Source organism: Nocardia lijiangensis NBRC 108240 (genome assembly GCF_001613045.1).
Classification (GTDB): Bacteria; Actinomycetota; Actinomycetes; order Mycobacteriales; family Mycobacteriaceae; genus Nocardia; species Nocardia lijiangensis.
The window spans coordinates 1-57,671 of the sequence record NZ_BDBP01000019.1 but is presented as its reverse complement, the minus strand read 5'-3'; the positions used below and the strand labels follow the sequence as shown (position 1 = coordinate 57,671).

At 66.3% G+C, this 57,671-nt stretch carries 51 protein-coding genes, 1 pseudogene and 1 other annotated feature; of the genes and pseudogenes, 15 read left to right on the top strand and 37 right to left on the bottom strand.

What is annotated here, in order from left to right; translation table 11 throughout:
- Window positions 1-60 precede the first annotated feature (60 nt).
- Together NL1_RS07595 and NL1_RS07590 are read left to right on the top strand one after the other, a co-directional pair.
- Window positions 61-657: a hypothetical protein gene (locus NL1_RS07595; RefSeq protein ID WP_156094721.1), complete on the top strand. Its 597-nt coding sequence runs from the start codon at window positions 61-63 to the stop codon at window positions 655-657.
- Between the two features lie 36 nt (window positions 658-693).
- Window positions 694-1,365 carry a hypothetical protein gene (locus NL1_RS07590; protein ID WP_067835768.1) on the top strand — a complete coding sequence of 224 codons (672 nt, stop codon included), beginning with the start codon at window positions 694-696 and terminating at the stop codon, window positions 1,363-1,365.
- 85 nt (window positions 1,366-1,450) lie between these two features.
- On the opposite strand, the gene NL1_RS07585 is transcribed toward NL1_RS07590, so the two are convergent.
- From NL1_RS07585 to NL1_RS07510, 16 genes are all read right to left on the bottom strand, one after another.
- Window positions 1,451-3,802 carry an arylsulfatase gene (locus NL1_RS07585; RefSeq protein WP_067835892.1) on the bottom strand — a complete coding sequence of 784 codons (2,352 nt, stop codon included), beginning with the start codon at window positions 3,800-3,802 and terminating at the stop codon, window positions 1,451-1,453.
- Window positions 3,803-4,300: 498 nt separating this feature from the next.
- On the bottom strand, window positions 4,301-4,855 hold the full coding sequence (locus tag NL1_RS07580) for a hypothetical protein (protein ID WP_156094720.1): 555 nt from the start codon (window positions 4,853-4,855) through the stop codon (window positions 4,301-4,303).
- An 80-nt stretch (window positions 4,856-4,935) separates the two neighbouring features.
- Entirely contained in the window at window positions 4,936-5,511 is a 576-nt protein-coding gene (locus NL1_RS07575; protein ID WP_067835888.1) for an Rv1363c family protein, read from the bottom strand.
- The gene (locus tag NL1_RS07570; RefSeq protein ID WP_067835767.1) at window positions 5,487-6,941 is read right to left on the bottom strand and encodes an MCE family protein; all 1,455 of its coding nucleotides are present in this window, start codon (window positions 6,939-6,941) and stop codon (window positions 5,487-5,489) included. Before NL1_RS07570 ends, NL1_RS07575 begins: the two co-directional genes overlap by 25 nt.
- A complete protein-coding gene (locus NL1_RS07565; protein WP_067835766.1) occupies window positions 6,941-8,050 on the bottom strand; it encodes an MCE family protein in 1,110 nt (369 codons plus the stop codon). Before NL1_RS07565 ends, NL1_RS07570 begins: the two co-directional genes overlap by 1 nt.
- Window positions 8,047-9,246: an MCE family protein gene (locus NL1_RS07560; RefSeq protein WP_067835765.1), complete on the bottom strand. Its 1,200-nt coding sequence runs from the start codon at window positions 9,244-9,246 to the stop codon at window positions 8,047-8,049. Before NL1_RS07560 ends, NL1_RS07565 begins: the two co-directional genes overlap by 4 nt.
- Window positions 9,243-10,238 (bottom strand): MCE family protein, encoded by a 996-nt coding sequence (locus tag NL1_RS07555; RefSeq protein WP_067835764.1) that lies wholly within the window; start codon window positions 10,236-10,238, stop codon window positions 9,243-9,245. Before NL1_RS07555 ends, NL1_RS07560 begins: the two co-directional genes overlap by 4 nt.
- Before the next feature lie 8 nt (window positions 10,239-10,246).
- The gene (locus NL1_RS07550; RefSeq protein WP_067835763.1) at window positions 10,247-11,263 is read right to left on the bottom strand and encodes an MCE family protein; all 1,017 of its coding nucleotides are present in this window, start codon (window positions 11,261-11,263) and stop codon (window positions 10,247-10,249) included.
- A complete protein-coding gene (locus NL1_RS07545; RefSeq protein ID WP_067835761.1) occupies window positions 11,260-12,426 on the bottom strand; it encodes an MCE family protein in 1,167 nt (388 codons plus the stop codon). The genes NL1_RS07550 and NL1_RS07545 overlap by 4 nt, the downstream gene beginning before the upstream one ends.
- Window positions 12,423-13,307 carry an ABC transporter permease gene (locus tag NL1_RS07540; RefSeq protein WP_084510372.1) on the bottom strand — a complete coding sequence of 295 codons (885 nt, stop codon included), beginning with the start codon at window positions 13,305-13,307 and terminating at the stop codon, window positions 12,423-12,425. The genes NL1_RS07545 and NL1_RS07540 overlap by 4 nt, the downstream gene beginning before the upstream one ends.
- 13 nt (window positions 13,308-13,320) lie before the next feature.
- On the bottom strand, window positions 13,321-14,073 hold the full coding sequence (locus tag NL1_RS07535) for an MlaE family ABC transporter permease (protein WP_156094726.1): 753 nt from the start codon (window positions 14,071-14,073) through the stop codon (window positions 13,321-13,323).
- A 384-nt stretch (window positions 14,074-14,457) separates the two neighbouring features.
- Window positions 14,458-15,318 (bottom strand): alpha/beta fold hydrolase, encoded by an 861-nt coding sequence (locus tag NL1_RS07530; protein ID WP_067835758.1) that lies wholly within the window; start codon window positions 15,316-15,318, stop codon window positions 14,458-14,460.
- The gene (locus NL1_RS07525) at window positions 15,315-15,704 is read right to left on the bottom strand and encodes a DUF1330 domain-containing protein (RefSeq protein ID WP_067835884.1); all 390 of its coding nucleotides are present in this window, start codon (window positions 15,702-15,704) and stop codon (window positions 15,315-15,317) included. The genes NL1_RS07530 and NL1_RS07525 overlap by 4 nt, the downstream gene beginning before the upstream one ends.
- A gap of 189 nt (window positions 15,705-15,893) precedes the next feature.
- A complete protein-coding gene (locus tag NL1_RS07520) occupies window positions 15,894-17,195 on the bottom strand; it encodes a PucR family transcriptional regulator (protein WP_067835756.1) in 1,302 nt (433 codons plus the stop codon).
- A 106-nt stretch (window positions 17,196-17,301) separates the two neighbouring features.
- Window positions 17,302-17,429 (bottom strand) — a sequence feature (AL1L pseudoknot).
- 90 nt (window positions 17,430-17,519) lie between these two features.
- Entirely contained in the window at window positions 17,520-18,143 is a 624-nt protein-coding gene (locus NL1_RS07515; RefSeq protein ID WP_067835753.1) for a hypothetical protein, read from the bottom strand.
- 60 nt (window positions 18,144-18,203) lie between these two features.
- Window positions 18,204-19,115, bottom strand: a complete 912-nt coding sequence (locus NL1_RS07510) for a haloalkane dehalogenase (protein WP_067835752.1) — start codon at window positions 19,113-19,115, stop codon at window positions 18,204-18,206.
- 552 nt (window positions 19,116-19,667) lie between these two features.
- On the opposite strand from NL1_RS07510, the gene NL1_RS07505 reads away from it, so the two are divergent.
- Together NL1_RS07505 and NL1_RS07500 are read left to right on the top strand one after the other, a co-directional pair.
- Complete coding sequence (locus NL1_RS07505) at window positions 19,668-20,258, top strand: hypothetical protein (protein ID WP_067835750.1); 591 nt, start codon at window positions 19,668-19,670, stop codon at window positions 20,256-20,258.
- A gap of 85 nt (window positions 20,259-20,343) precedes the next feature.
- A complete protein-coding gene (locus NL1_RS07500) occupies window positions 20,344-21,957 on the top strand; it encodes a long-chain fatty acid--CoA ligase (protein ID WP_245673129.1) in 1,614 nt (537 codons plus the stop codon).
- Window positions 21,958-22,132: 175 nt separating this feature from the next.
- Here NL1_RS07500 and NL1_RS07495 read toward each other — a convergent pair whose 3' ends face one another.
- The 4 genes from NL1_RS07495 to NL1_RS07480 all read right to left on the bottom strand — a co-directional run bounded on the left by NL1_RS07495 (window position 22,133) and on the right by NL1_RS07480 (window position 26,303).
- On the bottom strand, window positions 22,133-23,248 hold the full coding sequence (locus NL1_RS07495) for a hypothetical protein (RefSeq protein ID WP_067835748.1): 1,116 nt from the start codon (window positions 23,246-23,248) through the stop codon (window positions 22,133-22,135).
- Window positions 23,249-23,452: 204 nt separating this feature from the next.
- Complete coding sequence (locus NL1_RS07490) at window positions 23,453-24,181, bottom strand: alpha/beta fold hydrolase (protein WP_067835745.1); 729 nt, start codon at window positions 24,179-24,181, stop codon at window positions 23,453-23,455.
- Between the two features lie 40 nt (window positions 24,182-24,221).
- The gene (locus NL1_RS07485) at window positions 24,222-25,187 is read right to left on the bottom strand and encodes an alpha/beta hydrolase (RefSeq protein WP_067835744.1); all 966 of its coding nucleotides are present in this window, start codon (window positions 25,185-25,187) and stop codon (window positions 24,222-24,224) included.
- Window positions 25,188-25,289: 102 nt separating this feature from the next.
- A complete protein-coding gene (locus NL1_RS07480) occupies window positions 25,290-26,303 on the bottom strand; it encodes a GlxA family transcriptional regulator (RefSeq protein ID WP_067835743.1) in 1,014 nt (337 codons plus the stop codon).
- A 78-nt stretch (window positions 26,304-26,381) separates the two neighbouring features.
- Between NL1_RS07480 and NL1_RS07475 the strand changes: the two genes are divergently transcribed.
- A complete protein-coding gene (locus NL1_RS07475) occupies window positions 26,382-27,077 on the top strand; it encodes a TetR/AcrR family transcriptional regulator (RefSeq protein WP_067835738.1) in 696 nt (231 codons plus the stop codon).
- Here the strand turns inward: NL1_RS07475 and NL1_RS07470 are convergent.
- The 3 genes from NL1_RS07470 to NL1_RS07460 all read right to left on the bottom strand — a co-directional run bounded on the left by NL1_RS07470 (window position 27,074) and on the right by NL1_RS07460 (window position 29,326).
- Complete coding sequence (locus NL1_RS07470; protein ID WP_218024377.1) at window positions 27,074-27,682, bottom strand: DUF998 domain-containing protein; 609 nt, start codon at window positions 27,680-27,682, stop codon at window positions 27,074-27,076. The genes NL1_RS07475 and NL1_RS07470 overlap by 4 nt on opposite strands.
- Before the next feature lie 174 nt (window positions 27,683-27,856).
- Entirely contained in the window at window positions 27,857-28,642 is a 786-nt protein-coding gene (locus NL1_RS07465; RefSeq protein ID WP_067835736.1) for a hypothetical protein, read from the bottom strand.
- 198 nt (window positions 28,643-28,840) lie between these two features.
- On the bottom strand, window positions 28,841-29,326 hold the full coding sequence (locus NL1_RS07460) for a hypothetical protein (RefSeq protein WP_067835735.1): 486 nt from the start codon (window positions 29,324-29,326) through the stop codon (window positions 28,841-28,843).
- Window positions 29,327-29,809: 483 nt separating this feature from the next.
- Here NL1_RS07460 and NL1_RS07455 point away from each other — a divergent pair, with 483 nt between their 5' ends.
- Window positions 29,810-30,256 (top strand): SRPBCC family protein, encoded by a 447-nt coding sequence (locus NL1_RS07455; RefSeq protein WP_245673128.1) that lies wholly within the window; start codon window positions 29,810-29,812, stop codon window positions 30,254-30,256.
- 25 nt (window positions 30,257-30,281) lie between these two features.
- On the opposite strand, the pseudogene NL1_RS40005 reads toward NL1_RS07455, so the two are convergent.
- Window positions 30,282-30,691 (bottom strand): annotated as a pseudogene (locus NL1_RS40005) (FAD-dependent oxidoreductase); the annotation flags it as partial.
- A complete protein-coding gene (locus NL1_RS07450) occupies window positions 30,692-31,129 on the bottom strand; it encodes a MarR family winged helix-turn-helix transcriptional regulator (RefSeq protein WP_067835880.1) in 438 nt (145 codons plus the stop codon). It lies immediately after the preceding pseudogene.
- 66 nt (window positions 31,130-31,195) lie between these two features.
- Between NL1_RS07450 and NL1_RS07445 the strand changes: the two genes are divergently transcribed.
- Both NL1_RS07445 and NL1_RS07440 read left to right on the top strand, forming a co-directional pair.
- Entirely contained in the window at window positions 31,196-32,116 is a 921-nt protein-coding gene (locus NL1_RS07445) for an extracellular catalytic domain type 1 short-chain-length polyhydroxyalkanoate depolymerase (protein WP_067835732.1), read from the top strand.
- 47 nt (window positions 32,117-32,163) lie between these two features.
- Complete coding sequence (locus tag NL1_RS07440) at window positions 32,164-32,463, top strand: alpha/beta hydrolase (RefSeq protein ID WP_156094719.1); 300 nt, start codon at window positions 32,164-32,166, stop codon at window positions 32,461-32,463.
- A gap of 139 nt (window positions 32,464-32,602) precedes the next feature.
- Here the strand turns inward: NL1_RS07440 and NL1_RS07435 are convergent, their stop codons facing one another.
- Complete coding sequence (locus NL1_RS07435) at window positions 32,603-32,791, bottom strand: hypothetical protein (RefSeq protein ID WP_067835728.1); 189 nt, start codon at window positions 32,789-32,791, stop codon at window positions 32,603-32,605.
- A gap of 35 nt (window positions 32,792-32,826) precedes the next feature.
- Window positions 32,827-33,552: a LysR family transcriptional regulator gene (locus NL1_RS07430; RefSeq protein WP_067835726.1), complete on the bottom strand. Its 726-nt coding sequence runs from the start codon at window positions 33,550-33,552 to the stop codon at window positions 32,827-32,829.
- A gap of 221 nt (window positions 33,553-33,773) precedes the next feature.
- Here NL1_RS07430 and NL1_RS07425 point away from each other — a divergent pair, with 221 nt between their 5' ends.
- Window positions 33,774-35,861 (top strand): glycoside hydrolase family 5 protein, encoded by a 2,088-nt coding sequence (locus NL1_RS07425; RefSeq protein ID WP_218024376.1) that lies wholly within the window; start codon window positions 33,774-33,776, stop codon window positions 35,859-35,861.
- A gap of 102 nt (window positions 35,862-35,963) precedes the next feature.
- Here the strand turns inward: NL1_RS07425 and NL1_RS07420 are convergent, their stop codons facing one another.
- Window positions 35,964-37,325 (bottom strand): phosphatase PAP2 family protein, encoded by a 1,362-nt coding sequence (locus NL1_RS07420; protein WP_084510370.1) that lies wholly within the window; start codon window positions 37,323-37,325, stop codon window positions 35,964-35,966.
- A gap of 255 nt (window positions 37,326-37,580) precedes the next feature.
- Window positions 37,581-38,387, bottom strand: coding sequence for a LysR family transcriptional regulator (locus NL1_RS07415; protein ID WP_067835719.1), 807 nt, complete (start codon window positions 38,385-38,387; stop codon window positions 37,581-37,583).
- A 67-nt stretch (window positions 38,388-38,454) separates the two neighbouring features.
- Between NL1_RS07415 and NL1_RS07410 the strand changes: the two genes are divergently transcribed.
- Window positions 38,455-39,348: an NAD(P)H-binding protein gene (locus NL1_RS07410; protein WP_067835718.1), complete on the top strand. Its 894-nt coding sequence runs from the start codon at window positions 38,455-38,457 to the stop codon at window positions 39,346-39,348.
- A 381-nt stretch (window positions 39,349-39,729) separates the two neighbouring features.
- Here NL1_RS07410 and NL1_RS38095 read toward each other — a convergent pair whose 3' ends face one another.
- Complete coding sequence (locus NL1_RS38095) at window positions 39,730-39,987, bottom strand: hypothetical protein (RefSeq protein ID WP_162272694.1); 258 nt, start codon at window positions 39,985-39,987, stop codon at window positions 39,730-39,732.
- A 533-nt stretch (window positions 39,988-40,520) separates the two neighbouring features.
- A complete protein-coding gene (locus tag NL1_RS07400) occupies window positions 40,521-41,501 on the bottom strand; it encodes a zinc-dependent alcohol dehydrogenase family protein (RefSeq protein WP_067835716.1) in 981 nt (326 codons plus the stop codon).
- Window positions 41,502-41,600: 99 nt separating this feature from the next.
- On the opposite strand from NL1_RS07400, the gene NL1_RS07395 reads away from it, so the two are divergent.
- Together NL1_RS07395 and NL1_RS37375 are read left to right on the top strand one after the other, a co-directional pair.
- Window positions 41,601-42,170: a TetR/AcrR family transcriptional regulator gene (locus NL1_RS07395; RefSeq protein WP_067835878.1), complete on the top strand. Its 570-nt coding sequence runs from the start codon at window positions 41,601-41,603 to the stop codon at window positions 42,168-42,170.
- A gap of 217 nt (window positions 42,171-42,387) precedes the next feature.
- Window positions 42,388-42,558 (top strand): hypothetical protein, encoded by a 171-nt coding sequence (locus tag NL1_RS37375; RefSeq protein WP_156094716.1) that lies wholly within the window; start codon window positions 42,388-42,390, stop codon window positions 42,556-42,558.
- Between the two features lie 448 nt (window positions 42,559-43,006).
- Here the strand turns inward: NL1_RS37375 and NL1_RS07390 are convergent, their stop codons facing one another.
- Both NL1_RS07390 and eccA read right to left on the bottom strand, forming a co-directional pair.
- A complete protein-coding gene (locus tag NL1_RS07390; RefSeq protein ID WP_067835715.1) occupies window positions 43,007-44,194 on the bottom strand; it encodes a serine hydrolase domain-containing protein in 1,188 nt (395 codons plus the stop codon).
- Window positions 44,195-44,212: 18 nt separating this feature from the next.
- Complete coding sequence (gene eccA / locus NL1_RS07385) at window positions 44,213-46,030, bottom strand: type VII secretion AAA-ATPase EccA (protein WP_067835714.1); 1,818 nt, start codon at window positions 46,028-46,030, stop codon at window positions 44,213-44,215.
- 199 nt (window positions 46,031-46,229) lie between these two features.
- Between eccA and eccD the strand changes: the two genes are divergently transcribed.
- From eccD to eccCa, 3 genes are read left to right on the top strand one after another with little or no spacing between them, the layout of a single operon-like run.
- Window positions 46,230-47,684: a type VII secretion integral membrane protein EccD gene (eccD, locus tag NL1_RS07380; protein WP_067835711.1), complete on the top strand. Its 1,455-nt coding sequence runs from the start codon at window positions 46,230-46,232 to the stop codon at window positions 47,682-47,684.
- Complete coding sequence (gene mycP, locus NL1_RS07375) at window positions 47,677-49,071, top strand: type VII secretion-associated serine protease mycosin (RefSeq protein WP_084510369.1); 1,395 nt, start codon at window positions 47,677-47,679, stop codon at window positions 49,069-49,071. Before eccD ends, mycP begins: the two co-directional genes overlap by 8 nt.
- 15 nt (window positions 49,072-49,086) lie before the next feature.
- Complete coding sequence (eccCa, locus tag NL1_RS07370; protein ID WP_067835709.1) at window positions 49,087-53,130, top strand: type VII secretion protein EccCa; 4,044 nt, start codon at window positions 49,087-49,089, stop codon at window positions 53,128-53,130.
- Between the two features lie 16 nt (window positions 53,131-53,146).
- Here eccCa and NL1_RS07365 read toward each other — a convergent pair whose 3' ends face one another.
- The 4 genes from NL1_RS07365 to NL1_RS38955 form a co-directional block, all read right to left on the bottom strand.
- The gene (locus NL1_RS07365; RefSeq protein ID WP_067835708.1) at window positions 53,147-53,521 is read right to left on the bottom strand and encodes a hypothetical protein; all 375 of its coding nucleotides are present in this window, start codon (window positions 53,519-53,521) and stop codon (window positions 53,147-53,149) included.
- A 245-nt stretch (window positions 53,522-53,766) separates the two neighbouring features.
- Window positions 53,767-55,989, bottom strand: coding sequence for a WXG100-like domain-containing protein (locus tag NL1_RS07360; protein ID WP_067835704.1), 2,223 nt, complete (start codon window positions 55,987-55,989; stop codon window positions 53,767-53,769).
- Between the two features lie 307 nt (window positions 55,990-56,296).
- Window positions 56,297-57,328, bottom strand: a complete 1,032-nt coding sequence (locus NL1_RS37370) for a hypothetical protein (RefSeq protein WP_156094715.1) — start codon at window positions 57,326-57,328, stop codon at window positions 56,297-56,299.
- Window positions 57,238-57,671 (bottom strand): hypothetical protein (locus tag NL1_RS38955; RefSeq protein ID WP_218024375.1); only part of this gene is annotated, 434 nt, incomplete at its 5' end. The genes NL1_RS38955 and NL1_RS37370, both read right to left, overlap by 91 nt.

Here is a 57,671-nt window from a genome sequence, read left to right as displayed (position 1 = left end):
TCCGGCCTGCCCGAAGCGTCGGCCCGCGAGGGAGGACACGTGAGCCCAATGGACCCGGGTATGGAGGCGACACCGGAGGATCCCTCGACGGATGCAGGATCTCTGCTGTCGCCGGATCAACTCTTGGCCGCGATCGGTGGTCGACTCGCTGAGCCGTTGCCGCTGGTCGCGTGGGCGAGAGAACTGGGCGATCTACACGCCGCCCTGATTTCAGCGGTGGTGAATCCCCTGCGGCGTCCCCCCGACCTCACCGAGGCGGCCCTCCATGCGGATATCGCGAAGGTCATCGACAAGATCAACTCTTGGGCGGTGTTCTACGTCCGCCACAGCCGGTGCGCCCGCCGCCACACGCACTCCTTCGGTGAGGTGATCAGTCATGTCGCAAAGACCTACGCCGAGGCGTGGTGGACGGTGCTGCACGCCGACTGCGAGGAGCTTCGGCACTCGGCGTGGGTCCATCTCGGCGAGGTCCGTGAAGGCTACGAGCACCTCATCGGCGAAATCCGGGCCGGCCGCGTCCAGCTCCCGCTGGGATGGCGAGGCATCGGGCATACCCGACAAAATGACAGCTCTTCCACCGAACAGGAAACCGACGGGGGACCAGGAGCCCCAAGGCACGAAGTAACATCCCGGCCCGGCTGGGAACAAGCCCAATGAGCCGTCCCGCGAAGGGACTTCTGGGACAATCTCCGCATGGCCGAAGCGCGCGGCAAGGTCGACGACATCCCACTGCGGATGCCACACTCCGCGGCGGTCGCCGGCATCGTCTTCGCCGTGCTTTTCGCAACCGCCATCGTCCTGGTGCGGACCGCGCTGCCGGATACACCCCCTGCCGCGTCCCCTCGGGTAGTAGACGACGGGAGGATCAGGGCAGCGTTCATTATCGTGCCTTTCGCGAGCATCGCGTTTCTGTGGTTCATCGGCGTTGTCCGTAGTCTTCTCGGAAAGCTCGAGGACCGGTTCTTCTCGACGGTGTCCCTGGGCAGCGGGCTACTCTTTCTAGCCCTCACGTCCGTCTCGACGGCAGTTGCCGGAGGCATCCTGGCCACCTCGCAACGCTCGAATCTCGATGAGAACGGAATCATCTACTTCGGGCGTCAGGTGGTACTGGACATCAACCATATCTACGCGGTACGGATGGCGGCGGTCTTCATGATTTCCCTCGCCACGATCTGGCTGCGTACCCGGCTCATGCCGCGCTGGCTGCCACTCATCACCTACCCGCTCGCCCTGATATTGCTGCTCGTTCTCGACCTCAGCCTTTGGGCGGCGCTGGTCTTTCCCGCGTGGGTGCTGGTAGTCAGCGTGACGATCCTGGTAGCCAATCGACCGGAATCGCCCCCTGCGCTCGACGACATTCCGTGACAGCGCGGACATTCTTCGGATGGGTTGTCGTGCCTCGGCCCAGGAGCGACTTTCGAACACGAAGGTTCAGAGGAAAGCAGCGTCTTCAGTCGCGTGAAAAGGCCGCGGCCGCCGCGAGCTCCAGATCTTCGTACGGCTTTCCGCTCACGTCGGCGATGACCTGGCGCATGGTTCCGCCGGTGAGAGGGAACGGCGACGGGTAGCTGGCGGACACGGATTGACCGCTGTCGCGGCCGACGGAAACTCCTTCTCCCACACCGGAGAACACGCTGGGTTGGGTGCGCATGTCGTCGAGTGAGCCGACCGGCGTCTCATCGATGTACAGCACGGCCTCGCCGGTGGGCGTGAAATTGTCAGGGCGGGTTCCGTGGCGTTCGTAGCGGACGCCGAGAATATGGTCGCCGAGCGGTACCGGGCGATCGGAGACGATCATCTGTTCTTCCTCGCCGAGGAAGTTGTAGACGTAGTACAGGTGCTCGTCCTTCAGGTACAAGGTGTGCCCGCCGAGCCGCCCGCCGTGGGCGAACAGCACGCCCTCTGCGTCCGAGCTGGTGATCGTCGTCTCGGCGAGCACCGCGAACGACCGGCCCTGGATCTCCAGCGCCGCCCCCGGTCCCACCTCCGCGCTGTCCGGATAGTAGACGCACTGATTTCGCCCACTCGCATAGGTCGGGCGGTAGCGGCCCATGGCCGAGAGGATGTCGAGGTCGTTGAGCGGCATTCCGTTGTACTTCTCGGCCTCGGAGAACCACAGCGCTTTGAGCTCTTCCAGTTTCTCGGGATGAATGTCGGCGAGGTCGTGAACCTGGCTGCGGTCGTGTTCGAGGTCGAACAGTTCCCAGCGGTCCTGGTCGAAATGTCCCCAGCCGGAGGGGCATGCCGCGTGAATGGTGTCGGCGAACCACCCGCGATGCCAGATGCCGCGCGTGCCAAGCATCGAATAGAACTGGGTGTGCTTGCCGGTGTCGGCGTTCGCGTCGTCGAGCAGCGCGCGGAAACTGACCCCTTCCAAGGGACGTTGCGGCACATACTTCACCGTGTCCGGTGGTGTGATGCCGAGTAGGTCGTAGACGGTGGGGGTGACATCGCAGACGTTGACGTACTGATGGCGCGCCTCACCGCGGGCCGACATCCCGGCGGGCCAGGACACCATGCATGCGTCGGCGATGCCGCCTTCGTGCGAGGCATACCGCTTGTACAGCTTGTACGGGGTGTTGAATGCCATCGCCCAGCCGATGCTGCAGTGGTTGTAGGTGCTCGGCGAACCCAGTTCGTCGAGCTTGGCCAAACTGTCGTCGATCGTGTCGACGTAACCGTTGAAGAATTTCATCTCGTTGGGAGTGCCGTTCGGACCGCCTTCGCCGCTGGCGCCGTTGTCCGAGAGCGTGACGATGATCGTGTTGTCCAGTTGGCCGCTTTCCTCGAGGTAATCCAGCAGCCTGCCGATCTGCGCGTCGGTGTAGGAGAGGTAGCCGGCGAACACTTCCGCCTGGCGGCGGAACAGCCGTTTCTCGTCCTCCGACAACGAATCCCACGGTCGGACCGTGTCCTGCGCAGGCCACGGCTTGCCGTCGGCGCTGGTGACGTCCGCGTACGGGTTGACGGGCGAGAGCTCGGTGCCTTCCGGCAGCAGACCCATGCGTATCTGATTCTCCAGCACGATCTCGCGGTATTTCTCGTATCCCATGTCGAACCGGCCGCGGTATTTGTCGGCCCATTCCCGCGGCACGTGATGCGGCGCGTGCCCGGCGCCCGGGCACAGATACAGGAACCACGGCTTTCCGGACGCGATCACCTTCGAATCGCGGATGAACTCGATCGACTTGTCCGCCAGGTCTTTCGACAGGTGATACCCGTCCTCCGGTGTGTACGGCGGCGAGATCTGGTGATTGTCGTACACCAGAGACGGATACCACTGGTCGGTCTCCCCGCCCAGGAAACCGTAGAACCGCTCGAATCCACGCCCCAGCGGCCAATGTCGTTTCGACGCCGCCAGATTCTCCTCCTCCAGCGGCGTCATATGCCACTTGCCGACCGCGTACGTATTCCACCCGCGCTCGGACAACACCTCCGACAGCAACGCGGTATCGGCCGGTATCCGTCCGCACATGCTCGGAAACCCGTCGGTGAATTCCTCGACCGTCGCCATGCCGACCGAGGTCGCATTCCGGCCGGTCAGCAAGGAAGCCCGGGACGGGGAACACAACGCGGTGGTGTGGAACTGCGTGAACTGCACACCACGATCAGCGATGCGCTTCAGATTCGGCATCTCCACCAGACCGCCGTAGCAGTCCCAGGTGCCGATGCCGATGTCGTCCCACACCAGATACAGCACATTCGGCGCGTCTTTCGGCGCTGTCGGCTCCGCGAACGGGCCCCAGTCGGCCACCGAATCACGGATATCCAGCGCGACATGTCCCTCGAAGTCCCTGGCCATCATCCACCTCCAGAAGCGAGAACTCTTCGTTCGCCTTTGATCCTGTTGGCCGGACTCCGGACCCTCTGCCGCGCGCACCGATCGACGCGGTCGCAGTCTCGGGATGGGTGTCCCGACTCCGGCAATACCGCGGAGGAAGCGCCGAGCGTTCGAGGCGACATGCTCGGGCCGTCTCCGCGCGAACCAATGTTCGAATATTCGCTGATCAGCACGATGGGGATATCACTCGAGGATACCGGCAGGAAGGGGCCCGAATAAATGGTTGGCTCGGAATGTCCGCGTTTGCGGTGGTCGGCGGCGATCGCGTCGGAGTCTGGCTGATCGCGCCGCCCCACCACCCGCCGCGCGTCCGGTGCTGAGCTACCGCCCGCGCCACCGCTCACCGGGGGGGCTCCGGCCCCACAGCCACGGTTCCCAGCGACCGCTACCCGTTGGGCTGCTGAGGGGAGCCTTGGCTGAGCTGACCAGGATGGGCGCGGGCCGCGTCCGGGGTGGGCGTCAGACAGGTGTGATGTCCGAGATGAGCCATTCGTCGGCGACTTTCGTCATGACTACTCGCACCCGGCTCCCATCCAGGCGTGGTCCCTGGTACTTGGTGCTGGTGGTCTCCTGATTGAGGAACAGCAACAGTGTGACCTCGCCGGGGTCGGCCGTGACCACGGACGTTCCGACGACCTTCGCGCGGGTGATGATCGAATCACGGTGTGCCGCAGGCACGATGACGCTCGAGCTGAGCCGATCGAAATCCGTCCGGAATGTGCCGGTGAGATTGTCTGTGGCGGACGCGAATTCAGTGTCCATGGTATTGAAGTCATAGGACAGCACCCGAGGAATACGGGACTCCGCGGAATCCTTGGCCGCCTGCTCGGCCTCAGCCGTGGCGCGATGATCGGCCGCACTGCGTTCCAACAGTATCGTGGCTGTTCCCAAGGCGCCCACCAGGATTCCCAGTACGGCAAAGGTGGCGATCGTGGCGCGGCGGCTCAGGGTCGACAGCCACTGAAGCCACCCGCGCGGACTGCGCAGTACCGTCCTGACGGGCGTGGACTCCACAGTCGGAGCCGCGGTGTCGGACTCGGGTGCGTCGTCATCGCTGGAGCCGACGGCGCTGATGGTGTCGGTGATACCGGTGGTCATGCGACGAACTCCACGTTCGAGACGAGCCAACGGCCGTCGGAGTGGTCGAGGGTCATCTTCATGCGGTACACCCGCTGCTGCCCCTCGGGAGCTTCGGTGTTCTTGACCACGGAGGTGACCGCGGTCAGCACCGTGGCATGCGCGTCGTCGATCGCGACGATGCCGGATTCCTCTATCTCGCCGGTGGATTCGACCTGACCGCTCTGCAGCACCGAGGCAAAGTTGCCGGAGATCTTGTCCCACTGGTCGCGGAACGATCCGGTCGAATCGGCCGCGATCGTGTCGAGATTCTGCTTCGCCGAGGTGTGGTTGAGCGAGACCAACTGAACTGCTATTCGGCGAGCGGTGTCCGCGACGGCATGGTCGCGGTCGTCGTCGTGCTGGTGGCCGCGGACTTCGAGCCCGAGTTTCACACTCACCCCGCCCAGCGCCACCACCGTGACGGCGAGCGCGATGATCGCCCACGCTCGCCACCGCCGGCCCGGCGGATTCGGCGAATTCACCGGCTCGGTGCTGGATTCCACCTCGGATGGGGTCTCGACCTCATCTACTTGATCAGTAGTGATTGCCATCCCTGGTACTCCTTTCCTTGGGTGACGAAGTGGGCTGATTGCCCCAGGACGTAGGTGAGACCGTCGGGTCCACGGAACGTTCCGTCTCCTTCGGCGTAGGGGGCTGTCACCGCCGCCGCCGGTGCGTCCGGAGCCTCCAGCGGGGCCACGGCCGGAACCTGCGGCGGTGCCGCAGCCGGAGCGGGCGGGGCCGCGGCGGGAAGAGGTTCGCCGGGACGGGCCAGCATCTCCGGCCAGGTGGAGGGCAACCCGCCCGGGCAGTTCTCGACATCGGCGGTACGGATGGCCGGATCGGTAGCACACGGTGTGTTGCGGGCGCCGCGCGTGACCTTCGGGTTGTCCGGCGCGACCTTGCAGTAGTTGTCGCGCGCGACTTCCGCGGGGCTGGTATCGGACGGGTCGCGGCGCTGTGTGGCTTGATACCCCTCGGTGCACGGCGGCGTGTTGAGTGTGTTGCCCAGTTTGACATCCAGCGCCGCCGCCGGCGCGCGTACATCGTCGTCGGTCTGAAATCCGGCGCCCACGACGCTGTAGACCGTCGCGGTCGCGAGGGCTGGATAGACGACGAGAATCTGGCGCAGTTGCGGCACATTGACCCGAAGTACCTGACCGACGGTCTGCAGATCCGCCAGCAGCACCGGCAGTGGTGTGGTCAGGTCGGCGAGTGTGCCCGTGACGGTGTCGGCGGCGAGCGGCCCCTGATCCAGTATGTCGCGAACCTGGGCATCGTTGCGGACGAGCTGTTCGGTGAAGGATGCGAGATCGTGTGTCGCGGAGGTGATCTCGGTGCGCACCGAATTCCCGGTCCGCAGCAACGGCTCCGCGTCGTCGAGTAGCGCGATGGTCGGGCCGATATCGGCTTGCGCGAGATCGAGCAACTCGGCCGAGGACTCGATCAGCGATGCCAGCGCAGGCCCGGTGCCATAGACCGCCTGGTAGGTCTCGTCGAGCGCGATTCGTAAGGAATCGGTGGATACGCTGCGCAGCAACGTCTGTGTCTTGTCGAGCACCTGCCCCGTCGGAATCGGCACGGTGGTATTCGTGCGGGGTATTACCGCTCGATCCTCGAGATAGGGACCATGGTCCTCGGACGGAACGAGATCCACGTACTGCTCGCCGATGGCCGACATGCTCTTGATAGCGGCCCCGGCGCTCGCCGGGATATTCCGGCCGTGCCGCAACTGCATCCGGACCAGGACGGTTCCGGAGTCCAGGTCCACACCGGTGACCCGGCCGACCTCGACACCGCGGTAGGTCACGACCGCGGACTCGTAGATCCCACCCGCGTCGGCGAACTCAGCTGTCACCGTATAGGTTCCGAGCCCGGTGACACGCTGGATGCTCACGTAGTGGATCAAGCCATAGACCAGGCTGGCCACCGCGAGAATCGCGAAGACGATCAGCTGGCCCCTGACCAATCGGGTTGTCATCACCGTCCCCCGTTCTGGTCGCCGGTACCGGGTGCGGGCTGGGTCGGCGCGACCAACGGATCCACCGCATGGTTCGACATCGGCACCAGGTCCTCGAGCGGAATGCTGCCGATGATCTTCTTGTCGATAGCCTCCACACTGAGGTCGAGGGTGAGGAACAGGTTGACATAGTCGCCCTTGATGGCTTTGTCGGCAACGGTGACCGGGAACGGGAAGGTCAGGCCGACGAGCAGCGCGCCGGTCAAATCCGAACCGGCGGCGGCGAGTTGGGTCAACGCAGGCTCCAGACTGTGCAGGTCGGCGGTGAGGTCGTCCCGGCTGGTCCGCAGCACCTGTGCGGCCTGGTCGCCGAAGTTGCCGACGCTGTCGAGCATGGTGACGAGTTGTGCCTTCTGATCATCGAGAATGGCCAGCGCCGGCTGGATCTGTTCGATGCCGGTACGGAGGGTGTCCTTCTGGTCGGCGAGTTCCCGGGCGAAGGCGTCGAGACTGTCGATCGCGCGCACGATGTTGTCGCGTTGGATATCGAGCCCGTTGACGAATGTCGCGAGTCGGCCGAAGGACTCGTTGATGGCGCCTTCACGACCGCCGAACGCACCGTTCAGCTCGGTCATGATCGTCCGGATCTGTTGCAGCCCACTGCCGTTGAGAACCAGCGACAGCGCGGCGAGAACCTCTTCGGTCGCGGGATATTCCGAACTCGCGTCGAGTGGAATCACATCGCCCTCGCGTAGTTGCCGACTCGTCGTGCCGTCCTTCGGGGTGGTCAGCTCGAGATACTGAGCGCCGAGCACACTGGTCTGCGCCAGTTGGGCTTTCACATCGGCAGGTAGGTGGACGTTGTTGTCGATCTCGAGGGTGGCCACCGCGATGTTGTTGCGGACCGCGATCGAGGTGATCGTGCCGACGGTGACGTTATCGGCTTTGACGAACGAATTGCCGACCAAATTCTGGATGTCTCGCAGTTCCACCCGCACGGTGTAGGAGCCGTTGTGGATGGAGTTGCCCGGCAGCGGAATCGAATTGGCTCCGTCGAACCGGCAGCCTGCGGACAGTAGCGCGCTGAGCAGCAGTACGCCGCAGGCACGCAGCGCTGTCGAGGGTTTCATCGTCCAGCTCCTGGAATGAGGATCTCGGTGAGCCCGGGAATGGCTGGCAGACCGGGAATACCGGGAGCCGCCGCCGGTGCGGGACCGGACGCCGAACCGCCCATTGCCGCACGCGCGGCGGCGCCGAAGAGGTCGCCGAAATGTGCGCTGGCGCGCGAGCATTCCTCCTGTGGCGCATCGACAGTGGTGAGCAGCGCGCAGATCAGCGACATGGGGTCGGGGAAGTCCGGAAGTGCGACGTTGCCGGTCAGCGAGTTCGATTGGGGGTCGTAGATGTTGTAGAGGTTGTCCACTACGGTCGGCGCGAGATGCAGGATCTGGGCGAGGTCGTCCACACGGTTGACCAGCAGCGAGGTGATGCGCGTGAGCGATTCGACGTCCTCGTTGAGCGCGTCGCGGTTGTCGGCGACGAAGCTGCGGATCTCCGGCAGCATCGCCTGCATCGACTGCAATGCCGCGTCGATCTGAGTGCGGTTGTCGTTCAACAGATTCGACACACCGGCAAGCTGGCTGACGAACATCCGAACCTGACCGTCATTGGCCGCGAGCGCGGACACGACGGCTTGCAGGTTGCGCACCGTCCCGAACAGATCGGGACCGCCCTCGGCAAGGGTCTGCATCGCCTGCGACAGGTTCATCAAGGTGTTGTTGAGGGTTGCGCCGTTGCCGCCCAGGGCTTTCGCCGTGGCATCGGTGAACCGGGTCAACGTGCCGGTGGGGTCGCCACCCTTGGGGCCGAGCTGGTCGGCGAGGTCGGAGACCTGCCGCTTGATCTGGTCGTATTCGACGGGTACCGCGGTGTCTTCGAGTGGAATCACCGCGCCGTCGCGAAGTTCCGGCTCGGTCCCGCGCTTCGGCATGAGCTGGATGTAGCGGCCCGACACCAGCGTCGGTGCAACGATCACCGCGCGGGTGTCGGCGCTGACCGGATGCGACGAGTCGAAGTGCATGGCGATACGGACGCGGTCGCCGATCGGTGTGATGTCGTCGATTTCGCCGACCGGAACGCCGCGGATCGTCACCCGGTCACCGGGATAGATACCGACCGAGTTGGTGAAATACGCGGTAATCCGCACCGTGGAGGCCCGGGTGATCCACGCTGTGGCGCAGGCAGCGATGATCGCCAGGGCGATCAGGACGGCGAGAATCCGTCCGGGCAAGGGTACGCGGGACAGGCCCGCGCGCAACGCTGTCATCGGTGACCGTCTCCTCCAGGGCTTCCCGGCTGTTGTCCGTTGAGATTCGCGGGCGTGATGTTGTGCAGCAGTGCCCCGAAGAACGGCCCGCTGGCAACCGCCTCACCGAGCTGGGTGATGTAGGGCCGCAACCCGAGGATGGCGGCGTTCAGGTTGTCGTAGTTGGTGTTGAGCAGCTCCAGGACTCGATCCACCTCGGCAAGCATCGGAGCGATAGTGTCCCTGTTGTCCCGGACCAGTCCGTGCAGTTCGTCGCTGATTGCACGGACATTGACCAGCAGGGTCCGGATCATTGCGGCGCGGTCGTTGAGCGCGGCGAACAGGGATCCGCCGTCGGTCATCAGCGCGGTGAGGTTCTGGTTGCGTTCGGCGAGAACGCCGGTGACCGAGTTGGCGTGGGCCAGCAGATCCCGCAAGGCACCGTCACGGGACGCGATGGTGGCCGACAGCCGCGAGACGCCATCCAAGGACGAGCGCAGATTGTCCGGGAGAGTATCGAGCACTCTCGACACACTGTCGACCGCCTCGGCGAGTTGCTTCTTGTCGGTGCCCGCCAACCGGCTGGTCAACTGATTCAGTGATTCGGTGATGTCGTAGCCGGAGGTGGTGTGGTCCAACGGAATCCGGTCACCGATGGCACCGTCCCCGTCCGGTCGCAGCTCCACGAACCGGCGCCCGAGCGCGGTTTCGACCTTGATCGCCGCAGTGGTTCGCCTGCCGAGGGTTTGTCCGTGCGTGTCGACCCTCATCGCGATGTCGACGTGGTCGTCGGTCAGCGTGATGCTTTCGATCTTGCCGACTTCGATACCCGAAATCTGCACGGCATCACCAGCCTTCAATCCGCTGGCATCCGCGAATTCGGCCACTATCGACTTCCCGCCCGGCCATCCCGGGATGCTCTCGTAGTTGAACACCAAGACGAGCAGCGCAAGGATCACACCGGTTCCGATGAGACACATACGGACGGGGTTGCGTTCCGAGAACGGTTTCATGGCTGTAGTCACCTGCACCTTTCGGCGGGCGCGGTGAACATCGGTGTGTCCTGATGTCCGCCGCCGATGGCCGGGTAGCGAATCGCGAGTCCGCAGACGAACCAGTTCACGAAACTTCCGTAACTACCGACTCGGGTAATCAGCGGGAACGTCGTGGGCAGTTTGGACAACAGCAGCGACAGTGTGTCCGAATCCGTGTTGAGATTGCCTGCCAACTGCTGCAGCTGGGTGATGTCACCGGCAATCGCGGGCCGGTTGTCCGCGAGAATCTGCGCGACCTCGGCCGTGCCCGCGTCGATCCGCTCCAGGCCCGCAACAAGGGTGGCGCGGTCGTTGTCGAGGCCGCTGACCAGCGACTGCAGGTTGACGACCAGGTGGTCGAATTGATCACCGGTCTGGTGGACCGCGCCCAGCGCGGTATCGAGGTTCGCAATGGTCTCGCCGATGACCTGGTCGCGGTCTGCCAGCGAATTGCTCAGTGTGCCGATCTGTTCCACCAGTGCGGCGATGTTCTGTTCCTGGCCGTTGAGCACGGCGATCAGCGATGCGGACAATTTGTTGGCCTGGTCCGGGTCGAGGCCTTGCAGCAGGGGTTTGAACCCGTTGACGAGGCTGTCGATGTCGAGGGCAGGTGTGGTTTGCGTCGCCGGAATCGGATCGTGCTCGGATCGGATACCGGAACCGTCCGGCTCGACGGTGACCTCGAGGTAGCGGTCGCCGATGAGGTTCTTGTATTTGATGGCGACGGTGGAACTCTGGAGCACATCGACGTCACGGGAGACGGTGAACGCGACCTCGATCAGCTTGTCGTGCGCGAATCCCACCGACTTCACCTCGCCGACCGGGACACCGGCGAGCTTCACGTCGTCACCGGGCTTCATACCCGAGGCCGAGGTGAACAGCGCGCGGTAGCTGCGTGTGGGGACGAAACGCAGGTCACCGACGACCACGACGAGCACGGCGGTGATGATCGAGGTGACCGTCAGGAAGATCACGAGCTTGATTCCGGAGTGGCGGGCGTTCATCGGGTGAGTCCGTAGATCAGGGCGGCGAAGGGGTTGCCGATCAGGTCTTCAGGTGTCCGTACCGGACCGTAAGCCGTGGTGCCGGTGTTGAAGTCGGTGTGGCCGGGGGGTGTGCTGCCGGGTCCATACGGGTATCCGAAGCAGCTGGGCGGATGGTCGGCACCGTTCACGGGGAGGTCTTTCGGGTAGGTGTACGGCGGGTCGCCCATCAGGATCGTGCCGAGAGCGTTCAGGCCGGGCCTGCCGCCGCCGAATGCCCGCTCGAGATACTTTCGGGATTGGTTGAGGGCGGACAGGAAACACGGGAACGATGGCGACTGCTCCGCGAGCATCCGGGTGGTCGGTTCCAGTGCCTCGACGGCACCGATGAACGGCGTGGCCGAGGAGTCCACGAACTTCTCGCCGGTATTGCCGAAGGTGGTGAAGGAGAGCAAGAACGCGCTCAAGCTCGCCTGCTTCTCGACAATGGTGTTGCTGGTAGTCGACAGATTCCGCATCGTGGTCATGAAATCGGGTGTGGCCTCGGCGAAGGTATCGAGGTTGTCGGCGAGCAACGGAACATCGCGCTGTAACACCGGGATCGAGTCGTTGAACTGTCCGAGGTACCGGTCCAGGGCGACCATCAGGTCACCGAAGCGGCCACCGTGTCCGTCCAGTGCGGTGCTCAGCGCGGTCAGGGTGGCGTTCACCTTTTGCGGCTCAACGGTTTCCAGCACTGTCAGCAGCGCCTGGAAGACGTCGTTGATCTCGACGGTCACCTTCGAGCCGTCGATCACCGCGCCGGCCGACAGGTTTGCCGAGACTGGTTGCTCGGGCAACATCAGCGTGACGAACTTGCGCCCGAACAGTGTGGTCGGCGTGATTTCGGCGCCGACATTGGCCGGAATCCGTTGCGCCATATCAGGATTCAGATCGAGGGTCAGCTTGGCCCGCTCGTTGTCGAGATCGACCGCGCTGACCCTTCCGATGACGACGCCGTGCACCTTGACGTCCGACCCCGGCGCCATCAACAACCCGGCCCGGTCGGCATACATATAGACGCGCGTGCTCGCGACGAACGTCCCGCTACAGGACGCGACGGCCCCGGACACGGCGAGAACGAACGCGGCCAGCGCGCTGAGGCCGAGCAGAAATGCGCGACGACGGGAGACCTCGGGCTTCATCCGGACACCCGCACGGTGGAGTGGATACCGCCGTAGACGGCGATGCCGATGATCAGGTCGATGATCATGATCGAGATGAGCGAAGTGCGCACCGCGCGACCGACGGCGACACCGACGCCGGCGGGCCCGCCGGAGGCGTGATAGCCGTGATAGCAGTGCACGGACATGATGACCACCGAGAACGCCACCACCTTGACCAGCGACCACAGCACGTCGCTCGGCACGAGGAAGATGTTGAAGTAGTGCGTGTAGGTGCCCTGGGATTGATCGGAGAGCACAATGCTCACGAATTCGGTGGAGGCATATCCCATGAACAGCGCGATGCCGTACAGCGGCACGATCGCGATCAGCCCGGCCAGAATTCGGGTGGTCACCAGGTACGGAACGGAAGGTACCGACATCACCTCGAGCGCGTCGATTTCCTCGCTGACCCGCATCGCCCCGAGCTGTGCGGTGAACCCGGCGCCGACCGTCGCGGTGAGCGCGACACCGGCCACTACGGGAATCGCTTCGCGGGTGTTGAAGAAGGCGGAGATGAAGCCCGACATCGCCTCCATTCCGACCCGGCCCAGTGAGTCACTCCCCTGCTGACCGACCTCGTATCCTGCTGCGGCGGTGAGGAATCCGACGATCACGACGGTGCCGCCGATCACCGCGAGCGCGCCGGCGCCCAAGCTGACCTCGGCGACCAGGCGGAGGAGTTCGCGACGGTAGCGACGGAGCGCACGCGGAATCCAGCCGATGCCGTGCAGATGAAACGAGAGCTGATCGCCGAGTCCGACGACGCCCTGCACCGGGCTCGCCGCGGCCTTGGCGGCTTTGCGTCCCCATGATTTCCGGCGTAGCGCCTCCGCGACACCGTATTCGCTAGTGGTGGTCATATCGTTGATCCGTTCAGTGCAGCGACAGGGTGGTGATCACGGAGTTGGCGAGGAACAGCAGAACGAAGCTGAAGACGACGGTCTGGTTCACCGCGTCGCCGACGCCCTTCGGGCCGCCCTTCGCATTCAGCCCCAGATGACAGGCGACCAGTGCGGCAAGCAGACCGAACACACCGGCCTTGAGCTCGCTGATCAACAGGTCGGGAATTCCGGTGAGGATCGGGATCGCGGTGATGAACTGCCCCGGAGTCGCACCCTGCAGGAACACCGCGTAGAGGTATCCGCCGGTGAGGCCGACCGCGGTCACCAAGCCGTTCAGGAAGAGCGCGACCACCGTCGAAGCGAGCACCCGCGGCACGGCCAGCCGCTGCAGCGGGTCGATGCCGAGCACTCGCATCGCGTCGATCTCCTCGCGGATGGTGCGCGAACCCAGATCGGCGCAGATCGCCGTGGCACCGCACCCCGCGACCACCAGCACCGTCGCCACCGGGCCGATCTCGCGGATGACGGCCAAGCCCGCGCCTGCGCCGGACAGGTCGATGGCGCCGACCTCGTTGAGCAGCACATTGATCTGGAAGATCACCATGACGCAGAACGGAATCGCGATCAGCAGGGTGGGCACGATCGAGACGCTCGCGATGAACCACGCCTGGTCGATGAATTCGCGCAGCTGGAAGGGGCGGCGCGGGACCATCCGCAAGGTGTCCAGTGTGGTGCCGTAGAACTGCCCCACCGCCCGCGGGGCGATCTTCGCTTTCGCCAGCATCGCGTCCCAGCGCGTCTGCGATGACGTCTCAACGGATGCAGAGCTGTTCACTGTCATCGAGCCTTTCCGCTCGAACTGTGGGTCAATCGACCGACAGTTTCATGTGCTATTCATTGAATTCGGCCTGCGGAGCGGCCCCGCCTCCGATGATCGAAATCTCATCCGGCGTCGCCTGCCCGGGCGTGTGGGATGTCGGTCCGCATAACCCATCTCGGCCTTCGCCCCACACGGCCGCTCGTTCGGTGCGCGGCACGCCTGGGCTGTGTCGAAATCCCATCCGGCGCCTCCGCGGCCCACGGATGCATCCGGCCGGACTTCGACACAGGGCCAAGCCGGTGCCCTACTGGGCGAATGGGGGTTTCGAGCCCACGATCATGTGTGCATCTACCGAGTCGTGTCGAGCTCGCCGACCTGTTCCCGCAAGAACGGCACAACGAACTGCGCGACCTTCTCCGGCTGCTCGAGCCAGGCCCAGTGGCCGACGCCGGGCAGCATCTCGATGCGGGCACGGGGAAAGGTGTTCGATTGCAGGCGAGCCTGTTCGGCCGGGATGTAGACATCAGCGGCGCCCCACACGACCAGTGCCGGCAGATCCAGTTCCCGCAACGGGCCACTGAGCGCCTCGATCGTCGCGGTATCGGTGGAGCGGTAGAGCCGGAGCACCGCACGTTTGGTTCCCCACGGCAGCGCGTGCTCGGTGATCCGGTCGAGCCAGGCGCTCGGCAATCCGGGGTTGTCATGGGCCAGCACCGCTCGCAGGACCCTCCGTGTCGCCGCGAATTGCACGAGTTCGCCGAGGATCGGCAGCCGCCACAGGCGGGCAAGCCGGTGCCAGCGGTAGTTGGTGAGTACGCCGGTGTTGATCAGCGTGACGCTGGCGACCCGTTCCGGATGATCGGCCGCCCAGGTCAGCGCCCACGGGCCCCCGAAGTCGTGCGCGACCAGGTGCGCCCGCCGAACGCCGAGCCGATCGAGGATTCCACCGAGGTGCGCCGCGTAGCCGTGCACGGTGTAGTCCTGGTCAGCGCGTCGTTCCGCACCACCGAAGCCGGGCATATCCGGAGCGATGACCCGCGCGAAGGTCGCGACTTGCGTCAGAAGCGGCATCCAGTCCGAGCCGGCGTCCGGATTTCCGTGCACGAACACCACCGCTTCGTCGGCGCCGTCCGGGCCACCGACCAGCACGGGTGAGCGCACATCGCCGACGACGAGTTGCCGCTGCTCGAGCATCGTGGCATCGGTCATCGGCCGACTGGCCACGGGTCGGTCGCGATCAGGTGGGTGCTCTCCAGCGCTGCCGCTCGGTGGATGTGGGCCTGCTCCTGGTAGTCCTGGCTGGTCACCATGGTGACGAACGCGGCACGTGAGGGGTACCGGACGATGACGATCGCGTCCCACCACGCCTTGTCGACGCTGCCGGCTACGACGTGGCTTGCGTCGCCTGCATACAGAACAGCGGCGTCGACGGCATCGAGATGGGGCTGGACGGCCTCGACGTAGCGTTGGTAGTCGGCCGCACCGTCGTTCTCGTTGAACTTCAACAGGTTGATCATCACGACCGGGTCGCTGTTGCCGGCGGCGGCCGACATGAGGGTTGCGGTCTGGGCTACGTTCGGTTCGATGGCGCTCATCACTCAGACCTCCCCGCTGCTCAGATCGCGCGAGTAGTAGACGTCGAGTCGTTGCAGGGACTGCATGATCGCTCTCCTCATCGAGTGCTCTGCGGGGCCGAGCGGCCCGCTGCCGAGCAACGGTAGGAGACGCAGGTCACATTCTCTCGGCGCCGGGCGACAACGTTCGCCTCGCCCGTTGTGCTCGCGTCACAGTTCGTCGGGACGGGGACGCGCGAGGCCGAGTCGAGCGGGGAGCATCGCCAGCGCGACCTGAACGTCCAAGAAGTCGGTGGCGACGCTGCGCCCGAGCAGTGCCTCGGCTTGGTGGACTCGGTAGCTGACCGTGTTGGGATGAACCGTGAGCCGCTCGGCAGCGCGACTGCGGCTGCGGTTTTCGTCGAGGTACACCGACAGCGTCATCGCCAGCCGGAAGGTGGCCTCGTCGTCGGCGGCCAGCGGCCCGAGCACCCGGGTGATGAACGACAGTGCGTGATCGCGGTCGGCGGTGCCGAGCGCCGCAACGGCGACGCTGCGGTAGCGCGTGACCGCAGCCCCGCGCGGCCCCACCAGCGACGCGACCCGCCGTGCGTGGCCTGCTTCGAAGTGCGTGCGGCGAAAGCCCTCCAGGCCTCGGCCCGCCTCGCCCACCGCAATCCTGACGCCGGGCAGCACACCCGGCACTCGGCTACCACGGCCCACAGCATCGAGGGTGTCGGAGGCGAAGGCGTCCCTGCGGCTCATCCAGCCCGCGACGGCAAGCGAGCCAAGGGAATGGATGAGGGTGGTCTCGGCACCGAGCGTGTTGGCGAGCGCCGCGAGAGCATCGCCCAGAACTGCCTGGTTTTCGCCGCTGTCGGAAGCCTGCTCGACCCAGGCGATGGCCCCGATGTGGTGCCGATTCACCTCGTAGCGCAGTCGTTTCGATGCCCGCTGTTCATTGCGCTCGCGGTCGGCCAGAATCTCCTCGACCGCGGCCGCGCGGACGGCGGCGGCGCTGCGCAGCCAGGCGTCGCGCTCGACCTCATACGCTCTGTCGGCTCGGACCATTGCCTCATCGACGTAGGCGAACAGCCACCCCGTGGCCAGATCCAGCGCTACCGCCTGATCGGCTGCGTCCGACGCTTTGTCGACAATGTGGGTGAGCATCCACTGCCACACCCGTTCCTGAGCCAGCCGGTAGAGCCGCATCAAATCCGCGAGCGCGACCTGTCGATGCACCGCCGACCGTGCGATGGCCAGGGTCGACGGCGGTAGCTCGACCCCACGAGGGTCGCCGGCGAGTTCGATGATCTGGGCGAGCTGCCGCAGGCTCGCCTCCGTGCTGACCAGGTTCTCCTGGACGTTCTGCTGATCTGCGAACAGCTCCGGCAACTCGATCTGCATCCGGGCGACCGCCCGTTGCGCGAGTTCACCGGCGGACGCACGCATCTGCGCCGCCATCGGCCGCAATATCTCCCGCCAGACACGCTGCGCAGACGGCTCACGCGCCGGCGGCCATTCGACCTCCATGACGGCCGAATATAGTCACCGTTGTCGCGCGACGACAATCAGCCGCGATCACGATGGCACACAAACGCCACAGAGCCCGCCGACGGCGAGCTTCACGGTAGGTCCGCGGCGCGATCTGGAATCCGTGCGCCGGGAGCGGACGGCAGATCGGCTCGACGCCGTGGACCTTGCGGTATTCATCGATGAATCGACCATGAATGGTGTCGCGGGTCGAGTTCCCGCGTAAAGAAAGCCGATGGCGGCTTCAGAATCTCGTTGGGCTGCTCGAGATCTCGTATTTCTTTTCGCAGCTGTGCCGGCTCGTCACGCTCAGCCGACGGCAGCTTACGACGCGAGTGCTCGCGTCCGGCCGGTGAAGGGATTGTAGGCCGGGAGCGGCTTGATGAGCGGGTCGAGAAGTTTGCCGGACTGCTCGACGGTGAGGACCTCACTCGGGTCCAGCGGGACGACTTCGCGGAGCGACTCGTCGTATTCCCAGACGTCCTCGCCGACCAAGCGGCCCTCATCGTCGTAGGGCCAGATCATGTGCTCCCGGGTCTTCAGCAAATAGGTGGCCTCGGGGTCGACGGCAACGCCCGCCTCCACGAGGACGCTTCCCGGTGTCTGCTGGTACAGCGTGGCCGACGAGACGATCATGTCGTCGCTGACCGCCAACTTCTCGTCGCCCCCGGTGTAGAAGACGCACTGAGCCGTGCCGGTCCATTCGCGATAGACCCCCTTCACGGCCTCGGCACCAGCGAGCGTGGTGTTCATGCCGAACAGGTTGAAGTGGTAAACAGGCTCCGCGACCGTCATGTCGGGGGCGAAGATCTCTTCGAAGCGGCCCGCCATCTCCAGATAGCGGTGCCGGTTGTAGGCGTGCAGGAGATAGAGGTGGCGGGGGTTCTCCGTCGTCTCGATCAGCCGCTCCACGGCGATGTTGGTCTTGGTGATATCGAAGCGACTCATTTGTTGATTCCTTTGTGCCGAATTATTGTGTCGAACTCATGGAGGGGTGATGGGTCAGGCTCATGAACCGGTCGCCAAGAACTCGACGATGTGCCTGGCGAGTTCCTCACCGGAGTCCTCCTGCAGGAAATGGCCTGCTCCCTGGACGACCGGGTGTTCGATGCTCTGAGCGCCACGCATCTCGGTCTGCAAGACGCCCGCCATCGGGCCGGTGATCGGATCGGAGTCGCTGAACGCCACCAACATCGGTGTCGTGCTCTGGCTCAGCGCCGCCCAGGCCGCCCGGTTGGCCGGCGCGGCCGGGTCATCGGGCGAGGTGGGCACCAGGCCCGGCATCACCCGCGGGCCTGCGCAGTAGCTGTCGTCGGGGAACGGTGCGTCGTATCCGGCGCGTACCGCGTCGCTCATCACCTGGGTGCAACCCCACTGGATGAATTCGCTGACAACGATCGTCGGCTGGCTCTGGATCGCCTCCCGGAACTGCCACCAGATCTCGGGCATCGGAAAGTCGCCGGCAGGCAGACCGGTGTTGGCGGTCACGATGCGCGAAAACCGTTCGGGATGCTCGGCGGCCAGCCGCAACCCGATCAACCCACCCCAGTCCTGGCCGACCAGGGTGACGTTCTTCAGGTCCAACGTGTCGAAGGCGAGCGAGCGCACCCATTCGACATGCCGGGCGTAGGTGTGATCTTCGCGGCGGGTCGGTTTGTCGGAGCGACCGAAGCCGACCAGATCGGGGCAGATGACCCGATGGCCGGCTGCAGCCAGGATCGGGATCATCCGCCTGTACAGAAACGACCACGACGGCTCGCCGTGCAGCATCAGGACCGGGTCTGCGTCCTCGGGACCGGCCTCGACCCACGCCATCCGCAGCGTTCCGCCCTCGGTGTCGTCGACCTCGCAATACCGAGGAGAGTAGGGAAAGTCGGGCAGCTCAGCGAACCGCTCCTCGGGTGTACGCAGCGTCAGCATGGCTGAACCAGGTCGGCCAGTTCGTTCACGGTATGCATCGAATCTCCTTGGTTCTGTTTCGCGGTAGCTATCGACCGCTGACCCGAAGGTATGTGGCGCCGCACACACTGTCTCGGCGCGTTACGCCAAAATTCGGTGCCACGGTTGTGCCCGCGCCACAAGCCGGTGGATTGGGCGACATCACCGGACAGGAGCTCGATTTCCTTCGTCCGATGCGCCGCTTCGACATGGCGTCCTCACATAGGGAACGGCAACCGTCCGGCCGATCTGGTTGTCGCGGCTTGCTCTGTCCCGGGTGTCGAGAAACCCGCCGACGAGTCCGACGCCCGCGTTGTCGGCGATTGTGATTTTTCCACGGTTCGTAGCCGGAATGGCAGGTCAGCCGGGTGCGGATGTGTGATGCGAGCACAATCGACATCGGAAAGACTGTTATCCCGCAACGAGAAGATTGTGAACTGCGTCTCCTACTGTGGCGTGTCGTGGCCGCAGATGTCCTGCGGCCGGCAGACCTCCGCATTACGCCGCGGATCGGCGGCAGGAAGGAACCGCGACATGAGCCGGTTCGACATCACCAAGACCAACATCGCCGTGGAGCGGCTGATCGAGACCACCGACAACCCGCGCCACCTGTACCTGCTGCACGCCTACAACCGGCACCGCTACCTGGAGATGGCCGGCCGCTGGCGAGAGATCTTCGACCCGGAGATGACCGTCGAGCACCCCGTCTACAACTTCAACGTGTTCGGCATCAACACTGTCCTGGACGGGGCCGAAGCAGTGCAGGCCGTCTACAACGAATGGTCCGGCACCGGACAGTGCATCTTCTACACCGACAACGAAAAACTCGCGGTCGGCGACAACACGATCTGCTCGACAGCGGCGATCTATCAGCAGACACCCGGCGCCATCCTCGCCGGGGCCGGCGCGGACGTCGACCCGGACGCTACCTATCTCGTCAAGAACGTCGAGCACATGATCTGGCCCTACGACGACCAGGGCCGTCTGGTCGGGGAGGACGTGTGGGAGATCGATGAATCCAAGCGCGAGATCATCAAGCTCGACCCGTCGGAGGTGCTCACGGTCGAGCAGTCCGAAGTCCTGCTGGCCTCGCTGATCAAGCCGCTGCCCGCCCGCACATTCTGAACGCAGACGATCGACCATCCGAGGATGTCGCCGCCTCAGCGGTTCCCCGGTGGTCTGTTGCGCCCAGATCATTCAGGAGTTGTACGTGATCAATGGACTGACCATGGATGACTATCCGCTGTCGCTGACCGCGGTGGTGGAACGCGCCGAGCGCTTCCACAACACAGCGAAGGTCGTCTCGCGCCGCCCCGACGGCAGCGTCGACCGGACCACGCTCGGCGCGTGCGCCATACGCGCGCGCCGGCTGGCCTCGGCCTTGGCAGAGCTCGGAGTCGGCGACGGCGACCGGGTCGCGACGCTGTTGTGGAATCAGGCCGAGCACCTCGAGCTGTACTTCGCGGTTCCCGCGATGGGGGCGGTCGTACACACCCTCAACCCCAGGCTGCATCCCGATGAACTCGCCTTCATCGTGGAAGACGCCCAGGACCGGGTGATCGTGGTCGACGAATCCCTGCTCGAGGTGTTCGAGAGCTTCCGCCACACGCACCAGTTCGAGCACGTCATCTCCATTACCCGCGAGGGCCCGACGCCCGACGGGATGCTCGACTTCGAGTCCCTGATCGACGCTGCGGAGCCGATGGTGTGGCCGACTCTCGACGAGCGACGCGCCGCCGCAATGTGTTACACGTCCGGCACCACGGGCCGACCGAAAGGGGTGGTGTATTCGCACCGGGCGCTGGTGCTCCATTCGCTGACCGCGGCACTCCCCGATGCGCTGGGGGTCTCGGCACGGGACACTCTGCTGCCGGTCGTGCCCATGTTCCATGCCAACGCCTGGGGTCTCCCCTATGCGGCCGCTCTGCTCGGTGCGGGGCTGGTACTGCCCGGATCGCGGCTGGACTCGGCCAGCGTGCTGGATCTGCTCGCCGACGAACAGGTCACCATGACGGCGGGAGTCCCGACCGTGTGGATGGCGATGCTCGACGCGCTCGACGCCGAACCGCAACGCTGGGATCTCAGCCGCCTCGATCGGCTGATCGTCGGCGGTGCCGCGGTGCCGCGCAGCATGCTCGAGGGATACGACCGCCACGGCCTGACGGTCGTCCAGGCGTGGGGAATGACCGAGACCGCGCCGCTGGGCGCCGTCAGCCGCCTCCCCGCAGACCTCGAGGAGAGCGGGACGGATGAGCGATACAAGTTCCGTGCCCGGCAGGGAGTCGCCATGCCGTTCGTCGACATTCGCGCACGCAACGACAGCGGTGATTTCATCGAGTGGAACGACCGCGAGATGGGTGAACTGGAAGTGCGCGGACCTTGGGTGGCCGCCGAATATCACAACGGCAAGGGCGCGGACAGTTTCACACCGGATGGCTGGTTCCGCACCGGGGACATCGTCCGCATCGACCACCGTGGCTGCATCTGGATCTGCGACCGGGCCAAGGACATGGTGAAATCCGGTGGTGAGTGGATCTCCTCGGTGGACCTGGAGAATCACCTGATGGCGCACCCGGCCGTGGCGGAGGCGGCGGTCATCGCCGTTCCCGATGCGCGGTGGGGCGAGCGCCCTCTGGCGGTCATCGCGCTGCGCGACGGTGCGGCAACGGATCCGGACCAGTTGCGCGAGCATCTGGGAACGGAATTCGCCCGCTGGCAGCTGCCCGAACGATTCGAGTTCGTGACCGCGATTCCCCGGACGGCCACTGGAAAGTTCAAGAAAATCACTTTGCGCGAACAGTTTTCGGCCGCCGATCGGCCGTGACCTGCCAACTCGATCGTGGCCGAAAGCAGCTCCTCGGCCACGATCGACGCGAGGCGATACCCCCAGCGATGGATACCACCGTCGCTGGGGTGCTGTTGCCCTCGGTTTCGCTAGAAGCCATCTGCGGGCGGTAGTTGGGTTGCTGTTGCATCCAGCGCGATTGATCGGGCGCCGATCAATCGCGCGAGGGGTCGGGTTGCCATGGGACATAGAGTCGCCCGTCGGCTTCTGCTGCTTGCTCGGCCGAATGGAGCTGGAACGGAGTGATGCCGCCACCCTCCCACGGACCGACCGATCCGGCGGCGACCGCGGCAGACGACTTGGGCGTCAGGTCGATCTCGTTGCGCACCACGGTGATCGGGCGATCCGCGAGGGTGAACCAGTCCAGGTCGAGGAAATCGTGGCTGCCCTGGGTGAGGGCGCCACGGCGCATGGCGTCGGCGAGGCGGGTGGCCATGCCCGCGGTCCGCAGGTGGCCCTCGTTTGCCTCGAACAGGCCGGCGCCGTCGTGGAGGTAGCCGGTTTCGAAGAGGGAGACCACCATGGCGAGCAGGCTGAAAGCGCGCGGGTCGTCGTTGGCGCGCGCCATGAAAGCGAAGACCTCGATCTCGTTTTCCAAGGTGGTGCCGTATCCGGCGAGCACATGCACCCAATCGTGCTGGGCCAGCAGTGGCGGCGCCGAACCAGGCAGACCTGGGGTGACGAAGCCGCGATCGCGGTAGAAGTCCGCGACGCCGCGGCCGAGGGTCCCCACCGGCAGGTCGCGCAGCGACGCCCAGCGTGCGGCCAGCGCCGGGTCGTCGCTGACCTGGCCCCAGGAACTGTCCAGGCTCTGGGTGTGCAGCGCGGTCAGCCTGCGCGGGTCGAGGCCGCCGAGGTATCCGTTGCGTGCGAAATCGACCGCGGCGAGATCGATGGCGCCGTCGGCGTACTTGTGCGCCACCGCGATCATGTCGTCGTCGACGTCCAAAGCGTCGGCGAACTCCCGCAACCGGGTCGCGACCACCGGCGGCAGCGGCCGCACCACCAGCGCAGCCAGCAGCATGGTCTGCACGATCCGTTCACGGAAGATCCGGTTGCGCCGAGCCAATCCGACCGCGAATTCCGGCGCGGTGATGGACTCCAGTGTTGCCAACTCGACCGGGTGGCCGGTCATGGACAGGAACAGCGCGGGAATCAGCAACTGCTGCAACGGTGTCAGACCGTCCTCCCCCTGCGCGGCCGTGACGACACCGCGCGCGAGTAGCTGCACCTCGTCGAGGTCTGGCGGGGTCAGCAGAACATCGTCCATCCGGTTCACTCTCCGGCTTCTCGAGCATCGGTTTTCACGGCTCATTATCGATGCGAATCGATCTCTGCGCGTAGCTGTTTCGCCATCGGCGTACACGCTGTGAACCTCGTTGAGATCACCGAGCGATTCCTTGTGCCACCGAAAGGAATTCGCTGAGCCTTGTGCTGCCCTGCCGGCCGACCGGCGTCCGTGTCTGGAAGGACGCTACTTCTGTGCCGCGAGCACGATGAGGTCGACCACCGCGCCTGGCGCGGACACGCTGACCGCATGCGAGGCCGGAACCTCGACGCTGTGCGCCGCGGCACGTTCGGCCATGAACCGCTGCGTCTCGATCGGGATGTTCCGGTCCTCGGTGGTGAGCAGTGCATAGGCGGGGACGATCCGCCAGGAGGCCGCCGTCGCGGGCTGCCGCAGCGCGTCGAGCGCCACCGGCCGCTGGGTGACGGCCATCAGCGCGGCCGCCGCGGCGGACACGTCGGCGGCGAACTGTCCGTGGAACTCCTCCTGCCGGATGGTGAGTTCGGTGCCGGAACTCCCATCCGGCAGGGGGTACTCACCGGGCCGGGTGGTCGGGCCGAGGGTGGATCCGGGGAAGCGGTCGGTCAGCTCCAGCGCGCTCTCGCCCTCGGCGGGTATGAACGCGGCGATGTAGACCAGCGCCGTTACGGTGTCCTGCGCGGCGGCGGCCACGGTGATGACGCTGCCGCCGTAGGAATGGCCCACGAGGACGCACGGTCCCTCGATACCGTCGACGACGGCGGCGACATAGGCGGCGTCGCTGTCGAGGCCGCGCAGCGGATTGGCCGCAGCGACGACCGAATAGCCCTGTGCGCGAAGCGGTTCGATGACACCGTTCCAGCTGGAGGAGTCAGCGAACGCGCCGTGAACCAGCACGATGGTCGGCTTCGGGGCGGTGGTGGGCTCGGTGCTCACGAAGGTTCCTTTCGAAGAATCGGATACGAGGCGGGCGTGATCAGGCGGGGAACAGCGCGGCCCGCAGCACCGAGACAGCTTGCGCAACAGCGGCTTCGGCAGCGTTGGTGGCGTGCATGGAGTTGACCATGACGAAGTCGTGGATGATGCCGCCGTAGCGAGTCTGAATCACCGGCACGCCCGCGGCGCGCAGCTTGGCCGCGAAGGCCTCGCCCTCGTCGCGCAGCACATCGGCCTCGGCGGTGATGACGAGCGCGGGCGGCAGCCCGGCGAGTTGGTCGGTGGTGGCGCGCAGCGGGGAGGCGGTGATCTGGGCCCGGTCGGTCTCGCTGGTGGTGTACTGATCCCAGAACCACTTCATGCCCTCCCTGGTCAGGAAGTAGCCCTCGGCGAACTGCTGGTAGGAGCCGGTGTCGAAGGCGGCGTCGGTAACGGGGTAGAACAACACCTGCTGGGCGAAGGTCAGGTCGCCGCGCTCCTTGGCCATCAGCGTCAACGCGATGGCCATGTTGCCACCGACCGAATCGCCCGCGACCGCGATGCGCGTGGCGTCGAGACCCTTGTCCGCGCCGTGGGTCGTCACCCACTGGGCCACGCGATAGGACTGCTCATTGGCCACCGGGTAACGCACCTCGGGAGAGCGGTCGTACTCGGGGAACACGACGGCGGCCTGCACGCCCACGGCGAGGTCGCGGACCAGGCGATCGTGGGTGTGCGCGTTGCCGAAGACCCAGCCCGCGCCGTGGGTGTAGACGATCACCGGCAGCGTCGCGGTCGCGTTGCGCGGCTTGACGATCCGCGCGCGCACCGAACCGGTCGGACCGCCCTCGACGGTGATCCACTCCTCGTCGATCTCGGGCTTGTCGATCGGCGAGTCCTGCACCGAATCGACGGCCTTGCGGCCTTCCTCCGGCGGTAGCTGGTAGAGGAACGGGGGTTGCGAGGTCGCGTCGACGAACTCCTGCGCGGCCTGCTCCAGCGAGATGTTCAGCGGGTTTCCGGTCATCCTCGGATGCCTTTCGGTGTGTGTGACAAGGGTTGCGCCTCATCCAGTTTCGACCGAGCAAACCCGCTCGCGCCCCTCGCTACCGGCCGTGAATCCCCCCGATCAGGACGCGGCGGCGATCGCAGGCCCGGTATCGGTCATCGCGCCCGTCGAGCGGAACCGCTGCTGGTACTTGCGCGGCGAGACGCCGAGCCGGGCCACAAACGCGCGGCGCAGCGCCTCGCTGCTTCCGTACCCGGCGGCCATCGCGGCCTCGGTGACGCTGTGCCCCGTGTGCAACATGTCGCGCGCGACCCCGAAGCGGATGAAGGCGACGTACTCGGCCGGCGAGCGCTCGAGTTCGGCGCGGAACAGCCGTGTGAGGTGCCGGACACTGACTCTGGCGTGATCGGCCAGAGTCTGCACCGTGTGCGGGAACGCGGGATCCGCACAGACTAGGTCGACGACCTTGCGGACAAGCGGGCTGCGCGGCGCCGGCCCGCTCAGCGAGGCCGAGAACTGCGATTGCCCGCCCGCGCGCTGCATGTAGACCACCAGCAGCTGGGCGACGCGCCTGGCGACGTCCGCGCCGTGGTCCTCCTCGACGATCGCCAGTGCGAGATCGAGGCCCGCCGCGACTCCCGCCGAGCTGTACAGGTAGCCGTCGCGCACGAAGATCGCGTCCGGCTCCACCCGCGCCGCGGGATATCGGCGCGCGAGGTCGGCCGCGAACTTCCAGTGGGTGGTCGCGCGGCGGCCGTCGAAGAAGCCGAGCTCGGCCAGCACGAAGGCGCCGCTGCAGATCGAGGCCAGCCGCCGCGTGTTCCAGGCCAGGTGCCGGGCCGCCGCGATCACCTCGGGCGTTACGAACTTCGACGGCGGCAGCTCGCTGCCGGGGATCACGACCGTGTCGAAGCGGCCTGCCTCGGCAGCCGCGGCGCTCACCTCGATCCGCGCGCCGATGGAGGTGAGCACGCTCTTTCCGTTCGGCGAGACCAGCACTACGTCGTAGCCAGAAACCGCCTGATTGGCCTCGACGAACACTTCCGCGGGGCCCGCGAAGTCGAGCATCTTGACGCCGTCGAACACCAGGATGCACACGCGCCGACGGGGCGGCTCCGCATAGTTGGAGGACATGTCAACATTATTGTGGAGCCATGCCTCCAGAACAAACGGGTGTGGGGCATCTCGCAGATCGATTGGTACGGTGAGCCAATGGGACGGCCACGACAGTTCGACGAGTCGAGCCTGCTCGACGCCGCGACGGAACTGTTCTGGTCGCAGGGATTCGACGAAACGTCCGTGGGAGATGTCTCGGCGGCGACCGGAGTCGGGAACGGCAGCATCTACGCCGCCTACGGCAGCAAGCGCGGTCTGTTCCTCGCTGTCTTCGAGCGATACTGCGAGCAGCGCGCCCGGTTCGTGCACGAGGCCGTGACGTCCGCGCCCGGCTCCGCGAGATCGGCTGTGCGGGAGCTTCTGTGGGCCGTCGTCGACGACTGCGCCGCGCGGCCGGACCGGCGCGGATGCCTGATGCTCAACAGCATCGCCCAGCTCGGTACCCGGATCCCCGAAGTCGCCACCATCGGCAACAGGACCACCGAGGCCATGGAGCGCAGCGTCGCCGAACGACTCCGCCGCTCCACCGATCCCGTCGACTTGCACGAGGCCACCCTCTCGGCCCACAGTGCCACCATCGTCGTCGTGGCCCAGGGGTTGATCCAGTTGAGCCGCTTGGGAGTTCCGCGCGAGCGCTTGGGCGAGATCGCGGATGTCTCGAGCCGCGCCCTGCCGCCCGCATGGGCGGGCCAGCACACGTCCACTGACGGTCCGGCATCAACTCGTCGCGCGCGGAGCGCATCGGCACACTCCCTGTTCCGCGACCCGGGCTCGCGCGAAATTCGCCACTAACTCGGTACAGGTACAACATCCCGGGGAGAACGGGGGCTTGGGCCGGGGCCGAGAAGTGCTGCGGCTGCGGCCCACCCGAAAATGGATTCGAGGGCGAGACGTTCGGTGAGACCGACGGGTGCGTACCCGCCCATCGCGAATACGAATGCCACGAACCCCGAAGCCGTAAGTGCCGCAGCTACCGCCGCCGCCATCGCGAACCGAGGCGCCGTTCTCCGCATCGTCCAGGCGATCAGTGGGAGCACGGCCAACTGCGTGAAGAACGCCGGCAGGGAGACGAGGACGTGCAGACCGAGGTCGACATTGCCCGGGATCGCGGACGACCCGACCCAGCTCGCCGCGGTCAGGATCCACAGCCCGACGTAACCGTACCGCGCCCACCACGATTCGATCGCGGACCGCAGGCCGATTCCAGCGCCCGCCAGCAGCACCATGCAGACCGCACTACCGATATTGAACAGGGCGTGCCACGGTGAGCAGGACGCCAGCACACCGACCGAGCGCTGCTCGACCGTGCACTCGGTCCAGCCGAGATCGCTGATGGTGTGATGCAGGAACTGGTATTCGACCGGCCACGCTGCCACCACGAGAAACTGAATCACCACGTAAACGCAGACGACCACCGCGAACGATACTCGTGCTCCACGAAACCGATGATGCCCCAAACGATCCACCCACATACGTAGCCATACGCTGCCTCGAACATACCTCATCGAGATCGACAGTTGCTCGGACGCAACAGCTTGACGGGGTAGCGGGATCGGGCGGCAGGTGGCGGGTCAGGCCTCGACGCGCTGCACGGTGATCTCGTACTGGTCCACCGCCCCGTCCCACTGCGCCACCAGCGCGCCGCCCTCTTCTCTGGACTTGCGCATGTCGTGAAGACACAGGGCGAGGTCGTCCGAGCGGGGGTCACAGAACGCGCCCAGGTGCGATCGGATCCCCGCGTGTTCCACGGCCGCGAGCGCTGCCTCCGTCTCCGCATCCGTTCTTCCGCACGCTACGAGGCTGTCGAAGCCTTCGCCCATACCGGTAGCGACCCGCAGGGCGTCGAGAAGCGTTCCGTCCGAGGCGATTCTGGCCCGCGTCACGCACCAGGTCTTCGCGGGCAGGTCCGGTGCGGTGAGGTCGACCCCGTGGCGTGCGGTCAGGCGCGCCAGATCGACCCCCTTGACCCGAGGCCAGCGGTCGGTGCCTTCCAGTTCGACGGCCGCCAGGTCCTGCTTGAAAGCGGCTGGGAACTCGGCCGCGGCGTCGATCTCGAACAGCGACCGACTCGCATCGAACCGGAGCGGCGGGTAGCCCACCTCGTCGAGCAGCAGCAGGTTCTCGTTGGTTATCGTCTCCCGGCCGGTGAGAGCGGTCGGCTCCAGCCATGCCGGATCCCTGTTGATCTCGGTTTCGTAGAGCCAGTTGCCGCTGTAGTAGGCCGCGTATTCCGCGCCGGAATCGAAGTCCGACAGCGGATGGCCCAGCAGGACACCGAAAGCCTGCCGCAGCAACGACTCCCAGTCGTCATCAGTGGTGGGGGTCGAGAGGTTGGACGTCACGGTCCCGACTTTCATGAGTTGAGACCGTGACGACACGGTGAACGTGGGTGCACGGTCCGGAGCAAAAGTTCCGGACCGACTGTAGACGTACCCGCTGACATCGTCCCGCACCATCGTGGTGCTTCACCCGCCCATAACCGATCCAGTCCTGTTGGGCGGCTTCGGATTCGCGTAGCGCAATTGTCCAGCGATCACTGGACACGGCACCCGCGCTCAGCTCAGTGTGAACGTCGCCGTACCCGAGATCTGCTCCATCTCCCTGTCGTTCGAGTCCAGCGCGACGATCCGAGCCTCCACCCGGCCGACGCCCGGCGCCGTGCCGAAACCGACGATCACGCCGTCCACCGTGTCTTGGACGACACCGTTCACGACGCGGTGCTTCTGCCCGTCCGCGTACCCGGAATCCAGGTTCTTGAAGCGCACAGCGACCTTCCAGTCCAAGCAGCCGTCCCCGGTCTGGGTGACCTTCACCCGCACGCCGAACGTGCCAGGCTTCTCCTGTCGCACGGCGGCCGCGTCGATGATCGCGGAGCAGCTGGTCGGAACCAGGCGCGTCAGGGTCGGCGAGAACGGAAAGTCCGGGTCATGCGGAATGGCGGTAGACGGCGCTGCGAGCCCGACCATCCCGGCGGCGGCCACCGCTGCGACGACACCGGCGCGGACCGAAAACTGTTGCAGCTGCGTGCGATTGAGAGTCATGCCCGGTTTGTCGGGTCTCCAGAAACCGCTGTTACCACAGTAGTTACGTTAGTGAAATCACTGTAACATCCGGAATAGGCGCCACTCGATGACAGCTCGATTCCTCGCTCGGCCAACAACGGCCGCAACGAGATCGCCATACACAACCCGCGCATGGCCATGACTTCACGCCAACTTGCCGGAACCGCAAGAAGGCGTGCCAGATCCTGGTTGGCCCAGCAAGACTCGTCGCGTTCCGACAGAAGGAGCCCGGATGAGCACCACCGATTGCGGTCACATTCCGGGACGGCGTCTACTCGACACCGACCTGGAACCACGGATCCGAATCACCTTCTCGCCGAGTTTGTTTCGTTGTCGCTACAGTCGAGGCGTTGGACCCCGGCTGCGGCGACGGGGGTGACGCGCTGTGACTCGGACACCCGCACGGCAAGTTCGGCTCGATCTGCGCCCACTACCCGAATGCCGACATCGAAAGGACTAGAAGTGCCCCACTACCGAGTCAGCTCCACGAGCTCGGCCCCAGCCACCAGAGTGTGGAGTCTGCTGATCGATGGCCGTAGCTGGCCTCGATGGTCCTCCGGGCTGGATGAGCTGGTCGAGGAACGCTCGAGCGGACTCGATCCGCACGGCCGAGACGAAGTAGGAGCGGTCCGAGCGTTCCGCACCGGCCGAGTCGTCACGGGCGAGCGACTGACAGAGCTGGTGCAGAATCGGCGCCTGTCGTACGAGGACGCCTTCAACTTCGCACTGAAGGACTACCGCGCTGTCGTGGAGCTGAAGCCGGCCGCAACGGGCGGCACAACGATCACCTGGCACGGCACCTGGCGGATGCGACCTGGCATCGGCTGGATCATGCCGTTCGTCCTTCCCCGTGTGATGCAGCGAATGGCCGACGACCTCGCCGACTACGCCGCCGACGCGACCGGGTGAAGCGACTGGACTGTCGCGTCCTCGTCTATCGCGACCGGCTCAGGCTCGCCAGTACGGCCTTCGCCGCGCGCTCGCCCGAAGTGGCTGCGTCGGCGAGCGAGGGCAGATCGAGCTGATAGTCGCCGGCGAGGTAGATGGTTCCGAGCGGATTACGCAACGTCGGAGGCGAATTCCGCCGCCCGGGCGCCCAGAAGGGCACGACCCGACGGTGTCGCCGCACGATGCCCTCACCCAGCTTCCCTCCAGCGCGGGGAACACTGTGAGCAGGTCCGTGATGAATCGCGACACGATCTCCTCGTCGGACAGGTCGAACAACGCGTCGGCCTGAGCGCCGCCTGCGAAACAGGCCAGTGCTCCACCTGGCTTACGATCGTCGCCGCTGCGCATCGCCGCGGCGTCGTTGAACATCGCCTGGAACGACAAGGGGCGCGGTGTCTATTCGCCGCTTTCGAGATCGAGCACGGCGATCAGCAGGCGGCGCAGACTATCCAAGTCGTCTTCGCCGAGTGCCTGGCTCCATCGCTGTTCGACCTGTTCGCCCGCGGCTCGCGTCACCCGCAGCGCGTACCGGCCGCGGTCGGTGAGGCACAGCAGTTTGGCGCGGGCGTCGGCGGGGTCGCTCACGCGCGACACATACCCGGCGCGCTCGAGGGTCACCGCGACCTGAGCGACCGCCTGTGGGGACACCCCGATGTCGGTGGCCAAATCCACCGCACGCCGACCGCCACCGAGAAGCCGGGCCAGTACCAGCACATGCGCAGGACGCAACCCGTCCAGACCCTCAGCGGCGAACACCCCCCGCAAGGTACGAGTGTTTGCCTCGGCCAGGGCTTGGACCAGACCGGGAACGGTACGGTGCGCGCGGAGGGTCATGACCAGCACTCTGACAGGCCACTCTCTCCCTCGACAAATAGACAAGACCCTTGTCTATAATCGCGTATGCGTCTGACCCGACCGCTGCTGGCCGTCCTCACCGCCGCAGCACTCCTGCTTACCGCCGCAGGCTGCACCGCCCGACCCGGCGACGCGGCCGCCCAACCCACCGGATCGACCGAGCACTCGCTGGAAAGCGGTGGAATCTCGCGCGACTACCGCGTCTACCGGCCCGCCGGTGCGCGCGCCGGCGCTGCGCTGGTGGTCGTCCTGCACGGCGGATACGGTTCCGGCGCGCAGGCCGAACGCGCCTACGGCTGGAACGAACAAGCAGACTCCGACGGTTTCGTGGTCGCCTACCCCGACGGCCTCGCACGCGCATGGAACACCGAAGGTGGCGATTGTTGCGGGCCCGCCGAGCGCCGATCCGTCGACGACGTCGCGTTCATCTCCGCGATGGTCGCCGCCATCACCAACGACCACGGAATCGATCCCTCCCGGGTGTATCTCACCGGCATGAGCAACGGCGGAATCATGGCCTACACCCTCACCTGCCGCACCACACTCTTCGCCGCCGTCGCCCCGGTGGCCGCGACACAGCTTGCCGACTGTCCCACTCCCGCACCGGTTTCGGTACTGCACATCCACGGCACCGCCGACGAAGCCGTCCGCTACGACGGCGGCCCCGGCGACAACACCAGCACCGTCATCGACGGACCACCCGTGCCCGAACTGCACAACCAATGGCGCCGCCACAACGGATGCCCCGACCCGACGACAACCACCGCGGGCCCGGTCACCACCTCCCGCGCCACCTGCCCCGCCGACCGGGAAGTCACCCTGATCACCATCGATGGCGCCGGCCACCAGTGGCCGGGAGCCGACCGCACCCCGATGCGCGAACGCCTCCTGGGCACCGACCCACCCAGCACGGCCCTGAATGCGACCGCCACCATCGCGCAGTTCTTCACCCAACACCATCGATGACGTTCGGCGCCAACACTTCCGAGACCTCCGGCCGAACGAAACCGTTCATGTTCGTCTACTCTGCACAGGCATACGACACCGCGATCGCCCGCGCCGGTGGACCGATGATCTACATCGAGGGCACCAAACACCTCAACTTCACAGACCAGCAACTGTTCTCGCCGCTGCTGAGGCTGCTCGGCCTCACCGGCGACATCGACCCGCGGCGGTCGATCACCATCGTCAACGACTACCTGCTCGCATTCTTCGACGAACACCTCCGTGGTCGGCGTGGAGCCTTACCAACCGGACCCGATCCGAACCACCCCGAAGTCCAATTCGCCACGAGCACATTCGCCCAACGATGAGCGCATACCCCGTCGGCCGTCTCCGCGCAGGACCTGGCACCGGCCGACTGGACTACTGGGTGGCAGGGCGCGGTATCGGCCGGAATTATGATGCCAGCCGTATCAGGACCGGTTGGTCGCGGCTCTGGTACGGCCGGCATCACAGGTGCGGTGGCACCGAGCAATCCGCGAAGTCCGGCTCTTGTAGCTGGCTGACCAGTTCGGGGCACGCGTCGCGCACCTGCCTGGCGATCTCGACGAACGACCGGACCAGCGGCGTCTCATGGTCCCCACGCCAACCGACAGCGACCTCGTTCGGGCCGGCATCGGCGACGTGAACCAGCCGCACCCCTGGAAAAGGGATCCATCGGGCGCAGGCCACCGTCAGTACCACCCCGACGCCGGTCGCGACCTTGTGCAGTTCCTCGAGCAATGAGGACGAACGGCCCACGACCGGCGCGGCCTGCCCCCTCGATGAGCATCCAACTCCCAGAAGGCATTCCACACCGGATCCAGGGTCGCCGCACCGAGTAGTGGTTCGTGCAGCAACTCCTGCGCGGAGACCACCGTGCGATCCGCCAGTCGGTGGCTCGACGGAACCATCACCATCACCGGTTCGGCGAACAGTCGCTCGAACCGCACTCCGTCATCGACGAACGGCCGCCGCGCGAACGCCACGTCCACCGACCCGTTCACCAACCCGACAGTCGGATCCTCATAGCTGAAATGCCGAAAGTCCACCGATACCCCGGGGTGACGCTCCCGGAACACCGACAGAATCGGTTCGGTCAGGGTCAGTGCGGCCCCTTCCATCGCACCCAGGACCAGACGATCGTGCTCGCCGCGATGCACCGCCCGGGCCCGCTCGATTGCCGCGCTCAGACCGGTCAATGCGCCCCGCAGATCTTGCAGGAAAACCGAACCGGCGGCGGTGAGCTCGACATTGCGTGTGGTTCGTACGAAGAGCACGACATCCAGCGAGTGCTCCAGCTGCTTGATCTGACTGCTCAGTCCCTGTTGGGATACGTGCAGCCGCTGTGCGGCCCGGGTGAAACTCAGCTCCTCCGCTACCGCGATGAAGTACTGCAGCTGCCGCGTGTGAACCTCCATGCCGCGCAGTCTAGGACCGACGAGCAGATGAAGAGGTCGTCTTTCACACATGGCCCGGCTCGGCAGCAACCTGCCAGCGGCCCGTCAGCCACACTGTCCGCTACCGGCGACTCCGATCGACAACTCACAATTGTCACTTATCCGAGAATAAGGATTTCGTGCCCTATTTGTTTCTCCGGCAGGAGCACGAGAGACCTGATCGACAGTCGGGCTGACTGAGATTGACAACGATTCCTTGTAGATCACTGAAGAGTGGATGTTTCACAACAAGTCCCTTGCGCACTAGCATTTGTCGGCGTGCGCGGACGGTCGCTCCGGGCCGTGCACGCTCCACATTCGCCGGTGGGGTGATCTCGGATAGACGGCACCATCCGACAATCGGCCTGATCCCCCGATTGCCCGATGGTGCCTGCCGTCGCGAACGTTCCCCTGCAAGACCGATTGGGTTCCGTATGAAGATGAGGGTCTTCGCCATCGTCGCGCTCACAGCCGGGGTGCTCATTACCCCGGCCATCCACCAAACCACGCCCGCCACAGCCGATCCCGGCGACATTCACGGCCCGCTCAGCACCCGTGGCCGGTTCATCGTCGACTCGGGCGGGAACCGGGTGAAGCTGAAATCCGGGAACTGGCACGGTGCCAGCGGTACCTGGAACGGCAACGGCGACGAGGCGGATCCGGCCAACCACGGTGGGGAGAACGGTCGTCGCGCGCCGCTCGGGCTGGACCGGGTGCCGATGGACAAGCTCATCGGCGACTTCAAAGCATTGGGGCTCAACAGTATTCGGCTGCCGTTCTCCAACGAGATGATCACCGACAGCCATACGGTGACCGGGCTGACCGCCAATCCGGAACTCAATGGACTTCGTCCACTCGACGTGTACGACCGAGCGGTCGAGGCGCTCACCGACGCCGGGCTCGCCGTTATCCTCAACAACCACACCACGACTACCCGCTGGTGTTGCAGCCTCGACGGCAATGAGCGCTGGAACTCCAGTCAGTCCTGGGAGGAGTGGATCGAGGACTGGAAGTTCATGGCCGCCCGCTATAGGGGCAATCCCGGCGTTATCGGCGCGGATCTGCGCAATGAGGTCCGCCGCGACACCTGGCACGACCCGAATTGGGGCCTGGGCGACAGTCGCGACTGGTACGACGCCGCGCAGGAAGCGGGCGACGCCATTGTGAGCCACGCGAATCCGGATCTGCTGATCATGATCGAGGGCCTCAACTGGACCGGCATCCCCACCGATCTGACCGGGCACGAACGCCCGATGCTGAAGCCGGTGAGCAAACTGTCGGTCACCCTGAAGCGTTCACACAAGGTCGTTTACGCGGCGCACTTCTACGGTTACATCGGCCCCAACCACACCGGCGCGACCGGTACCGGCGAGACGCACGACCCTCGCTTCCGCGATATGTCGCGCGCCGATCTGCTGAAGTCCATGGACGAACTCGCGGGTTATGTTGCCACCACGCCGGATACACATTTCACCGCACCGGTGTGGATCAGCGAATTCGGCGTCGGCAAGGACAGCGAAGCCCTGGACAAGGCATGGTTCGGCACCTTGGTCGACTGGCTCATAGACCGGGATCTGGACTTCGCCTACTGGCCGATCGTCGGATTTCACGAGAAGGACAAGGGCAACCAGTGGGGCCTGCTGCGCTACGACACCGCCGGTGGTCTGCGCAGTGTCACCGATGCCGACGACTGGCGCGGCGCGCACATCAGCCGATTGCTGGCCGCGAACGGAAAGACCGGACAGGTTGCGCCGGTCCGAACCTGGTCCATGCTCAACGCGATTCACGAGGATGACAATCGTTCGCTGCGGGCCGCGGCCGATTGGGACCCGGGCCATCACAAGCTCACCTGCCCCGACGACCAGCGGCTGATCGGTATCAGCTCTCGCGGTCAGGGCGGTCTGTGTACCGATGCCACCGAGGTGGACCTCTGGCAACCGGGCACCCAGGCGGTCATGGTGGCGTCGGAGAAGGTCAGCACCGACTGGGCCAATGGTTTTACCAAATACCAGTGCCAGGACGGGCAATTCATGATTGGTTACAGCATGGACGGCGACGGTATGGCCGCCATCCTGTGCGCGCCCGCTCGTAAACCGCTCGCAGGCGCGGGTCGCACCCTCTGGGACGACAAGGAAGACCAGCGTCCGGCCTCGCGTGAGGGCGGCGACTACGCCAACGGCTACCTCAAGGCCCAGTGCAATGCCGACGAGTACGCCGCCGGTATCGGCTTCTCGTACGTCTCCTGGCGAGGCGGCCACCCGGATGCCCTCTACTGCCGCAAGCTCGGCTGAGTCCTGCACCACCCAGAACTCGGCCCGACTCAGCGCGGAGATTCGGCCGATGCCCCGGCGCGGGCGGCATGTCACCTGCCGCCCGCGCCACGGGTACCAAATTCAGCGACGCTCGAGTTCGACCTGCTCGGCCTCGCGCGCAACGACTTCCGGACGTTGCGGAGCGAACCAGGTTCGGTAGAACACGATAGACAGTGCGGTGAGAATGCCGAGGATCGCGATGCCGAAGGGGACCGGGTAGGTCGCCATCGGCATCGCGAGGTAACGGATGCACAGCAGCACGCCCGCGAACGTGGCGATCCCCATCGCCACCACCCGCATGCGCGGACGGTCCCAGCCTCGGTCGGGGTCGCGCAGGGCGGACTCGATCGTCAGGCACAGTGCGGCGCCCGCCACGAGGTCGATGCCGTAGTGCGCTCCGAGGCCGAGCGTCGCGATGAGAGTGCACACCAGCCAGAAAGCACCGCCCCAACGCAACCAGACCGGCCCGCGTCGGGAGTGGATGAACAGCGCGAGTGCCCACGCCGTGTGCAGCGACGGCATACAGTTGCGCGGTGTGATGCCGTCGAAGGGCATCGATTCGACCGAGGCGGGAAGCGCCGGAACGAGATTCGGCCAGACATCGGCGAGTTCCATGCCGTTCCCCTGCGGTCCGAACGCGAGCACGGGCCCCACCACCGGGAAGATCACGTAAAAGATCGGGCCGATGAGGCCGAGTACCAAGAACGTGCGCACCAAGTGGTGCCGCGGCCACGAGCCTGTGGTCACGCCGCGCAACTGCCAGATGGCAACAACGATGGCCGCCACCGGAAGCTCGAAGTACACCCAGCGCACCACCCCCAGCGGTACCGGCCCGGCCAGGTCGAGCGCATGCCCGACGACCCAGGCCGGATTGCCGAGCGCTCGATCGGCCAGCTCCACATACGGGTCGAGGACCTGCGGACAGGACCAGGCCGTGATGTCCAACCAGATTTCGCCGACCTTCGTCGCGAGGATGAGCAGCGCCCCGAGCGCGATCGTGTGCAGTGCGGTCTGCCGTCGCACACCGCTCCACCGTAGGGCGGCGATCACCGCCAGCGCCGTCAGCACAATGGTCGGTCCGTTGCCGACGGTGAACGGCCGACCGTCGAATGTCCGAACCGCCACGAAGATCAGATCGATGGCGACCGCGGCGGCGAGGGCGCTCACCCGTACCCGGACGGTGACACCGATCAGTGCCAGCAGGAAGCCCGCCCACGGTGTCGTCGCCGACTTGGGTGTCCCGGCGTAGTCGCGAAAGAGGCTGGTCAATGGGCCGAGAGCGTGGATGTGAACGGCTATTAGCTGACCCGCGACAAGCACCAGCACCGCGGCGGCAATGCCGCCCCACACCACGAACGGCCGAAATCGACGCTCCCGGAGTCGATCAACTCCCGCTTGCTCCGGGGGTGAGGTCGAACTGCCGTGCGCGTCGTGAATAAGCATTCAGACATCGTAAATACGCCGTGAACACCGCTTGACGGGGCACTTAACGCAGACCGACACCGGGCGATCGAGTGCGAAACTCATGCGCGCCTGCGAAGCCATCACCGCACGTCCCGGGGCCGGCGACGTGTGATCGGATCCCGGTCCGGTCGGACAGGTGAGCGCCGGGGCGGCTGCGCGCAAGGAGTCCTTCCGAAACTCATCACTGAACCCCGGCTGGTAGCGCATGCGATGACATACCGGCCTGTCGCCGATTCAGTGCCTCAGTGTCGTGATGGCGATGTCGAGGAATTCGCGCAGAAGCTTGTCGTGGTGGTCCGAGGCGACGACCAGGCATGTCTCGGCCCCGGGGGCGTCGGTGACGGGGCGGTGGACGAGGTCGGGGCGGACGTAGGCGCGCGCCACACTCAGGGGGACGAGTACCAGGCCGCGTCCGGAGGCGATCAGCTCGAACTTTTCTTCCAGTGACAACGTCCGCCTGTTCCGGACGTCGAGCATCCGCTCACCATCGAGATCGGCCAGGGTGAGTTCCCGGCGCGACGCCAGCGGATGGGTCGCGGGCATGCAGGCAACCCTGGGTTCGTGACCGACCGGGATGGCACGCAATCCGGATTCATCGAAAGGTCTTCGCAAATAACCGATCTGAGCTCGACCGTCGCGCAGCGTCGCGTCCGGCTCCCACCAGCGCGCCGGGACGACGTCGGTTTCGACCTCTGGGTGACGCGTCGCGAACTCCCGGATCGCCTCCGATACATGCAATCCGGGTGAGAAGGCGACCACCAGCCGTCGCACGCCGCGGTCGACATCGTGTACGCGCCGCACCGCCGCGTCGGCGGCCGCGAGGATCCCCTGCGCCTCCTCGTAGAGCTGCTTCCCGGCGGCGGTCAGCTCCACGTTGCGGGTGGTCCGCACGAGCAGGGCGCAATCCAATTCCTGCTCGAAAGCCTTGATCTGACGGCTCAGCACGGGCTGGGCGATGTAGAGCTTTTCCGCCGCCCGGCCGAAGTGCCGGTGCTCTGCCACCGCGGCGAAGTAGCGGAGCTTGCGCAGATCCAGATCCATACCCTCACGGTATCAATCTACGGAAAGGGTCTTGGACGTCGCGACGAACTGTCACCAGACTCGAAGCATGATCGTCATCACCTCTCCCACCGGACACATCGGCAGCCGACTGCTGGACATCCTGCTCGAAACATCCACTCGCAGTGAAGAATTGCGCGTCATTGTGCGCGACCCCGGGAAACTCCCCGAGGCGATCCGCTCCCGCGTCGATATCGTCACCGGATCGCACGGCGACGCCGATGTCGTGGACCGGGCCTTCGCCGGCGCGGACGCGGTCTTCTGGCTGGTCCCGCCCGACCTCTACGCGCCGGGCCTGGACGCGGCGTTTTCCGGATTCACGCTCGCTGCCGCGAAGGCGTTCACCACCCACGACGTCGGGCACGTCGTCGGTGTCTCGGCGCTCGGGCGCGGTACTCCCGTCGCGGGTCGCGCCGGGCAGGTGACGGCATCGCTGGCAATGGACGATCTCATCGCGAGTACGGGCGTGGCCTATCGGGCGCTGGCGAACCCGTCGTTCATGGATAACCTGCTGTGGCAGTCGATTTCGATCCGCGACGACGGCGTGTTCACCGGCACCACGGCCGCCGACCTCGAGGCGCCGATGGTCGCCACCCGCGATATCGCCGCGGCGGCCGCCCGCCTGCTGCTCGACCGCTCCTGGTCGGGGACGGGCGAGGTCGCGGTGCTGGGACCGGAGGATCTGGCACCGAACGACATGGCGCACACCATGTCCGAGGTACTCGGTCGCCCCATCCGCTACCAGAGGCAGTCTCTCGACGACTTCCGCGCCGCACTGACCGCGCGAGGCGTCAGCGATCCGATCGCGACCGCCTACGTCGACATGATGCACGCCAAGGAGAACGGCCTCGACGACGGCGTGCCGCGCACCGATGCGACCGCGAGTCCGACGAGCTTCCGCGAGTGGTGCGAACAGATTCTCGCGCCGGCGGTCCGGGCATGAGCGCCAAAACCGTCCTCATCGCCGGGGCGTCGCGCGACGCCGATCTCGCCGTCTCCGCTCAGTACGCGCGAACGCGGAGGGGACGTCATCGCCACAGCGCTCGAAGCGACGGGCGCTGTGGTCGTTCGCGAACATCTCCGGGATGGACCAAAGGCGACACGCCGCCAGGATTCGTGAACAACTGCCGTCACAGTTCCGGTGCGGCCCGGTCTGGGTGTTCTCGTAGTTCGATCCAGCCAACCCCGAGAAACTCCACAAGGCGCTCGATGATCTCCTCGCCGAACTGCACAGCTGGCATCGGTTGACCGCGCATCGACCCGCGGCGCGGTTTTCTGCGCTACGAGTCGATGTGCGAGGTGTTGAACAGCGGCGGTATGGGTTTCAGCTGCCCGCGCTGCCGGTGGAAGGTCGCGCCCTGCGCTGTTCGCAGGCCAGCTTGTCGGCGTCGGGCCGGTCCTCGCCGGAACGGGCGCAGCCCTGCGAGGTGTAGCCCCGTTCGTCGTAGCCTTGCCGGTCGTAGCCCCACCTGTCGTAACCCCAGCGATCGTAACCCCACCGGTCGTAGCCCCGGACATCGAAGCCGTCGGGGCCGTAGGGGTCTTCCGGCTCAACAGGTTTCGGAATTGACGGAGTCGGCACGGGCGGTTCGGTCGTGACCGGCGGAACACTGGTGACCGTCGGCGTGGTCGTCACCGGCGGCACGGTGGTGACCGGCGGCGCGGTCGTCACGGGCGCGATGGTGACAGGTGCGGTAGTAGCCGGGGATTGATCAGGGGTTGCGAATGCCGGTATGACCAGCGCGGCCGGAGCAAGCACCACCGTCCCGGCGACTGCGGCCAACAGGACCGACTGTCGAACCGTGCGCGGACTTCTCCTCCAATGAGACATCGTTGACCTCCAACTCCAGATAGGCGCGCTCGCCGCACCCGAGTCCCCTATCGGTCGAATGTCCAAATTTGCTACACAGCAGAGAGTTTCGCTTCCCCACCCGTGACGGGGAAACCTGCTCAACGTGCGGAGATGGCCGAACCCCTCCCATGGTGTGATCAACACCACGGAGTTCGACGCACACGGTCATCGGCATTGTCGTGCGCTGCCGGACAGGCACGACCGAACGTCTGCCACTGCCGAAGAGTGGGCAGAACACGCGAGAACACCCGGCCGGGTCGGTGTCAGATGGTGGCGACGATCTTGCCGGTGTGGTGTCCCTGTTCCAGGTAGCGGTGGGCGGCGACGATGTCGTCGAGAGTGAACACGGTATCGATGATTGGGCGCAGTGCGCCGGTGCGGATGCCTGCGGTCAGAAATGCGGTGATGCGGTGCACGATCACCGGGTCGAGGGTGTGTTCGAAGCTCATATACCGGATCATGGTGATCGGGCTGGCGGGATACGGTGCGGGCCGGGGGTCCAGCCAGCCGACGGTGACCAGGGTGCCACTGAATCGTTTGGCCGCGTTGGCCAGGTCGGCCAGGCCGGGACCCATGACGGAGTCCAGGACGATGTCGGCGCCGGCGCCGTTGGTGTACCGGTGCGTGGCCTCGACGACATCGTCGTGGTCGGCGACGATGACGCCGCTGGCGCCGGCTGCCAGCAGGGTGTTCTTCTTCGCGGCGCTGCGGGTGACGGCGAGGGGGATGGCGCCGATCTGATTGGCGATCTGGATGGCGGCCAGGCCGACAGCGCTGGAGGCGGCGGTGATCAGGACATGGTGGCCAGGTTGCATCGCGGCCTTTTCGACGAGCGCGCCATAGGCGGTCGAGTACGCCACCCACAACGCTGCCGCGCCGGTGGCGTCCAGCCCGGCGGGCCGGGCGACGATCCGGTCGACAGGGAGAACGATGTGTTCGGCGTAGGTGCCGTTGGAGTCCATGTCGGGCACGGCCGTGACGATGACCGCATCACCGATGGCCCATCCTTCGACTCCGGAGCCGAGGGCGTCGATCGTGCCGGTCGCTTCGATACCGAGGCGGGCGTGTGGCAAACGGATCGGCCTCGGAGACATACCCGCGCGCATCATCTGGTCGAGCCGGTTGATACCGATGGCTTCGATCTTGATTCGCACCGCGCCTGCGCCCGGGTCACCGGCCGGTTCGTCGACGATGCGCAGGACTTCGGGGGCGCCGGTCTCATCGAAGACGACGACTCGTGACATGGGGACTCCTGACCACTCTATTTCTCGTACAGTCGTTCTATAAATATAGATAGTACAGTCGTTCTACGAATGTCAACCGCGGCGAATGAGGAGGAAGCGATGGCGGGGCGTCCGGTCGACCACCAGCGCAGGGACGAGTTGCTCGACGCGGTGGTCGATTACACGGTCGAGCACGGGCTCTCCGAGCTGTCGTGGCGGCCGGTCGCCGCCGGTGTCGGGGTCTCGCCGACCACACTTGTGCACCACTTCGGCACCAAGGAGCAGATGCTCCAGGTCGTCCTCGGGCGGTTGCGACAGCGGATGTTCGCCGCCACCAGCGATGCGGCGGGTGCGCATCCCGACCTGGCGACGGCAGCGCGCGCGGTCTGGGTCCGAACCTCCGACCCGCTGCGGCAGGCGGAGTTCCGGTTGTTCTTCGCCGTCTACGGACGAGCCCTGCAAGCCCCTCAGCAGTTCGCGGACTTCCTCGACCACGTCGTCACCGATTGGATGACCTCACTGCGCGAGGCCCAAGTACCCGACACCGACCCCGAGACCGCAACTCGCACAGCGACATTGGTGATCGCGACGATTCGCGGACTGCTACTCGACCTTCTCGCCACCGGCGACCGGGACCGGGTCGATGGTGCTGCCGAAAGCTTCCTGAGCACCCTCGAACACCGGCCGTAACCCTCGCAGTCACCCCACCCGGCGAAACAGCCGGAACCCAGGCAGTGAGCACATGGGAACGAACGCCACCAACCCGGCGCGAGCGACGCACCGTAACGCCGCCTATCGCGCACCCAAGCGGCCAACGCTGGGAGCTGGCCGCAAGGGCTGATCGCCGGGCGCGAACGTCCGCTACTGCCGAGTCGAGGATGATCGTGCCCCCGATTCCGAGCTGCCGATGGGCGAGCCGACCAACGCCTTGGCCGTGCAGCGTCGGCTCGACTTGCTGGAGCAGGCGACGGGTTCGTCGGTGGTCATCGCCGTCACGCCGCACGACGTGAACCTGCCCGCGGCGTTCTCCGACCGGCTCGTGTGTGTAGGAAGGCGGTCTGTCTTCAGGCCGCCTTAGAATGGGATCGCTTGAAACAAGCGGAATACGAACCTCTTCAGCAAATCAGTACAGGCCAACAGGAAGAGGTTCCAAATGCCTGATTCCAGCAGCGATCGGCGACGCAATCGCCGGAACGACGACCTGAAAACGGACGATCCTGGCCAACGGATTGGCTGCGCTCGCAGGGGTTCTCACAGTGGCTCCGCTACTGCTTCCCCTTGACGTACGTCGCCAGGTAGCCGAGGAAGGCCAGGAATTGGCACCACCGCAGTCGACAGCAGAACAGCCCGCCAAGACGACGACACTGCCCGCCCTACACCAGACAATGGCCCCTCTTCGAGGTTCTTTTCAGAGCAGAGCCACCGCGTCGGCGATGGCACCGACGGAGCCGCTTCGTATCCGTGCTGCGCGAGTGACTGCCACGGCCGAGTCGAGGAGCGCGGCGCGATTGGAGCGTCCCAGGGGTTCAGCGGCACAGCGCGGTATCCACGGCGCGTTCGAGGTTCCTCCGACTGGCCTCGTCGGTGAGCTGCATGGTCACCGCGACGCTGGCAGTGCGGCCGTCGTCGGTGGCGCCGCCCCGGGTCTCGTACCCCGGGAAGCTGCCGCCGTGGCTCCAGGAGAGGCCGCCGCAGGGCAACGGCCGGCTGACGAGCCCCAGCCCGTAACGGGCACCGGGGCCGAAGGTCTCCTCGGCGGGGACGGTGGTGCGCATCTGGGCGAGCTGGGCCGACGGCAGGAGGCGGCCGGCCAGGAGCACGCCGAAGAAGCGGTTGAGGTCGGAGCCGGTGGAGACCAGCTGGCCTGCGGCCCAAGCCCAGGAGGGGTCGATCTCCGTGATGTCGCGCAGTGGCGAGGCCGCCGATTCCCGGTAGTAGCCGTGGGGGTGGGGTTTCCGGATGCCCACGTCACCGGGGGCGGGGAAGTACGTGTGGCGCAGCCCGACGCGTCGGACGATACGCCGGTCGATCTCCTCGGCGAGGGAGCGGCCGGTGGCCTTCTCGACGAGCAGACCGGCGAGCACGTAGTTGGTGTTGCTGTACTTCCAGCTCGTCCCGGGGGCGAAGTCGGCGGGGTGCCGCAGGGCGATGGCGAGCAGTTCGTGCGGGTCGTAGTACCGGACATCGTCCCCGAGGTGGTTGCTGTAATTGGGGAGCCCACTGGTCTGTTGAAGGAGCTGGCGGACGGTGACGTGCCGCCCGTCGATCCCCTCCCCGCGGACGAGGCCGGGAAGATAGGCCTCGACGGAGGCGTCCAGGTCAACCTTCCGCTCCGCGACAAGCTGGAGCACGACGACCGCGACGAAGGTCTTGGTGTTGCTACCGATCCGCACTTGGCCGTCCCTGGGCGCCCGCGCACCCGTGGCCAGGTCGCCGACCCCCGCGGTGTAGGTGCGGGTACGGCCGTTCCGGTCCTGGACGCTCGCTAGCGCGGCGGGCAGGCCGTCGTCGCGCACCAGCGTGTTCAGAGCCTGCTGGACGACGTCCGGCCTGGCGGCGGTGGAGTCGGCGGAATCGGAGGCGAAGGGCTGGGCGAGCGCACCCAGCGTCATGGCGCCCAAGGCCACCGCGGCCGCGGCCGACACGGCCCGTCGCCGCTTGCCGCCCTGCCACAGGGGCGAGGAACGGAGGCCCTGGTGAATCCGAGTACGCATCAGTCAACTCCTGGGAACTCAGGTCAGGGTGGCGAGGACTATGTCCAGGGCTTGGCGCATGTCTTCGGCCTCGATACGCATCAGGGTCTCTTCGTCGAGGGAGTGGGGGTCGAGGGATTCGTCCATGGCGAGGCGGTATTCGCGTTCTTCTTCGGCGCTCTCGATGACGTTGCGGATGAAGCGTCCGTTACCCGCGATGTCGACACCACGGCGCGGTAGACCGCTCTGGTCGGTGCGCTCGGCGGCGTACAGCTGCGCGCACGCTGCGCGCAGGATGCCGACCGCCTCGTCCGAGAGCGAGGAATCGCGTTTGCGGGCAATGAATTTGCCGATGTCGCTGAGCTCGTCGGGTGAGTACGAATCGAATTTCACGCGTTTGGCGAAACGGGAGGCAAGGCCGTCGTTGCTGGCCAGGAAGCGGTCGATCTCGCCGTCGTACCCGGCGATGATCACCACCAGGCGGTCACGGTCGTTCTCCATGCGCGCGAGCAGCGTGTCCACCGCCTCGCGACCGAACGCGTCACCGCCGGACAGACCCTGCTGGATCAGCGTGTACGCCTCGTCGACGAACAGCACACCGTCCATGGCCGAATCGATCAGCGCATTGGATTTGATCGCGGTGGAACCCAGGTGCTGGCCGACGAAATCGGAGCGCTTGGTCTCCACCACCTTGTCGGTCTTGAGCAATCCGAGCCCGCAGTAGATCTTGGCGACCACGCGGGCGATGGTGGTCTTGCCGGTACCTGGCGGACCAGTGAAGGCCAGGTGCTGTCCGCGCGGCATGCTGCTGAGGCCCTTCTCCGCGCGGATCTTGGCCATGGTTGCCGAGGACTGCAGCTTTGCGACCTGAACCTTCACCGCGTCCAGACCGATCTGGGCGTCCAGCTCCGCACGCGCCGCGGCCAGAATCACCTCGGCCCGGTCCTGGTGTTCCTGTTCGGCGGCCGCGTCCAAGGACGGCGCGGTCGCGGGATCCCAGCGGTCGGTGCGGGATTCGATCTGCTCGCGGGTGGTGACCACGATGCGGAACGTGGGATCAGTCATGGCGCGCGCGTTCGAGGCGAAGCCGGGCACCTGGCTGTACACCGTCTCGAACAGCGCCCGCGCCTCGTCCTCGTTCCCCTGTTCGCGCAGCGCGAGGCCGCGGCAGAACATGGCCGCCGTGCGGGCCGCCGGGATCGGGCCGCGCTCGGCCTGTTCGAGGCGGCGAGTCGCCTCGCCGAACAGGCCGAGGTGCGCGCAGGCGGTGCCGACCATGACGTGCGCGCCGACAGCCATGTACTGGTCCTGCCATTCGGCCGACCCGGCGAGGACAGTCATCACCTCGGGCCACAGCTGGGCGGTGAAGTACAGCACGCCGCGGGCATAGGCACAGACCCGGTCGTCGAGTGCGCGGTCCAGATCGTCGGTGAGCTTCTTGCGGCGCTCGTCCAGTTCGTTCAGCACCTGCTCGGCTTCGTCGAACTGCTTGTCCTCCAGCAGGCGCATGGCGTGCGCGATCCAGATCTCGGTGAGGCCGGCGACCGGATAGTCGATGTACTGGCCGATCTGGAAGCGGCCCGCCAGCTGGCGCGCAGGCAACCCGAGGCGGCGCTGTTCGCGCATCAGCGAGGTGGTCGAGGTGCGGTGCAGCTGCCGGAGCACCTCGTTGGACGCGTCGCCCGCGGCGAGACGACCCAGCCACGCGTCGCACATATCCGGGTCGAGCTCGGTGGCCCGGCGGAAGGCCACCTTGGCGTAGTCGAGGTTTTTGGTGGCCTGCTGGCCGTCGACCATCAAGCCCAACGACAGTACGCCCGCATCGAAGACCTGTTGCGCTTGACGAATCGCTGACATGTCGCGCAACGTAGCCGCAGTGCGGTGCCGCGTCACGACTTACCCGGTTCGCACGCATGCAGCATTCACCGTCGGTTAACCAAGCGAAACCCTCTGTGCCGCAAAACCACACGTCGCCGCTCGCCCAGAGTTACGACAAAGGAAACTCACTGCCGGGCCGATGCGACGCGGCGAATCCGTTGTTAATTTCCCGAAGGTGATGGAGTCCACGGCGATCGAGCCGCAACTGTGCCGCGTCTCGGTGATCGGCGGCAACACCCAGGTGGATGTGGTGTTGCCCGCCACTGTTCCGATCGCGAATTTCATTCCGGACGTGGTGGCGCTCATCGCCTCTCGCAACCCGGACCTGTCCGAGCACGAGGACAACGGGCCGATCGCCGCCCAGCACTGGACCCTCGCGATGCCCGGCCAGACCGCGATCGATCCGGAACGCACATTGACCGAGGCCGAGGTTTTCGACGGCGACCTGCTGGTGCTGCGCGCGGTGGATTCGGTCGAGTCGCCACCGTTGTTCGACGATGTGATCGACGCGGTCGCCCGGCTGACCGACGATTCCTTCCGCGGCTGGTCGGGTGAGTCGGCGGGCCGGGCCGGGATGGCGGGCGCGATCGCGGCGGTGGTCGGCATGTGCTTCCTGCTGCTGTTCGCCGCGGCCCGCGGCTGGGGAATCCTGGCCGGATCGGCGGGCATCGGGACCGGTCTGCTCATCCTGGTCGGCGCCGGGTTCGTCGCCAAGAAGTACACGGCCACCGCACCCGCCACCGTGCTCGCCCTGTGTGGGCTGCTCCTGTCGGGAAGTGGCGCAGCGGCATTCGTGCCGGGCCGCCCTGGCTCGCCACATCTGCTGCTCGGTTGTGCCGCCACCCTGCTGCTCGCGGTGATCGCGATGCGAGCGATCCCGGTGCGCTCGACGATGTTCACCGGTGTCATCACGATCGCGACGTTGGGCACCGGCGCCGCGGGCACGGTGACGATGTGGGGTGTCGCACCGTTGAAGGTTGCGGCGGGGATCATCGTCGTCGCGTTGCTCGGCATCACTCTTGCTCCGCGGATCGCGGTCGCGGCCGCGCGACTGCCGGTGCCGCCGGTGCCGACCGCGGGCGGAGTCATCGACCCGCGTGACCACGAACCGCGTCCGACCATCGAAGGCATCGGCGCGATCGGCGCGACCGCCCTCCCCTCGGCGGCCGGCCTCGGCGCACGGGCCCGGCTGTCCAACGACTTCCAGTCCGGGATGATCTTCGGCATCGTCGCGGTCACCGTGCTCGCGACGATCGTCGTCGTCGCCTCGGCAACCGGCCATCGCTGGCAGTGCGCGGCGCTCGCCGCCTCGGTCGGTGTCGTACTCGCCAGGCGGGGCAGGGCTTTCGCCGACCTGACGCAGGCGGCGGTGCTGGTGGCCGGTGGCTGCGCGGCCCTGATCGTGCCCGTCGTGCTGTGGGGTGTGCGGATGCCGGAACTGGCCCTGCCCGCCGCGGGTGCGCTGCTGTTCGTCGCGGGGCTGGCCATGCTGATCGGGGTTGCTGGGCCGAACATGGAAGTGTCGCCGGTCGTGCAGCGAGCGGGCGAGATCCTCGAATACGCGCTGATCTGCTTCATCGGTCCGCTCGTTTTCTGGATTCTCGATATCTACGCCATTGCCCGCAATGCGTGAGTATGTATCGATCCGGTCGGCCATCGTCGTCGCCTTGACGATGACACTGGCGATAGCGCCTGCCGGCGCGGCGCTCGGCGTGCCACCGCCGGTGATCGATCCGGGAGCGCTGGTCACGGATGCACCGGTCGCTCCGCCGATTCCGTCGGAGCAGCGTCTGCTGTGCTCGCAACCGATCTGGACCGGGCCCGCGCCGGTCGGCGTCCCCGCGGTGCAGAAGGTGCTCCGGCTCGAACACGCCTGGCAGTTCAGCCGGGGCGAGGGACAGACCGTCGCGGTGATCGACACCGGTGTCACCCCACATCCGCGGCTGTCGGTACAGCCGGGCGGTGACTACGTCTCCGATTCCGACGGCACCGCCGACTGCGACGGGCACGGCACCCTGGTCGCCGGCATCATCGCCGGCCGGCCCGCACCCGATGGCAGCGACGGCTTCTCCGGTATCGCGCCCGAGGCCTCGATCCTCACCATTCGCCAGACCAGCCTCGCCTACCAAGCCAAGAACAGCTACCGCTCCGACGATCCGGGTGGGATGTCGGCGGGTGGTTACGGCACCGTCGACACCCTCGCCAGTGCGGTGGTACACGCGGTCGACCGTGGCGCCACGGTCATCAATCTCTCCGCGGTCTCGTGCAGGCCGGCCGGTACCGACGCGGTGGACGGCGCGCTCGGCGCCGCGCTGCGATACGCCTACGACCGCAACGTCGTCGTGGTCGCGGCGGCGGGCAATCTACAACAGCAGGGTGCGTGCAAGAGCCAGAACGGCACTGCCGGGTGGGATGCGGTCAGTACGATCGCGACGCCCGCGTGGTTCGCCCCGTATGTCCTGTCGGTGGCGTCGGTGGAGCCCGACGGATCACCGTCGGCCTTCACCCTGTACGGGCCGTGGGTTTCCGTCGCCGCGCCGGGCAGCAATCTCGTGTCACTGGACAGCAATCCGGGCGGCACCGGGTTGGTCAACGGCACCCCGCAGGCCGATGGCCAGGTGGCGCCGGTGAACGGCACCAGCTTCGCCACCGCGTATGTCTCGGGTCTGGCTGCCCTCGTGCGCGCCCGCTTTCCCGAGCTCTCCGCCCAGCAGGTGATGGACCGCATCACCCGCACCGCGCACGCCCCGGGCAGCGGCCACGACGCTCGTATCGGGGCCGGCCTCATCGACCCGGTCGCCGCGCTCACCGCGGTGGTGCCGCCTGCCTCGGAGGGCGATCCGGCGCAAGGCATTCCGATCGCTGGCCCGACGCCACCGGCGTTCGTGAGCCCGTGGCCGCGCCGCATCGGCATCGCGGGCGCGGTGAGCTGTCTGACGCTGCTGGCGATCGTGCTCGTCATGTCCATGCCGTTCCGGCGCGAACAGCGCAAGCCACTCGTGCTGCCGGGCGACGACTAACCGAAGGAATTGCCGATGGGCACACAGGGTTTCATCCGGCTGGCGAGGATCGCACCGCCGCGGTCGCCAGGCGGCGAAGTGATTCTCAACGCACCGCCGGAGATCACCCCGCCGATCCCGGCGCCGCTGTGGCAGCGGCTGCTTCCGGTGGTGATGGTGGTCGCCATGGTGGGCATGATGGGTTTGATGTTCACCATGGGCGGCCGGTCCATGTTCACCAACCCACTCACCATGATGTTCCCGATGATGATGCTGATGTCGATGGTCGGCATGTTCGCCAGCCGCACCGGCGGCGGCGGGAAGAAGGCCGCCGAGCTCAACGAGGAACGCAAGGACTACTTCCGCTACCTCGACCAGCTGCGCCGCGATGTCCGCAATACCGGCACCGCCCAGCGCGAGGCGCTGTTCTGGAGCCATCCGCACCCGATCGACCTGCACGCGCTGATCGGCACCCGCCGGATGTGGGAACGCAGGCCGAGCGACCCCGACTTCGCGCACGTCCGGATCGGCATCGGCAGCCATCGTCTCGCCACCAAACTGGTCCGGCCCGAGACCGTTCCGCTGGAGGACCTGGAACCGGTGGCGACAGTGGCGCTGCGCCGCTTCGTCCGCACGCACTCGGTGGTGCACGGCCTGCCGACCGCCATCTCGCTGCGCGCGTTCCCCGCGGTGAACGTGGAGGGGCCGCGCGAGCACGGGCGCGCGCTGGTCCGATCGATGCTGATGGAGCTGGCCGCCTTCCACGGTCCGGACAGCATGATCTTCGCGATCGTCACCGCCGACCCCGACGCCGAGGCGTGGAGCTGGACCAAATGGCTACCGCACCTGCAGCATCCGCGCGATACCGATCGGATCGGGTCGGCGCGCATGCTCTATGAATCGCTGTCGGAACTGGAGACCTCGCTGTCGGAGGACCTGCTCGAACGTGGCCGGTTCCTGCGCAACGCGCCTGCGACGCCGGGCAGGCTGCACTTGGTCGTGGTGATCGACGACGGGTACGTCAGCGGCTCCGAGCGCACCATCAGCGATGCCGGGCTCGACTCGGTGACGGTGCTCGACCTGACCGCACCGCAGACCGGCCTTGCGGTCCGGCGTGGCCTGCAGCTGGTGGTCGACGAAGCGGTGATCGGCGCAAGGACCGGCGGTTCCGTGGAGAACTTCGCCGGACCCGACCGAGTGAGCCTGGCCGTCGCCGCCACCTTCGCCCGCGGTGTGGCGCGCTACCGGATAGCCACCAGCGCACAGGTCGTCGACCTCGGTGCGGAGACGAACACCGACCCAGGTCTGATGGCGATGCTCGGCGTCGCCGACGCGGCGACCCTCGACCCGGACGCGGTATGGCGGCCCAGGTCGGCTCGCGAGCGGTTGCGGGTGCCGATCGGCGTCACCCCGGACGGCACTCGAGTCGAGATCGACATCAAGGAATCCGCCGAGAACGGCATGGGTCCGCACGGGTTGTGCATCGGTGCGACGGGTTCGGGCAAGTCGGAGTTCCTGCGCACCCTGGTGCTGTCGATGGTGACCACCCATTCCCCCGATCTGCTGAACCTGGTGCTGGTCGACTTCAAGGGTGGCGCGACGTTTCTCGGACTCGACCCGCTCCCGCACGTGTCCGCAGTGATCACCAACCTCGAGGAAGAGCTCTCGATGGTGGACCGCATGCGGGATGCGCTGGCCGGTGAACTGACCCGCAGGCAGGAACTGCTGCGGGCGGCGGGCAACTTCGCCAATGTCACCGAGTACGAGAAGGCCCGTGCGGGCGGCGCACCGCTCGATCCGCTGCCCGCCCTGTTCATCATCGTCGACGAGTTCTCCGAATTGCTCTCGCAAAAGCCGGATTTCGCGGAGCTGTTCGTGATGATCGGACGCCTCGGCCGGTCGCTGCGTGTGCATCTGCTGCTCGCATCGCAGCGGTTGGAGGAGAACCGGCTGCGCGGCCTCGACTCGCACCTGTCGTACCGAATCGGCCTTCGCACGTTCTCGGCGGGCGAATCCCGGCAGGTGCTCGGCATCACCGACGCCTACCATCTGCCCGCCCAGCCCGGCGCCGGCTATTTGAAGAGCGATTCGTCGGATCCGTTGCGGTTCAACACCACCTATGTATCGGGGCCATATGTTCCGCCGGTCGCGGGCCGGACGACGGGCCCGACGGCCACGGCCGGGGTGGTCGACCTGTTCACCGCCGCCGCCATCGCGCGCACCGAATCGAACATGGAGAACCCAGAGCAGCAACCGATCCCGGTGGAGCTGCCCGATCTCAGCGAACTCCTCGGTGAGACACCGCCCGCCGCACCCGAGCTGTCGCTGCTGCAGACGGTGGTGGACCGGCTCACCGGGCACGGCAGGCCGGCGCACCAGGTGTGGCTGCCGCCGCTCGATATCTCGCCCACCGTTGATATGATGCTGCCCGAACAAGATTGGCGTTCGGAAGCCAACCGCAACGGCAATCTGTGGCTGCCGATCGGCATCGTCGACAAGCCGTACGAACAGAAGCGGGAAGTGCTCGCCATCGATCTGGCGGGCGCCCAGGGCAATGTCGCGGTGGTCGGTGGACCGCAGTCGGGCAAGTCGACCACGCTGCGCACCATCATCCTCTCGGCCGCCGTCACCCACACACCGGAACAGGTGCAGTTCTACTGCCTCGACTTCGGCGGCGGCACCCTGGCCGCACTCACCGGGCTGCCGCACGTCGGTTCGGCGGCCGGGCGGCTGGAAAGCGACCGGGTCCGGCGCACCGTCGCCGAACTCAGTGTGCTGCTGCGCAGGCGCGAGGCCCGCTTCCTTGAACTCGGCGTGGAGAACATGCGCGATTTCCGCAAGCTGAAGGCCGAATTGGCGCAGCTGCCCGCCGAGGAGCGGGCAACTCGACCGCTCGCCGCCGACGCGTACGGTGATGTGTTCCTGGTGATCGACGGCTGGGCCGCCTTCCGGGAGGAGTTCGACCTGATCGAGGGCCAGGTGCTCGCCCTGGCCGCCCGTGGGCTGTCGTATGGAATCCATGTCGTGCTCGGTGCGAACCGGTGGGCCGAGATCCGGCCCAATGTGAAGGATCAGATCGGTACCAGGATCGAGCTGCGCCTCGGCGATCCGTCGGACTCCGAGATGGATCGCCGCGCGGCGGTGAATGTACCGATCAACCGCCCGGGCCGCGGCATGACCAGCGACAAGCTGCACATGCTCATCGCCCTCCCCCGCCTGGACACCGACGTGAACCCGGACACCCTCTCCGATGGCATCGCCGCCGCGAAGGCCGAACTCGCCGAGTTCTACGGCGACCGGCAGGCGCCCGGTGTGCGGATGCTGCCCGGCGAACTCGACCGCGACCAGGTGCTGGCCACCGCGCGCGGACTGGACATACGCCTGGACAGCAAGCGGGTGCTGATCGGGCTGAGCGAATCGGAGCTGGCGCCGGTGGTGCTCGACTTCGAGGAGTCGCCGCACCTGCTGGTGTTCGCCGACGTGGGCTGCGGCAAGACCACACTCCTGCGCAATATCGCGCAGGGCATCGTGGAGAACTCACACCCCAACGAGGCACGGGTGATCATGGTCGACTACCGCCGCACCATGCTCGGCGCGATCGACGGCCCGCACCTGGCCGGGTACTCCACCTCGGCACAGACCTCCGTACCCACCTTGAAGGAGGTCGCGGGATTCGTGTCGCAGCGCCTGCCCGGCGCCGACATCACGCCCGCACAGCTGCGAGAACGCAGCTGGTGGACGGGGCCCGAGGTGTATGTGATCGTCGACGACTACGACATGGTGGCGTCGAACAATCCGCTGGTGCCGCTGCTGGATCTGCTGCCGCAGGCCCGCGATATCGGCCTGCACGTGATCATCGCCCGGCGCTCCGGCGGCGCGGCCCGCGCACTCTACGATCCCGTACTCGGCCCGATGAAGGACATGTCGGTGGACGGCATCCTGATGAGCACCCCGAAAGACGAGGGCGTACTGCTCGGCGACGTGCGCCCGGCCCAGTATCCGCCCGGGCGTGGCCTGCTGGTGTCGCGCACGCGGGGCCGCGACCTCATCCAGATTTGCCATCTGCCCGAACCGAACTGACGGGATAGGCCGGGCCTCAGGAGAAAGCGGCGGTGGCGTTCGCTTCGGCGCTGTCGAGATCGCCTGCGGCCCCGTGCATTCCGTGCGCGAATGCCGAGAGAGTGTGCGCCAGGTCGAATCCGCCCTGTAGCAGACCGACGCTGAGTTTCACGTAACCGGAATCGCCATCGGCGAACTGCTTGCCGTACGAGTCCGTGCCCCACGGCGGGTTGTCACCGCTGCCCTTGGTGACGACGGCTTCGGATTGCGCGGCACTTCCGTTGCACTGCACCGAGATCGGATCGCCGAGCAGAGTGAGGGTATCGGAGAGCACCCGCACTGCCCGACCAACCGCATCGGCCACACTGTCCATCACCACGGCGGCGGAATGCAGCTCGGTAGTCGAATCCACGGCAATACCCTGCTCCACGAAACCAACTCTCGCCACGACAGGCGGCGGAAACCGGGATTGTGGGCGACCAGAGCCGAAACAATATGCGAATTAAGGGTTTCGGGAATCCAGCCCCGTCGTCCCGGCGAAGGCCGGGATCCAGGTGAACATTCCGAGGCGGCCATACCTGTGGAGTGTGCGGTCTGAGTCCCGGCGTTCGCTGGGACGACAGGGTGGGTACTGCGTGTACATTTCTGGACGCGGCACTAATTAATCGGGCAGTCCGGGTTCTCGGGATCCTCCGGCCGCTCGGGTCGCGGGGGCCGCTCCGGGCGTGGTCGCTCGGGTCGGTCGGGGTCCTTTGGTTTCTCCGGATCTTCCGGCTTCCCGGGATCCGCTGGCCGCCCGGGGATTTCGGAGTACGACGGTGACCCCCACGCATCGGGATCGGGCGCCGACGGTGCGGCGTACGGTTCGATCATCGGCTCGTGGTACGGCTCGAGTTTGGGGCGGGTCTTGGCGCGCAGGTCGGTGCCCTTGGCCTGGTAGTGGCCCGTTCCCGGTCCGCCGGTGCCGTACTCCTTGCCCACCTGCTCGCTGCGTAGCAGTGCCCGCTGCCACCAGCTGTTCTCCGCGCCGATCGGGCGCACCGACGGCTTGGCCTCGGCATCGGCTCTGCGGTTGATCACGTCCGGGTCGACCCGCACCATGCGCAGGTCGTCGGCGCGGAGCTGGAAGAGATCGGCTCTGCGTTGCGATTCGTCGGCGCGGGATTGGAATTCGTCGGCCCGGCGCTGGTGTGCGTCGGCCCGCAGGCGCGCGGCGGTTTGTTCGAATTCGGCGCTCGCGAGCGCGACGCGGGCGCGGGCGACCTGCAATTCGACCCGCTCTACGTGCTGCGCATCGGGACCGTCGGTCGCGCGCAATGCGGCCAGGCGGGATTCGGCGATGCGCAGTTGCCGCTGTGTCTGTTCAGTGTGCGCTCGAGCCTGCACGGCGGCGCTGTCTTCGGTTGTCGCCCTTGTCTGTTGCATGGTGGCCCGCCGCTGCACGGTGTCGGCGCCTGCCTGCGAGCGGTCGGCGCTCTGCTGGGCCGTATCGGCCCGGTGCTGCATGGCCTCAGCGCGGTCGGACATGCGCGAACCCCACCGCGGTTGCCGGTCGGCCGATTCCAGCCCGTCCGGGGCCCCGAGAGCGCGGGCACGCGGTTGGTTCTCGACGTGCTCGGAAGGCTGAGCGCGCAATTGCGGCTGGGCGGCGCGCACCTGCCGGTGGTATTCACGCAGCGCTGCCGCGTCCTGACGGTCGAGTTCACGTAGCCTGCGCTTGTGTTGCGGAGACGACTCAACCGACCGGTCGACCGAAGGTCGCGCTACCGGTGCGGGCCGCTGGACGGGTTGGCCGGTCACCGATCCGCCGACGGCCGCGGCCCGGCTCGCTGGGACGTACACATTCCCTTCGGCGTCGAGCTGGAAATGCCGGAGGAAACCGGTGCGCGCCGCACTGCGCGGTGTGCGGTTCAGGTGGAATAGGCCGCGGGCGCCGCCTGCCACCGCGCCGCGGAACGCACCACCCGAGCCACCGAGGCCGAAACCGCTCGCCATGAACGCCTTCTGCCAGTCACCGGTGTTCATCGCCGTCGCCATCGAACCGCCGACCGTACCGACCGCACCGGCGAACGCACCGATCGCCGCTCCCCGGCCCACATCCGCCGCACGGCCGAGTTTGTTGGTGAGCCTGCCGATCGAGGCGTCGAAACCTATTCCTCCCCAATGCGCGGCGGCCCGGCCGAACAGACCGCCGGCGAAGGACCCGCCGAACGAGAGCAATGCCTCGTTGCCGTTGAAATGACGCCGGGTACCCGCGGCCATTTGACCGCCCTGAATGGTCGCGTCCACCAGCACCGATTGCCCACCTGACACCGCACCCTTCACCGCGTAGGTGGACAGGTTCTTGACGACCAGCTTCGTCCACGCCTGCTGTCCGACGGCGCCGAAGGCCCGCAGTAGCACCTGCTCGATCCGGGTGATCACCAGGTCCTCGACCCGCCGCAACGTCGATCTGGTTCCAGCGACAGCTGCGGCCTCCACCGCGGGCGCGGTCGGCGGGAACATCCACGCCCAGATGATCTCCACGGCGAGCAGGGCATAGGAGACGATCATCATCAGCTTCGCCGCCTGCACCGTTGTGCCGAAATCGAAAGCGACATTGCCGAGTTCGTCGTAGTCGGCGGCCAGGGTGGCCAGTGAAGCGTCGCCGTCGAGCAGGTCGGTGAACAGTGCCGAAATGGTCTCGGCACCCGCGCCGTCCCGATAGGCTCCACCGGCCTTCCGCCGCACCTGGGTCAGCGGATCGACCTGCGCGGCAAGCGCTTTCGCGGCCTCGTTCCAGGCCGCACCGATAGCGAAGAGCAGGTCCTCGTTGCCTGCGGGCAGGTCGGCACCGACCAGCCAGCCGAGCCATTTCAGATCCTGCGGGATCTCGAGCATCGGGAAGGCTATCGACCGAACGCGGTCGGATCGAAGAAGTCGGCAGCAGGTTCATCGACCACCGACATCGATGTTGCGGAAACATCGGGTCTGGTCGCGTGTGGGGCCGGGTGCGTTGCCGCGCTCGTCGTCACGGTGCCGTTCTCCGAACCGTAGACGAACAGAGTGCCCGGACCGGAGGAGCCGATCGTGTCGAATTGATTCAGGTGGCTCAGGGGCACGGAGATCTCCGGGCCGCCGTGCGGATCGCGCACAACCATCGACGCGCAGGACTCGCCCATCCTCGATCAAGGCCGGACGCCATCCCCTATTCCGCAGCCGATTCAGGTGCCGGTCGTGAACCCAATGCGCCGAACAGGTTTCGCGCATCCGGCCCGATCACCGCCGCGGCCCGCACATGGCCGAGTTCGCCGGTTTCCGCAGCCGCCGACCGCTCCTCGGGGGCCAAGCTCTCCAGGTCGAGCCACTGACCGTATTCCTCCGACCACTCGCCTATTTCGTCCAGAGATGCCGAATTCGGCTGCTGGGCATGTCGATTCGAGACAGCGACCGACTCTTCCACCAACGCACCAGCGGACGGACCGGCCACAGGCATATCCAGGTCATGCCGACGAACCCATACCTCGGTCACACCCTGCATCCTCCCCAGCCCGTTGAACGTGGAAGATGTGCGTCCCCCACCAGGTTTGGTGAAATGCAGAAGCAACTTACCGCTAGACATTGATGTCGTCGCACGCACCAACGTGCCTTCGTATCGGAAGACAAACCTGACACGAGGCCGGTACAACCGCTCCAAAGCACTCTCGAACGAGATCCGAATCGGCACATCACGCAGCAATTTTCGAATCTCAGCGAGATCTGCCTCCACGGCGGTAGTTCCGGCCGAATCCGGCTGCAGGTCATGCCGACGGACCCACAACTCGTGCACACCCCGGGTATTCCGGAGTAGGTGGAACGTAGAAGCTGTGCGTCTCCCGTCAGGTTTCACGAAATGCAGACGCAATGAACCCGTGCTGGACACTGTTGTCGTTGCACGAACCAACGCTCCTTCATATCGGAAGACAATCCTGACGCCAGACCGGTGCAACCGCTCCATGGCACTCTCGATCGAGATCCGCACCGGCACATCACGCAGCAATTCTCGGATCTCACCGAGATCCGCATCCACGGCAGTGGTGCCATCGTCAACGTCCGATTCAGGGTCACCGGTTTCCGCAGCCGCCGATTCGCCCGCTACACCAGAGGGACCTACCGGCGGGACCAAAGCGTCCAGCCAGGCGAAGTCATCTTCGCCCCGAAATGCCGAGGTGCCATCAGCGCCCAGCTCGATATCTGCCAACCGCAGGTCGGGGTACTGCTGCTCGTCGATATCCCGCTGTCGTCGACGCCTTCGGACTGCGCGCCGAGATGCGACTCCCGCGCAGCCAGGTCCAGGACATGCTGGGCAACCCACACCTCGCGCACACCCTGATACATCCTGAGTCTATCGAACGTGGATTGTGTACGACTCTCACCATGTTTCGTGAAATTCAGACGCAATGCACCCGACCTGCGCATTGCTGTCGTCGCACGAACCAACGCTTCTTCACCATCTCGGAAGACCACCCTGACACCACGCCGCCGCACCCGCTCCATGGCACTCTCGATCGAGATCCGCACCGGCTCGCCACCCAGCAATTCTC

Bases quoted from the DNA above. Each gene is read 5' to 3' on its own strand.
- NL1_RS07595 (WP_156094721.1), top strand. From the start codon at position 61: ATGGAGGCGACACCGGAGGATCCCTCGACGGATGCAGGATCTCTGCTG.
- NL1_RS07590 (WP_067835768.1), top strand. From the start codon at position 694: ATGGCCGAAGCGCGCGGCAAGGTCGACGACATCCCACTGCGGATGCCA.
- NL1_RS07585 (WP_067835892.1), bottom strand. From the start codon at position 3,802: ATGGCCAGGGACTTCGAGGGACATGTCGCGCTGGATATCCGTGATTCG.
- NL1_RS07575 (WP_067835888.1), bottom strand. From the start codon at position 5,511: ATGGCAATCACTACTGATCAAGTAGATGAGGTCGAGACCCCATCCGAG.
- NL1_RS07570 (WP_067835767.1), bottom strand. From the start codon at position 6,941: ATGACAACCCGATTGGTCAGGGGCCAGCTGATCGTCTTCGCGATTCTC.
- NL1_RS07565 (WP_067835766.1), bottom strand. From the start codon at position 8,050: ATGAAACCCTCGACAGCGCTGCGTGCCTGCGGCGTACTGCTGCTCAGC.
- NL1_RS07560 (WP_067835765.1), bottom strand. From the start codon at position 9,246: ATGACAGCGTTGCGCGCGGGCCTGTCCCGCGTACCCTTGCCCGGACGG.
- NL1_RS07555 (WP_067835764.1), bottom strand. From the start codon at position 10,238: ATGAAACCGTTCTCGGAACGCAACCCCGTCCGTATGTGTCTCATCGGA.
- NL1_RS07550 (WP_067835763.1), bottom strand. From the start codon at position 11,263: ATGAACGCCCGCCACTCCGGAATCAAGCTCGTGATCTTCCTGACGGTC.
- NL1_RS07545 (WP_067835761.1), bottom strand. From the start codon at position 12,426: ATGAAGCCCGAGGTCTCCCGTCGTCGCGCATTTCTGCTCGGCCTCAGC.
- NL1_RS07540 (WP_084510372.1), bottom strand. From the start codon at position 13,307: ATGACCACCACTAGCGAATACGGTGTCGCGGAGGCGCTACGCCGGAAA.
- NL1_RS07535 (WP_156094726.1), bottom strand. From the start codon at position 14,073: ATGCTGGCGAAAGCGAAGATCGCCCCGCGGGCGGTGGGGCAGTTCTAC.
- NL1_RS07530 (WP_067835758.1), bottom strand. From the start codon at position 15,318: ATGACCGATGCCACGATGCTCGAGCAGCGGCAACTCGTCGTCGGCGAT.
- NL1_RS07525 (WP_067835884.1), bottom strand. From the start codon at position 15,704: ATGAGCGCCATCGAACCGAACGTAGCCCAGACCGCAACCCTCATGTCG.
- NL1_RS07520 (WP_067835756.1), bottom strand. From the start codon at position 17,195: ATGGAGGTCGAATGGCCGCCGGCGCGTGAGCCGTCTGCGCAGCGTGTC.
- NL1_RS07515 (WP_067835753.1), bottom strand. From the start codon at position 18,143: ATGAGTCGCTTCGATATCACCAAGACCAACATCGCCGTGGAGCGGCTG.
- NL1_RS07510 (WP_067835752.1), bottom strand. From the start codon at position 19,115: ATGCTGACGCTGCGTACACCCGAGGAGCGGTTCGCTGAGCTGCCCGAC.
- NL1_RS07505 (WP_067835750.1), top strand. From the start codon at position 19,668: ATGAGCCGGTTCGACATCACCAAGACCAACATCGCCGTGGAGCGGCTG.
- NL1_RS07495 (WP_067835748.1), bottom strand. From the start codon at position 23,248: ATGGACGATGTTCTGCTGACCCCGCCAGACCTCGACGAGGTGCAGCTA.
- NL1_RS07485 (WP_067835744.1), bottom strand. From the start codon at position 25,187: ATGACCGGAAACCCGCTGAACATCTCGCTGGAGCAGGCCGCGCAGGAG.
- NL1_RS07480 (WP_067835743.1), bottom strand. From the start codon at position 26,303: ATGTCCTCCAACTATGCGGAGCCGCCCCGTCGGCGCGTGTGCATCCTG.
- NL1_RS07475 (WP_067835738.1), top strand. From the start codon at position 26,382: ATGGGACGGCCACGACAGTTCGACGAGTCGAGCCTGCTCGACGCCGCG.
- NL1_RS07465 (WP_067835736.1), bottom strand. From the start codon at position 28,642: ATGAAAGTCGGGACCGTGACGTCCAACCTCTCGACCCCCACCACTGAT.
- NL1_RS07460 (WP_067835735.1), bottom strand. From the start codon at position 29,326: ATGACTCTCAATCGCACGCAGCTGCAACAGTTTTCGGTCCGCGCCGGT.
- NL1_RS07450 (WP_067835880.1), bottom strand. From the start codon at position 31,129: ATGACCCTCCGCGCGCACCGTACCGTTCCCGGTCTGGTCCAAGCCCTG.
- NL1_RS07445 (WP_067835732.1), top strand. From the start codon at position 31,196: ATGCGTCTGACCCGACCGCTGCTGGCCGTCCTCACCGCCGCAGCACTC.
- NL1_RS07440 (WP_156094719.1), top strand. From the start codon at position 32,164: ATGTTCGTCTACTCTGCACAGGCATACGACACCGCGATCGCCCGCGCC.
- NL1_RS07430 (WP_067835726.1), bottom strand. From the start codon at position 33,552: ATGGAGGTTCACACGCGGCAGCTGCAGTACTTCATCGCGGTAGCGGAG.
- NL1_RS07420 (WP_084510370.1), bottom strand. From the start codon at position 37,325: ATGCTTATTCACGACGCGCACGGCAGTTCGACCTCACCCCCGGAGCAA.
- NL1_RS07415 (WP_067835719.1), bottom strand. From the start codon at position 38,387: ATGGATCTGGATCTGCGCAAGCTCCGCTACTTCGCCGCGGTGGCAGAG.
- NL1_RS07410 (WP_067835718.1), top strand. From the start codon at position 38,455: ATGATCGTCATCACCTCTCCCACCGGACACATCGGCAGCCGACTGCTG.
- NL1_RS07400 (WP_067835716.1), bottom strand. From the start codon at position 41,501: ATGTCACGAGTCGTCGTCTTCGATGAGACCGGCGCCCCCGAAGTCCTG.
- NL1_RS07395 (WP_067835878.1), top strand. From the start codon at position 41,601: ATGGCGGGGCGTCCGGTCGACCACCAGCGCAGGGACGAGTTGCTCGAC.
- NL1_RS37375 (WP_156094716.1), top strand. From the start codon at position 42,388: ATGGGCGAGCCGACCAACGCCTTGGCCGTGCAGCGTCGGCTCGACTTG.
- NL1_RS07390 (WP_067835715.1), bottom strand. From the start codon at position 44,194: ATGCGTACTCGGATTCACCAGGGCCTCCGTTCCTCGCCCCTGTGGCAG.
- eccA (WP_067835714.1), bottom strand. From the start codon at position 46,030: ATGTCAGCGATTCGTCAAGCGCAACAGGTCTTCGATGCGGGCGTACTG.
- eccD (WP_067835711.1), top strand. From the start codon at position 46,230: ATGGAGTCCACGGCGATCGAGCCGCAACTGTGCCGCGTCTCGGTGATC.
- mycP (WP_084510369.1), top strand. From the start codon at position 47,677: ATGCGTGAGTATGTATCGATCCGGTCGGCCATCGTCGTCGCCTTGACG.
- eccCa (WP_067835709.1), top strand. From the start codon at position 49,087: ATGGGCACACAGGGTTTCATCCGGCTGGCGAGGATCGCACCGCCGCGG.
- NL1_RS07360 (WP_067835704.1), bottom strand. From the start codon at position 55,989: ATGCTCGAGATCCCGCAGGATCTGAAATGGCTCGGCTGGCTGGTCGGT.